This window comes from Streptomyces sp. NPDC001920 (genome assembly GCF_053594495.1).
Genome location: NZ_JBSFEP010000034.1, coordinates 1 through 55831 on the forward strand (window position 1 = coordinate 1; position 55831 = coordinate 55831).

Annotated in this window: 56 protein-coding genes and 7 pseudogenes (1 of these 63 cut by a window edge); 35 read left to right on the forward strand and 28 right to left on the reverse strand. The window is 69.1% G+C overall.

Annotation, left to right across the window (positions count from 1 at the left end; translation table 11 throughout):
• Window positions 1-166 precede the first annotated feature (166 nt).
• Window positions 167-481, reverse strand: a complete 315-nt coding sequence (locus ACWCPI_RS37360) for a transposase (protein WP_451042413.1) — start codon at window positions 479-481, stop codon at window positions 167-169.
• Window positions 482-518: 37 nt separating this feature from the next.
• Between ACWCPI_RS37360 and ACWCPI_RS37365 the strand changes: the two are divergent.
• Both ACWCPI_RS37365 and ACWCPI_RS37370 read left to right on the forward strand, forming a co-directional pair.
• Window positions 519-1033 (forward strand): annotated as a pseudogene (locus ACWCPI_RS37365) (hypothetical protein).
• Between the two features lie 573 nt (window positions 1034-1606).
• The gene (locus ACWCPI_RS37370; RefSeq protein WP_451042414.1) at window positions 1607-2092 is read left to right on the forward strand and encodes a hypothetical protein; all 486 of its coding nucleotides are present in this window, start codon (window positions 1607-1609) and stop codon (window positions 2090-2092) included.
• Between the two features lie 212 nt (window positions 2093-2304).
• Here ACWCPI_RS37370 and ACWCPI_RS37375 read toward each other — a convergent pair whose 3' ends face one another.
• The 7 genes and pseudogenes from ACWCPI_RS37375 to ACWCPI_RS37405 form a co-directional block, all read right to left on the reverse strand.
• On the reverse strand, window positions 2305-2652 hold the full coding sequence (locus tag ACWCPI_RS37375; protein ID WP_451042415.1) for a hypothetical protein: 348 nt from the start codon (window positions 2650-2652) through the stop codon (window positions 2305-2307).
• Between the two features lie 404 nt (window positions 2653-3056).
• The gene (locus tag ACWCPI_RS37380; RefSeq protein ID WP_451042416.1) at window positions 3057-4019 is read right to left on the reverse strand and encodes a DUF6919 domain-containing protein; all 963 of its coding nucleotides are present in this window, start codon (window positions 4017-4019) and stop codon (window positions 3057-3059) included.
• Window positions 4020-4038: 19 nt separating this feature from the next.
• Window positions 4039-4188 (reverse strand): annotated as a pseudogene (locus ACWCPI_RS37385) (DUF6919 domain-containing protein); the annotation flags it as partial.
• Between the two features lie 21 nt (window positions 4189-4209).
• Window positions 4210-4728 carry a hypothetical protein gene (locus ACWCPI_RS37390; RefSeq protein ID WP_451042417.1) on the reverse strand — a complete coding sequence of 173 codons (519 nt, stop codon included), beginning with the start codon at window positions 4726-4728 and terminating at the stop codon, window positions 4210-4212.
• A gap of 28 nt (window positions 4729-4756) precedes the next feature.
• A complete protein-coding gene (locus tag ACWCPI_RS37395; protein WP_451042418.1) occupies window positions 4757-5218 on the reverse strand; it encodes a DUF6197 family protein in 462 nt (153 codons plus the stop codon).
• On the reverse strand, window positions 5215-5736 hold the full coding sequence (locus tag ACWCPI_RS37400; RefSeq protein ID WP_451042419.1) for a hypothetical protein: 522 nt from the start codon (window positions 5734-5736) through the stop codon (window positions 5215-5217). The genes ACWCPI_RS37395 and ACWCPI_RS37400 overlap by 4 nt, the downstream gene beginning before the upstream one ends.
• Window positions 5737-5804: 68 nt before the next feature.
• Entirely contained in the window at window positions 5805-6290 is a 486-nt protein-coding gene (locus ACWCPI_RS37405) for a hypothetical protein (protein WP_451042420.1), read from the reverse strand.
• A gap of 379 nt (window positions 6291-6669) precedes the next feature.
• On the opposite strand from ACWCPI_RS37405, the pseudogene ACWCPI_RS37410 reads away from it, so the two are divergent.
• A pseudogene (locus tag ACWCPI_RS37410) lies at window positions 6670-6959 on the forward strand (IS5/IS1182 family transposase); the annotation flags it as partial.
• Window positions 6960-7101: 142 nt separating this feature from the next.
• On the opposite strand, the gene ACWCPI_RS37415 reads toward ACWCPI_RS37410, so the two are convergent.
• Window positions 7102-8322, reverse strand: coding sequence for a lipase family protein (locus tag ACWCPI_RS37415; protein WP_451042421.1), 1221 nt, complete (start codon window positions 8320-8322; stop codon window positions 7102-7104).
• 230 nt (window positions 8323-8552) lie between these two features.
• Between ACWCPI_RS37415 and ACWCPI_RS37420 the strand changes: the two genes are divergently transcribed.
• The gene (locus ACWCPI_RS37420) at window positions 8553-8693 is read left to right on the forward strand and encodes a hypothetical protein (protein ID WP_451042422.1); all 141 of its coding nucleotides are present in this window, start codon (window positions 8553-8555) and stop codon (window positions 8691-8693) included.
• 9 nt (window positions 8694-8702) lie between these two features.
• Here ACWCPI_RS37420 and ACWCPI_RS37425 read toward each other — a convergent pair whose 3' ends face one another.
• The gene (locus ACWCPI_RS37425) at window positions 8703-9581 is read right to left on the reverse strand and encodes an NAD-dependent epimerase (protein ID WP_451042423.1); all 879 of its coding nucleotides are present in this window, start codon (window positions 9579-9581) and stop codon (window positions 8703-8705) included.
• An 83-nt stretch (window positions 9582-9664) separates the two neighbouring features.
• On the opposite strand from ACWCPI_RS37425, the gene ACWCPI_RS37430 reads away from it, so the two are divergent.
• Both ACWCPI_RS37430 and ACWCPI_RS37435 read left to right on the forward strand, forming a co-directional pair.
• A complete protein-coding gene (locus ACWCPI_RS37430; protein ID WP_451042424.1) occupies window positions 9665-10606 on the forward strand; it encodes a GlxA family transcriptional regulator in 942 nt (313 codons plus the stop codon).
• Window positions 10607-10900: 294 nt separating this feature from the next.
• Window positions 10901-11803, forward strand: coding sequence for a transposase family protein (locus ACWCPI_RS37435; RefSeq protein ID WP_451042425.1), 903 nt, complete (start codon window positions 10901-10903; stop codon window positions 11801-11803).
• Between the two features lie 73 nt (window positions 11804-11876).
• Here the strand turns inward: ACWCPI_RS37435 and ACWCPI_RS37440 are convergent.
• From ACWCPI_RS37440 to ACWCPI_RS37480, 9 genes and pseudogenes are all read right to left on the reverse strand, one after another.
• Window positions 11877-12707: pseudogene (locus ACWCPI_RS37440) on the reverse strand (IS5 family transposase).
• Window positions 12708-12732: 25 nt separating this feature from the next.
• Window positions 12733-12873 (reverse strand): annotated as a pseudogene (locus ACWCPI_RS37445) (IS701 family transposase); the annotation flags it as partial.
• A gap of 239 nt (window positions 12874-13112) precedes the next feature.
• Window positions 13113-14255 carry a type III polyketide synthase gene (locus tag ACWCPI_RS37450; RefSeq protein WP_451042426.1) on the reverse strand — a complete coding sequence of 381 codons (1143 nt, stop codon included), beginning with the start codon at window positions 14253-14255 and terminating at the stop codon, window positions 13113-13115.
• 32 nt (window positions 14256-14287) lie between these two features.
• Window positions 14288-15178 (reverse strand): annotated as a pseudogene (locus ACWCPI_RS37455) (MMPL family transporter).
• A 10-nt stretch (window positions 15179-15188) separates the two neighbouring features.
• Entirely contained in the window at window positions 15189-16412 is a 1224-nt protein-coding gene (locus tag ACWCPI_RS37460) for a beta-ketoacyl-[acyl-carrier-protein] synthase family protein (protein WP_451042427.1), read from the reverse strand.
• Window positions 16402-16671 carry an acyl carrier protein gene (locus ACWCPI_RS37465; RefSeq protein ID WP_451042428.1) on the reverse strand — a complete coding sequence of 90 codons (270 nt, stop codon included), beginning with the start codon at window positions 16669-16671 and terminating at the stop codon, window positions 16402-16404. The genes ACWCPI_RS37460 and ACWCPI_RS37465 overlap by 11 nt, the downstream gene beginning before the upstream one ends.
• A 687-nt stretch (window positions 16672-17358) precedes the next feature.
• Complete coding sequence (locus ACWCPI_RS37470) at window positions 17359-17814, reverse strand: hypothetical protein (RefSeq protein ID WP_451042429.1); 456 nt, start codon at window positions 17812-17814, stop codon at window positions 17359-17361.
• A 773-nt stretch (window positions 17815-18587) separates the two neighbouring features.
• Window positions 18588-18803 carry a hypothetical protein gene (locus tag ACWCPI_RS37475; protein WP_451042430.1) on the reverse strand — a complete coding sequence of 72 codons (216 nt, stop codon included), beginning with the start codon at window positions 18801-18803 and terminating at the stop codon, window positions 18588-18590.
• The gene (locus ACWCPI_RS37480) at window positions 18800-19141 is read right to left on the reverse strand and encodes a hypothetical protein (protein ID WP_451042431.1); all 342 of its coding nucleotides are present in this window, start codon (window positions 19139-19141) and stop codon (window positions 18800-18802) included. Before ACWCPI_RS37480 ends, ACWCPI_RS37475 begins: the two co-directional genes overlap by 4 nt.
• A 462-nt stretch (window positions 19142-19603) precedes the next feature.
• On the opposite strand from ACWCPI_RS37480, the gene ACWCPI_RS37485 reads away from it, so the two are divergent.
• Window positions 19604-20884 carry a hypothetical protein gene (locus ACWCPI_RS37485; protein ID WP_451042432.1) on the forward strand — a complete coding sequence of 427 codons (1281 nt, stop codon included), beginning with the start codon at window positions 19604-19606 and terminating at the stop codon, window positions 20882-20884.
• 225 nt (window positions 20885-21109) lie between these two features.
• On the opposite strand, the gene ACWCPI_RS37490 is transcribed toward ACWCPI_RS37485, so the two are convergent.
• The gene (locus ACWCPI_RS37490; RefSeq protein WP_451042466.1) at window positions 21110-22108 is read right to left on the reverse strand and encodes an NADP-dependent oxidoreductase; all 999 of its coding nucleotides are present in this window, start codon (window positions 22106-22108) and stop codon (window positions 21110-21112) included.
• A gap of 123 nt (window positions 22109-22231) precedes the next feature.
• On the opposite strand from ACWCPI_RS37490, the gene ACWCPI_RS37495 reads away from it, so the two are divergent.
• The gene (locus tag ACWCPI_RS37495; protein WP_451042433.1) at window positions 22232-23122 is read left to right on the forward strand and encodes a LysR family transcriptional regulator; all 891 of its coding nucleotides are present in this window, start codon (window positions 22232-22234) and stop codon (window positions 23120-23122) included.
• Window positions 23123-23475: 353 nt separating this feature from the next.
• Here ACWCPI_RS37495 and ACWCPI_RS37500 read toward each other — a convergent pair whose 3' ends face one another.
• A complete protein-coding gene (locus ACWCPI_RS37500) occupies window positions 23476-24615 on the reverse strand; it encodes a PucR family transcriptional regulator (RefSeq protein WP_451042434.1) in 1140 nt (379 codons plus the stop codon).
• A gap of 87 nt (window positions 24616-24702) precedes the next feature.
• On the opposite strand from ACWCPI_RS37500, the gene ACWCPI_RS37505 reads away from it, so the two are divergent.
• From ACWCPI_RS37505 to ACWCPI_RS37515, 3 genes are all read left to right on the forward strand, one after another.
• Window positions 24703-25758 (forward strand): ferredoxin reductase, encoded by a 1056-nt coding sequence (locus tag ACWCPI_RS37505; RefSeq protein WP_451042435.1) that lies wholly within the window; start codon window positions 24703-24705, stop codon window positions 25756-25758.
• A 7-nt stretch (window positions 25759-25765) separates the two neighbouring features.
• Window positions 25766-26884 carry a fatty acid desaturase family protein gene (locus tag ACWCPI_RS37510; RefSeq protein WP_451042436.1) on the forward strand — a complete coding sequence of 373 codons (1119 nt, stop codon included), beginning with the start codon at window positions 25766-25768 and terminating at the stop codon, window positions 26882-26884.
• Between the two features lie 258 nt (window positions 26885-27142).
• Entirely contained in the window at window positions 27143-27469 is a 327-nt protein-coding gene (locus tag ACWCPI_RS37515; protein WP_451042437.1) for an ATP-dependent DNA ligase, read from the forward strand.
• Window positions 27470-27806: 337 nt separating this feature from the next.
• On the opposite strand, the gene ACWCPI_RS37520 is transcribed toward ACWCPI_RS37515, so the two are convergent.
• Window positions 27807-28664 carry an NAD(P)H-binding protein gene (locus tag ACWCPI_RS37520; RefSeq protein WP_451042438.1) on the reverse strand — a complete coding sequence of 286 codons (858 nt, stop codon included), beginning with the start codon at window positions 28662-28664 and terminating at the stop codon, window positions 27807-27809.
• Between the two features lie 87 nt (window positions 28665-28751).
• Between ACWCPI_RS37520 and ACWCPI_RS37525 the strand changes: the two genes are divergently transcribed.
• Together ACWCPI_RS37525 and ACWCPI_RS37530 are read left to right on the forward strand one after the other, a co-directional pair.
• Complete coding sequence (locus tag ACWCPI_RS37525; RefSeq protein WP_451042439.1) at window positions 28752-29549, forward strand: helix-turn-helix domain-containing protein; 798 nt, start codon at window positions 28752-28754, stop codon at window positions 29547-29549.
• A gap of 3 nt (window positions 29550-29552) precedes the next feature.
• Window positions 29553-29763, forward strand: a pseudogene (locus tag ACWCPI_RS37530) (NYN domain-containing protein); the annotation flags it as partial.
• A 136-nt stretch (window positions 29764-29899) separates the two neighbouring features.
• Here ACWCPI_RS37530 and ACWCPI_RS37535 read toward each other — a convergent pair.
• Window positions 29900-30865: an AraC family transcriptional regulator gene (locus ACWCPI_RS37535; protein ID WP_451042440.1), complete on the reverse strand. Its 966-nt coding sequence runs from the start codon at window positions 30863-30865 to the stop codon at window positions 29900-29902.
• A gap of 136 nt (window positions 30866-31001) precedes the next feature.
• On the opposite strand from ACWCPI_RS37535, the gene ACWCPI_RS37540 reads away from it, so the two are divergent.
• The 13 genes from ACWCPI_RS37540 to ACWCPI_RS37600 all read left to right on the forward strand — a co-directional run bounded on the left by ACWCPI_RS37540 (window position 31002) and on the right by ACWCPI_RS37600 (window position 44297).
• On the forward strand, window positions 31002-31292 hold the full coding sequence (locus tag ACWCPI_RS37540; RefSeq protein WP_451042441.1) for a DUF1330 domain-containing protein: 291 nt from the start codon (window positions 31002-31004) through the stop codon (window positions 31290-31292).
• Window positions 31293-31659: 367 nt separating this feature from the next.
• The gene (locus tag ACWCPI_RS37545; protein WP_451042442.1) at window positions 31660-33999 is read left to right on the forward strand and encodes a GDSL-type esterase/lipase family protein; all 2340 of its coding nucleotides are present in this window, start codon (window positions 31660-31662) and stop codon (window positions 33997-33999) included.
• A gap of 323 nt (window positions 34000-34322) precedes the next feature.
• Window positions 34323-34454 carry a hypothetical protein gene (locus tag ACWCPI_RS37550; protein WP_451042443.1) on the forward strand — a complete coding sequence of 44 codons (132 nt, stop codon included), beginning with the start codon at window positions 34323-34325 and terminating at the stop codon, window positions 34452-34454.
• A 59-nt stretch (window positions 34455-34513) separates the two neighbouring features.
• The gene (locus ACWCPI_RS37555) at window positions 34514-35578 is read left to right on the forward strand and encodes a YihY/virulence factor BrkB family protein (protein WP_451042444.1); all 1065 of its coding nucleotides are present in this window, start codon (window positions 34514-34516) and stop codon (window positions 35576-35578) included.
• A gap of 74 nt (window positions 35579-35652) precedes the next feature.
• The gene (locus ACWCPI_RS37560; protein ID WP_451042445.1) at window positions 35653-36219 is read left to right on the forward strand and encodes a phosphatase PAP2 family protein; all 567 of its coding nucleotides are present in this window, start codon (window positions 35653-35655) and stop codon (window positions 36217-36219) included.
• A gap of 410 nt (window positions 36220-36629) precedes the next feature.
• A complete protein-coding gene (locus tag ACWCPI_RS37565; protein ID WP_451042467.1) occupies window positions 36630-37058 on the forward strand; it encodes a phage holin family protein in 429 nt (142 codons plus the stop codon).
• Window positions 37055-37537 carry a DUF3618 domain-containing protein gene (locus tag ACWCPI_RS37570; protein WP_451042446.1) on the forward strand — a complete coding sequence of 161 codons (483 nt, stop codon included), beginning with the start codon at window positions 37055-37057 and terminating at the stop codon, window positions 37535-37537. Before ACWCPI_RS37565 ends, ACWCPI_RS37570 begins: the two co-directional genes overlap by 4 nt.
• A gap of 67 nt (window positions 37538-37604) precedes the next feature.
• Window positions 37605-38171, forward strand: coding sequence for a DUF4235 domain-containing protein (locus tag ACWCPI_RS37575; RefSeq protein ID WP_451042447.1), 567 nt, complete (start codon window positions 37605-37607; stop codon window positions 38169-38171).
• A 587-nt stretch (window positions 38172-38758) separates the two neighbouring features.
• Complete coding sequence (locus ACWCPI_RS37580) at window positions 38759-39274, forward strand: hypothetical protein (RefSeq protein WP_451042448.1); 516 nt, start codon at window positions 38759-38761, stop codon at window positions 39272-39274.
• Window positions 39275-40268: 994 nt separating this feature from the next.
• Window positions 40269-41450: a carboxylate-amine ligase gene (locus ACWCPI_RS37585; protein WP_451042449.1), complete on the forward strand. Its 1182-nt coding sequence runs from the start codon at window positions 40269-40271 to the stop codon at window positions 41448-41450.
• Window positions 41451-41813: 363 nt separating this feature from the next.
• Window positions 41814-42437 carry an ankyrin repeat domain-containing protein gene (locus tag ACWCPI_RS37590; RefSeq protein WP_451042468.1) on the forward strand — a complete coding sequence of 208 codons (624 nt, stop codon included), beginning with the start codon at window positions 41814-41816 and terminating at the stop codon, window positions 42435-42437.
• A gap of 482 nt (window positions 42438-42919) precedes the next feature.
• Window positions 42920-43483, forward strand: coding sequence for a GNAT family N-acetyltransferase (locus ACWCPI_RS37595; protein WP_451042450.1), 564 nt, complete (start codon window positions 42920-42922; stop codon window positions 43481-43483).
• 568 nt (window positions 43484-44051) lie between these two features.
• The gene (locus ACWCPI_RS37600) at window positions 44052-44297 is read left to right on the forward strand and encodes a hypothetical protein (protein ID WP_451042451.1); all 246 of its coding nucleotides are present in this window, start codon (window positions 44052-44054) and stop codon (window positions 44295-44297) included.
• Window positions 44298-44467: 170 nt separating this feature from the next.
• On the opposite strand, the gene ACWCPI_RS37605 is transcribed toward ACWCPI_RS37600, so the two are convergent.
• On the reverse strand, window positions 44468-44968 hold the full coding sequence (locus ACWCPI_RS37605; RefSeq protein ID WP_451042452.1) for a hypothetical protein: 501 nt from the start codon (window positions 44966-44968) through the stop codon (window positions 44468-44470).
• Window positions 44969-45201: 233 nt separating this feature from the next.
• Here ACWCPI_RS37605 and ACWCPI_RS37610 point away from each other — a divergent pair, with 233 nt between their 5' ends.
• Window positions 45202-45462: a hypothetical protein gene (locus tag ACWCPI_RS37610; protein ID WP_451042453.1), complete on the forward strand. Its 261-nt coding sequence runs from the start codon at window positions 45202-45204 to the stop codon at window positions 45460-45462.
• A 449-nt stretch (window positions 45463-45911) separates the two neighbouring features.
• On the opposite strand, the gene ACWCPI_RS37615 is transcribed toward ACWCPI_RS37610, so the two are convergent.
• Window positions 45912-46439, reverse strand: coding sequence for a hypothetical protein (locus ACWCPI_RS37615; protein WP_451042454.1), 528 nt, complete (start codon window positions 46437-46439; stop codon window positions 45912-45914).
• Window positions 46436-46582 (reverse strand): hypothetical protein, encoded by a 147-nt coding sequence (locus tag ACWCPI_RS37620; RefSeq protein ID WP_451042455.1) that lies wholly within the window; start codon window positions 46580-46582, stop codon window positions 46436-46438. The genes ACWCPI_RS37615 and ACWCPI_RS37620 overlap by 4 nt, the downstream gene beginning before the upstream one ends.
• Window positions 46583-46670: 88 nt before the next feature.
• Between ACWCPI_RS37620 and ACWCPI_RS37625 the strand changes: the two genes are divergently transcribed.
• A complete protein-coding gene (locus ACWCPI_RS37625) occupies window positions 46671-47240 on the forward strand; it encodes a TetR/AcrR family transcriptional regulator (RefSeq protein WP_451042456.1) in 570 nt (189 codons plus the stop codon).
• 181 nt (window positions 47241-47421) lie between these two features.
• On the opposite strand, the gene ACWCPI_RS37630 is transcribed toward ACWCPI_RS37625, so the two are convergent.
• On the reverse strand, window positions 47422-48708 hold the full coding sequence (locus ACWCPI_RS37630; RefSeq protein WP_451042457.1) for a hypothetical protein: 1287 nt from the start codon (window positions 48706-48708) through the stop codon (window positions 47422-47424).
• A 303-nt stretch (window positions 48709-49011) separates the two neighbouring features.
• Here ACWCPI_RS37630 and ACWCPI_RS37635 point away from each other — a divergent pair, with 303 nt between their 5' ends.
• Together ACWCPI_RS37635 and ACWCPI_RS37640 are read left to right on the forward strand one after the other, a co-directional pair.
• Window positions 49012-49185: a hypothetical protein gene (locus ACWCPI_RS37635; protein WP_451042458.1), complete on the forward strand. Its 174-nt coding sequence runs from the start codon at window positions 49012-49014 to the stop codon at window positions 49183-49185.
• On the forward strand, window positions 49170-49817 hold the full coding sequence (locus ACWCPI_RS37640; protein ID WP_451042459.1) for a dihydrofolate reductase family protein: 648 nt from the start codon (window positions 49170-49172) through the stop codon (window positions 49815-49817). Before ACWCPI_RS37635 ends, ACWCPI_RS37640 begins: the two co-directional genes overlap by 16 nt.
• A gap of 221 nt (window positions 49818-50038) precedes the next feature.
• On the opposite strand, the gene ACWCPI_RS37645 is transcribed toward ACWCPI_RS37640, so the two are convergent.
• Window positions 50039-50335 (reverse strand): hypothetical protein, encoded by a 297-nt coding sequence (locus ACWCPI_RS37645; protein WP_451042460.1) that lies wholly within the window; start codon window positions 50333-50335, stop codon window positions 50039-50041.
• A gap of 92 nt (window positions 50336-50427) precedes the next feature.
• Here ACWCPI_RS37645 and ACWCPI_RS37650 point away from each other — a divergent pair, with 92 nt between their 5' ends.
• The 5 genes from ACWCPI_RS37650 to ACWCPI_RS37670 form a co-directional block, all read left to right on the forward strand.
• Window positions 50428-50721 (forward strand): hypothetical protein, encoded by a 294-nt coding sequence (locus ACWCPI_RS37650; RefSeq protein ID WP_451042461.1) that lies wholly within the window; start codon window positions 50428-50430, stop codon window positions 50719-50721.
• Between the two features lie 214 nt (window positions 50722-50935).
• Entirely contained in the window at window positions 50936-52126 is a 1191-nt protein-coding gene (locus ACWCPI_RS37655) for an NAD(P)/FAD-dependent oxidoreductase (RefSeq protein WP_451042462.1), read from the forward strand.
• A gap of 10 nt (window positions 52127-52136) precedes the next feature.
• Window positions 52137-53075: a sigma-70 family RNA polymerase sigma factor gene (locus ACWCPI_RS37660; RefSeq protein ID WP_451042463.1), complete on the forward strand. Its 939-nt coding sequence runs from the start codon at window positions 52137-52139 to the stop codon at window positions 53073-53075.
• A 242-nt stretch (window positions 53076-53317) separates the two neighbouring features.
• Window positions 53318-54079 carry a maleylpyruvate isomerase family mycothiol-dependent enzyme gene (locus tag ACWCPI_RS37665; RefSeq protein ID WP_451042464.1) on the forward strand — a complete coding sequence of 254 codons (762 nt, stop codon included), beginning with the start codon at window positions 53318-53320 and terminating at the stop codon, window positions 54077-54079.
• A gap of 686 nt (window positions 54080-54765) precedes the next feature.
• Window positions 54766-55831, forward strand: part of the annotated coding region (locus ACWCPI_RS37670) for a helix-turn-helix domain-containing protein (protein ID WP_451042465.1) (this coding region is incomplete at its 3' end). The annotated region continues 1372 nt past the right edge of the window; 1066 of its 2438 annotated nt are in view.

Sequence of the window (55831 nt, forward strand, 5' to 3'; positions counted from 1 at the left end):
ATCAACGCGACCAACCGGCTCGGCGTGATCCTCAACAACCAGGGTGGATCCTACGTGCCCGGCAACCTGACCACCGTCGCCGGTTGACGCACCGAAGACTGGCCCCGATCGAAGGATCGGGGCCGGTCTCGGTCGTGCGGGAGCGGTCGGGAACTAGGGCCCGTCTTCAAACTGATCTTGCCCAGAGTAGGAACGAGGCGAGTGTGACCGCTGCTTCGTAGGAAGTGGCGGTCTTGTCGTATCTCGTGGCGATGCCGCGGAAGCCTTTGAGCCGGTTGAAGCAGCGCTCGATGATGTTGCGTCGGCGGTGGGTCTCCCGGCCGAACTTTGGCCGCCCCCCGCGGTTGCGGCGGTTGTGACGGTGCCTTTGCTGGTCGGTCTTCTCAGGGATCGTGTGTGCGATGCCGCGCCTGCGCAGGTAGTCGATCTGCACCAGCCAGTCGATGCTTCCTGCCGGAATTCCGCTGGGCTGTCCCGCCATAGGCCAGTACGGTGCGAGGCAGGATCAGGGGGGTGAGCTGGTGCGCCCAGCGCTTTTGGTGGATGTGGACGGACCTCTGGATCCGTATGCCGCGAAGCCGCACCGACGGCCTGAGGGATACGAGACACACCGGCTGCTGACGCCTCGCTGAGAGGTCGCCGAGCGGCGTCGGCTAACTGAGTGGGGGCTGCCGAACAAGCCGGTCAAACCACTGCGCGTATGGCTCAACCCGAATCACGGCCCGGCATTGCACGCGCTTCCCTTCGACCTGGTGTGGGCGACGACGTGGGAGGAAGAAGCCAACTCTTTCGTCGCGCCGGTCCTGGGACTGCCCGAGCTGCCCTTCATTGCCTGGTCCTCACCGCGGGCCGAGCCCGGCGGCGGTGTGTTCTGGAAGACGTCGGAGATCGTCGCGTGGGCGCAAGGCCGGGCGTTCGCCTGGATCGACGACACCACGATGGTCCCGCCCTACTGCACCGGGTCTACCCAAGATGCGGCCTTGCCGTCGACGACTTCGCCGCGCTGACGGCATGGGCGACCGGCCTGGACTGACTCCACGGCCAATCGGCAGCCGCCCGCTTACCGTCGGCGTCCGATGGCCGAACAGCACCAACCCACATCTGCTGATCACCAGGAACACCGCCACCACGACGACGTCGGTGGGCACGGGACCATCCCCGCAGGCGCGGGGAGCAGTTCGAGGATCGGCGTCATCGCCGTCTCGTCGTGGGACCATCCCCGCACGCGCGGGGACGGTCCCGGGTCTCCAAACCCGGTGAGCGCTCACCCCTGCTGCTCCCCGCGTCTGCGGGGATGGTTTCCCGACGGGCGGCGTCCGGGAAGCTCCTCTCGGTCGAAATGAGCTGTAAGCCGGGATCGGTGAAAGTGCTGAAAATGGAGTCGTGTTCGCGGGAAGCTCGCAGGTGACGGAGTCTGCTCCCCGCGCCCGCGGGGATGGTCCCCAACCTCTCGGTCCGACAACGGCTACTCAGCCATGCACCAGATGTCAGTACCGCGCATCAGGACGAACGCCATCTGTATCCGGCCGCGTTAGCGGCGCTCCTGAATTCCCGGCCGGGGCTCCTGGTATCCCTGTCCATGTCGCGCTCACATCAAGGAGGATGGATGCGGTCCAAACTGCTCGCCGCCGCCCTGGGTGTCGCAACCCTGCTCGCACTTTCCCTCACAGGCACCGCACAGGCAGACAACTCGGATACCGGCCGGACAGCGGCAACCACCGCCGCGGCCAGCGAGATCGACTACGCCGTAGCGGGAAGCCCCCCGTCAGACCGCATCTGCACTTCCGCTCAGGGCTCCACGGGTTGCTTCCGCAAGTACGGAGACCAATGGTGGGTACTGGACACCGACAGTCCCTACGCGGCCATCGTCAACTGGGAAAACCAACTCTGGGACGGCGCCAGCTGGCGCAGCTACCGCAACGGGAATTGCGAGAACCTCCTCGGTGAGGGCAATTGGGGCGTCTGCAACAAGGACTACTACGAAAACAGCAGCCTGAACGCCTACGGTAGCTACGGCAGCCGACTGCGCTGGCGAGCGTGCGGCGTCTTCGGCTGTTCGTCCTGGACATCGTGGACCCTCAACAACGGGTAGCCTGCCCGCCCCGCACCACCTCGTCGATCGCAGCACAGCCCTGGCAGTAGCCCGGCAGCTCGCCCGGGGGACGCCTAGGCCGTGGACACGGTCGGCCGTGTCCACGGCGTGGCGCCATTCCCGGGCGCCCGGCTCGTCCTGCCATGTCGCCATCGGCCCTCCGCCCGTTCCTTCCGCGCCGGTTCCCCCTCCTTGTAGCGTCCGGGCTCCGGTCAGGACGCTGGTGACACCACCTTGTTCACGACCTTGTTCTTCTTCGCCCAGCGGCGGGATGCCCTCGCCGGTGGGGGCGGAGAGCTTGTTCCAGGATGAAACAGCGACAGGTCCTCGGCGGGGGGTTCGTCGGCGAGTTCGCTGTGTTCGGGGATCCACACATGGGTGACCTCGATGCGGTCGTCGTCGCGCGTGGCGAGGTCCGAACCGCACAGGCGGGCAGCGGCGCGGTTGGTGAACAGGCCGCAGGGGATGGTGTCGTGCCCGGTGCGGTAGGTCGTCAGCTCGACCGGGGCGCCGGGGCTGAGGTGGGTGATGCCGGGGAAGGCGGCCTCGGCGGCGGCCAAGCGCTGGTTGAGCTGGTCGATGTACGCGAGCAGCTGCTTGATGTCGGTGGGGGCGTGAGCGATGAAGTCAGCGTTCGCGGCGTCGCGGCCGCCTTCACATGCAGTCGTCGTCGCTGGCCAGGTCGTTGGTGCCGACGCAGCGGGTGAGGACGTGGCCGTTGAAGGTGGCGTTCTGGACCGTCCAGAGTCTGGGGATGGCGGCCTCGAGACGCTTACGGACGGCGTCTCTGTGTTTCTCGTGGGGCCGGGCGGCCCGGTCGGGCCGGCCGGAGTCCAGGGGGTGTGCTCGTCAGGAGCTGGCCGGGGTCGGGCTGGTGTCGGCGGGGCTGCCGGCGGACCAGCGGGCGGAGGTGTCCTGCAGGGCCTGGTGCCAGTCGCCGTGGAAGGCGGAGGGTGCGCCGAGGTCACGGCCGATGATCTGTTCGACGAGTAGACGGGCCCGCGTCGGTCTGGGGCTGAGGGGCGGGGGTGGTCTGCACGGCAGGTTCCTTCCTGCGGGGAGGGGGTTGGGGCGTTGTCAGCTGGGGTCGGTGGGGCGGCCGGGCGGAGCACGGCGTCGAAGCAGTCCGCCTTGGCGTTGAAGCGGGCCGCTTGGCTGGCCTGGCCGCGCAGGATGCGCGGGGGCACACGCGTCTCGTCCGGGCGCATCGCGATGCGGCGCTGGCACTCGCGTGCGTCGGTGTCCGGCAGCACGGCGATGGCTGGCAGGCCGTGCTGGTGGGCGAGGTCGGTGTGTACTTGCCGCGGTGGCAGGCCTCGGCGTGGGTGGCGTCAAGGACGGTCAGCAGGCCGCGTTCGAGGCGGGCGGTGAGGATCGCATCGAACGCGGTGACGGCGGCCGGGGTGGCGGTCGGCGAGGGTGGACTTGCCGCATCCGGCCGGGCCGACCAGCACGTACAGGCCGGGTTCGGTGATGGTCGGTGCGGCGGGCCGGGCGGGCGGCGTGTAGAGGGCCTTGGCCAGGACGTCCCACAGCAGATCGCCGCGGCCGTACTCGGGGTCGACGAGTGTGAGCTGATGGCGCCCTGCAGCTGGCGGAAGAGGTCGCGGTGGATGAGGTGGGCGGGCCACCGGGTGCGGAGGTCGCGCTTGCTGAGCCGCGCCCCGAAGGTGGTGTAGTCGCGGCCGTCGACGGAGGTGACGGTGACACCGTCGCGGTGGCTGTCGGCGCACACGATCAGCCCGGCCGCTTCGGCGGGGGCGAGGATCTGGTTGACGAGGTCGACGCTGGCGCGGTCGCGGCGCACCCAGCCGGTCACCGCGGCGCGCTGCGCCCGCCAGCGGCCGTCGGATCCGGTGGCGGCGAGGCCGGGCTGGGAGTTGTCGGTCAGGTAGCCGGCGCGGTTGGCGAGGGCGAGCACCGGCACCAGGGTCGGTGGTCTCCTCGTCGGGCCCGCAGTTCGGCATGACGCCGGGGTGGGAGGCGATGCGGCCCTCCAGCCAGAGGGCGGTCAGTTCGGCGAGGTCGGCGATCGAGCGGGCCGCGCGCCAGCGGGCGCGGTCGGTGCGGCTCATCCCGGGAAGTCGCAGTCGCATCAGCGTGGTCCCATCCGCTGGTCAAGCGGGCAGCTGGGTGGCGAGGCGCTCGGCGGCGTAGGCCTGGTCCTCGCGCTGGTCGATGAGGAGCTCGATCTGCCGGACGGTGCGGCGCGGGAGCCGGGCGACGCCGTACGCGTGGGCGCAGAAGTCGAGGTGCTGATGGCGGGAGGCGGGGTCGCCGAGCTGGGGGCCGTGGGTGAACTCGTGCACGAGCAGTGCGTTGACGGCGGCCTTGTCGGGCACGTTGGCCAGGTTGGCGACGACCAGTACGCCTACCTCGGCGAGCACGGTGATGCCCGCCTTGCCGCGTGCGTTGTTCTGCGCGCGCGTGGTGACGCCGTCGACGAGGGTGAGTTCGGAGCGGGCGGCGACGTGCGCGAGGGTGTTCGTGTCGGCGGTCAGCAGCAGGTGGATGTGGGGCAGGGAGCCGAACTGGTAGCGGACCAGGTCGGCGGCGGCGTCGGCGGCGATCTGCCGGGCGTGCCGGGCCAGGCCCCGGTTGCGGAACCCGACGCGTTCTTCCGTGATGGCGACCATGAGGGGTGTTCCTTCGTCGTGGGAAGGGCTACTGGGCGGCGGCGCGGGCTCGCTCGGCGGCGGCAAGTAGGGCGCGGTGTACCTGCTCTTCGGTGCGGTGCAGGTTGTCGTTCCAGCGCGGGATGCTGTGGCGGCCGATCACCGAGCGGAGGTAGACGTTGGCGTCGGAGGACGTCTTGCGGCTGGCGGCGTCGGACCAGGCAAGCTCTCGCTCGGCGCCGAGGATGCAGACGCCGTCCGGGGAGGAGTACTCGCCCTGGATCCAGCCGCGGTCCTTGATGGTTTCGGAGGTCGCTTCCAGGAAGTCGGCGGCCTTCAGTGCGCGGAGAGTCTCGGGCGACGCGGCCTCGAGCTGCGGCGCCTTGGAGGGGGTGAGGAGGTTCCACACCACGCGTACTCCGACGACCAGGACGCCGGCGGCGAAGAGGGTGGCGTACTTCAGCCGCATCCAGGCCGCGCGGGCGGCGAATCGGCCGGCGGTGCGGGTCATCTGGCCCGAGCGGGAGGGGATGCGCGGGTCCGGGGGGCAGGGGCCGGTGGCGATGCCGGCCTGTCGGATGAGGGTGTCGGTGTCCGGCAGGACGATCGCGGGGGCGTCGTCGGTGGGCGTGGTGTCGGCGGGCGCTTCGTCGCGCGAAGCCGCCCCCGGCCTTTGCCTTGCCAGGCTGCGGTGTTTTGGACCGGGCCGACCAGCTCGACGTCGAAGTCGGGCCGAGCGCTGACCAGGAGCCGCACCTCGGTGTAGCCGGAGTCGACGAAGTGCTCAGCGGGCAGCAGTCCCTGCTCGGCCAGGGCTTCGTGGATCGTGTCGGTGACCTGCACGTCGTGCACCGGCGCCGACGTGGTGAGCACGTTGGTGATCAGGTTCGGCCGGTCGGGCTCGCACGTCTCCGTGAGGTGGACCTTCCACCCCTGCCAGTCCGTCTCCCGCTTCGAACCGGTGCGGGCATCGGCGTAGTAGGGGGAGCCCAGGCGCTGACTGGCGGGGCGTTCTTGGGCTCCCGCCACCGGACGGTGCCATCCTCCAACTGAATTCTGCGGGACTGCTGGCTCAAGAGCAACGGCCGTCTCGTTCCTCAGGGCCAGCGGCGCTGTACGTCGACAAGGGCGTCGAACACACGCCGAGTGCTTCCCGCCCCGCCCAGTGCTGCGAGGCCCGGTGCCCCGTGCGCCATCCAGTTGTGGAAGGCTTCCGCGGTGTAGAGGACACCGCTGCCGGAGAGGCGGCCGGGTTGTTTCGGGTGGGTCCGGTTGATCCGCAGGACCATATGCAGGCCCTCGGCCTGCGCGGACTCTCCGAGGTCGAGGTGGACCGGTCGGCGGCAGACTTCCAGGGTCTGGCGAGGCTGGTTCCAGACGAAGTTGACGTGCGGACGTCCGGGGACCAGGCCGAGACGGAGGCGACCCTTGCGGTGGGCGTCGCAGGCGTCGAAGAGCCAGACCATCGTGCCGTAGACCCGCTCACGGAATTCGATGTCGATGCGGGACAGGGGCCCGTACTGGAGCTCGACGATGTGCCCGCAGGGGGTCAGGACGTCGCCTTCCAACTCGCCGCGTGGCACGAACTGCTGGGCTGGGCTCAGTCCGGTGCGCCATCTCTGGTTCCAGGGCCCCTCGCCGCGTACGCGGGCCCGGTCCTTGCGTGTCCTGGTCGTTGCCGTGCGCGCCGGGTGTCTTCTGGTCCGGTGTGCCGTCCTGAGTGCCGGTCGTGCTAGTGGGGCCGCCGGTGGTGTCCGGTCCCGTCGCGATGACCGCGGAGCGGGCCTGGTCGTACTTCAGATACTGCTGCTCGATGTGCTTGGCAGCGGGGGCGTTCGCGACGATGATCTGCTCGGCCACCCGGAAGGCGTGGGTGATGCCGTCGCGCAGGTTCATGACGATCAGCTGGCACATGATGTTGCGGAACTCGTAGGGGCTGTCGCCTGGCGGGACGTCCCGGCGGAGACTGTGGGCTGTTCCGGCGGGACGGCCTGGCGCCGGCTGCAGGACTGGACCGAGGCCGGCGTCTGGCCACGCCTGCACGCCGCCCTGCTGACCGAGCTTCGCCGCGCCGACCTGCTGGACCTGGACGACTGCTCCGTGGACGGATAGCACGTCCGGGCCCTCAAAGGGGGGACCACGTCGGCCCCTCACCCGTCGACCGCGCCCGCCCCGGCTCCAAGCACCACCTGATCGTCGACCGCCACGGAACCCCACTCGCCGTGACGCTCACTGGCTGCAGGGGCCGTGACGGTGCCCGGCCCGCGTACCCCCGAGCTCCAGAGCGCGGCGTCCTCCGCGTGACTGGCGCCGGGCGTACGGCGGAGGCATGGGTCGGGCGGGCGCGCCGCTGCGCATGCATCCTCTGCTCCCAGCCGGCGCCGGTGGCGTGCTTTAGTCGGTCTTCGCCGACTCATCGAAGAACCTGACGATCCGGGGCAGGGCTTGCCGCACCGATCCGTTGTGGTCGTGGTCGCCGACGTCGGTCAGCCGGCGTGCGGCACCGTTCCTCGTCAACTGGTCGGCACAGTACGCCGCGTGGCTGAAGTCGACGTCCTTGTCGCCCCGGCCGTGGAAGATCTCCACCGGTACGTTCGGCCGCCAGTCGCATGTGTTGTCCATCGGACGCAGCTTGTCCTTCAGGACACCGTCGGGCTTGCGGATCTTGTTCAGGAAGTCCTCGGTGAACAGGTCCTTGGAGGCCGCCGGGAGTTCGCTGACGATCTGCCCGGCGGTGTGATGGCCGTCGAACAGACCCTCCACCTTGCTGTCGTAGGGGGAGCGGAAGACATCGCCGGGTGACGTGTAAAGGCCGTACATCTTGTTCCAGGCGGTGACGAAGTAGGCGAGGTAGATGCCGGATTTGACGATCTTGTCGTCGGCCGCGGCGGCCTCGAAGGCCGACAGGTTGTAGGGGCCGCTGACCGGGGCGAGTGCGCCCAGCCGGAAGTAGCGGTCGGCGCCCTCCTGCTGAAGCGCCCGGCCTACCAGCATGGTCGCTGGGCCGCCCTGTGAGAACCCGCTGACCTGAACCTTCCGCTTCAGTTCCCGGCCGTTTCCGTGGGCGAAGGTCCGGGCCGCGCGCAGGCCGTCCACCGAGGCCGCGACGGTGGCCCGAGGGTCACCGTACGGGTGGAAGCCTCCGCCGGAGCCGAGGCCCACGTAGTCGGGCGCCGAAACGGCCCGCCCGGTCGAGGCGAACAGCAGGGCGACGAGCCGGTCGTTCGACTTCGGATTCTCCGAGGCGACGTCCTTGCGGTAGACGGTGGTGCCGTGCAGCCAGGAGACAGTGGACAGGTGGCGCGCCCCGTTCTTGGGCAGGACGACGAGCTGGCTCGCGGTCGTGGGGGCGCCTGCGCTGTCGGTGGTGCGGTAGGTGACCCGATAGGCGGTCACGCCGTAGCGGACCTGGGACGAGTCGATCTTTCCCTGGAGTTCCCCGGCCACTTCCTCCGCTGTGAGCTCGGCTGCTTGCTCGACGGAGACGACGGCCCCGCCTTGTATCCGCCCACTGTGGGAGCCGGCCGCCGCCGAGACCGGAGCCACCAGGGCGGACACACTGCCGAGGACCGCCGCACCAGCCAATATCCGGATGCCTGTTCGCCGTAAAGTCATGGATGGATCATGCCCGTCGGCCGCTCCGCCGGGACATGGAGCGACCCCCCGGGCTGCAAAGGGGGAAAACCCCCTCGGCTCCCGTCGGGGACACCGGATGCCCTATCCCCCACGGGACAGGCCCTGTAATCCCGGCTCGGACACCAGGGGGCCAGTAACCCGCCGGTAGGTTTCGGATGTTCAGCGACGGCGTGCTCTTCCTCGCTCTCGGGGGAACGCCCCGACAGCAAGTGACGGAAACAGCGACGAGCGACAACGCCGCCATTGCCGCCTACGTCCGCTGGCGCAATGCCCGCGCCAAGCCGAAGATCAGCTTCGCACCCGACTCACCGATCCGTTCGTGGACCGGATACCCGGCCAAGGCCGCGTGACAAGCCGCTCTAGATCACTTCCCGGAGCACGTCGTTCACCGGGGTGGCACTCACGCCGAGGATCTTCTCGGTCTCGGAGTAGTCGATGACAAACGGGTGGCCGGGCTTGGTGAGTACTTCGTGCATTTCCTCCCAGAACGGCTCGGTGAGCGCCAGCAGGGTCAGGTCGCGTTCGGCCATCTCTTCCATCCGCGGTTTCGGTGCACCCGCGAGATCGGCGAGTCGCCCGGCCAGTTCCCGCACCGACAGGGTCGAGGTGGGTACATGCCAGGCACGGCCGTACGCCTGCTCGTTGCGGCTCGCGGCGACCAACGTGCGTGCGGTGTCGCCGATCCCCGAGTAACTGTGCGGCACGTCGAGTTCTTGCGGCACCAGGACCAGCCTGCCTTCCATGACCTGCCGCTGCACCATGAGGCTGAACACCGAGACAGCGCCGGCGCCATAGAACTGGGCGGCCCGCACCTCAGTGACCTTCACCCCTGAGGCGGCGGCCTCCCCCCAAGCCCGGGCCCTGGTCCGCCCCTTGGGGCCGGTCGCGGCCAGGGGGAAGTCCGGCGTGATCGGCCCGCTTACCGGCCCATAGGCGTAGAGGTTGCCGAGCATGACATACGCGGCCTCAGTCCGCCTCACTGCGCTCAGGAGCGACGCCGACAAGATCGGAAACTGCTCGGGCCAGCGGTGGTACGGCGGCGCGGCGGTGGTGAACAGCGTGTCCGCCCCCTCCGTCAGCTCGGTGAGCCGATCGGTGTCGGTCGCGTCCGCGGCGACCTTGTCGATGAGCGGGTGGTCGGGCCCGCCGCCGGTCCGGCTGATCATTCGTACCCGCTCGCCGTCCTCGGCCAGCAGCAGAGCGGTCTTCGACGCGGCGGCCCCGCGGCCCACGATCACATGAGATTTCATGCGGACAACGGTGCCGCTCCGCGGCTTCGTGGAATAGTGGCCATAATGCCAACCATCCGGAGGATCTGGCCATGCATCGCGTCGCAGCAGTCATCGTGCCGCCCGTACTGAGCTTCGACGTCTCGATCCCACTCATGGTGTTCAACAGCGTTCCGCACTACGACGTGCGTGTCTGTACGGCGCGGCCCGGCCCGATGCCGACCGTCGGCGGCCCCGACATCGTGGTGCCGGACGGCCTGGACGCGCTGGAGGGCGCCGACACGGTGATCGCCATCGGCAGCGGCGGCGAGCAGGCTCCCACCGAAACCCTCGACGCCCTGCGGAAAGCCGCGGCCGCCAGCGCACGACTCGCCTCCCTGTGTACGGGTGCGTTCGTATTGGCCCAGGCCGGCCTGCTCGACGGGCTCCGCGCCACCACCCACTGGGGGCTGGCAGGCGACCTCGCTACCCGCTTCCCGTCAATCGATGTGCAGCCCGACCTCCTCTTCGTCGAGGACGGTGGCATCTTCACCTCGGCGGGCGCCGCGGCCGCCATCGACCTGTGCCTGCATCTGGTCAGGATCGACTACGGCGCGTCGGCCGCCAACGCGGCCGCGCGGCTCGCGGTCGTCTCTCCCGTACGGCCGGGCGGCCAGTCCCAGTTCATTGAGGCCCCGCTGCCGCCGGAGCGCGGCACTTCACTCGCCCCCACTCGCGTCTGGGCGCTCGAACACCTCGATCACCCGCTCACCCTGACCGACTTGGCCGGTCACGCCAAGACGAGCGTGCGCACCCTCACCCGGCGCTTCCACGCAGAGACTGGACTGAGCCCGCTCCAATGGCTGCTGCACCAGCGCATCGACCGGGCCAGAGAGCTCCTGGAGACCACCGAGTTGCCCATGGATCAGGTAGCCAGGAAGAGCGGTCTGGGCAGCGCGGACTCTCTCCGCAAGCACATGGTCGGCCGGGTTGGACTCACTCCCACGGCCTATCGCGCGAGCTTCAACCGGGCGCCCACTGGTGCCTCCCGCTGATGTTTGAAGCACGCCGCGGTAGTGCACTCCGTCCGCACTGCGAGGGCCATGATCTGCCGCCCCTTGTGCCTTCTTGATCCGTCGACCAGCGCACTCCTACAGGGGTCGACGTCCCACGACCACCCTCGAGATCAGGACTTGGAAACAGTCTGCTGGCCGCCGAGCAGCAGGTCGATTACCCGGCCAAGGCTGCGTGACGAGCCACTAACGACCTCGTGCACGGTAGGCCGTGGCTCAGCGTCTAGGTGGCTCGTTGAACTGTGCATGGTGGACGCTGGGGCACGTGAGTTGATCGTGGCGGAGTACCGGGTCACCGGGCTGTCGTCGGCGGTGATCGCTGAACTCGTCGCCGAGGTAGGGCCGTTGTGGCACGAGCAGCATCAAGCTCGACTCACCGCTCGGCCACGGCGGCGGGCGGTAGGAGCTGGCGCCAAGCACAAGTTCGTCTTCGTCGACCGCCTGCTGGCCACGCTGGTGAGCCTGCGGCATGGCACCACGCACGACGTGCTGGCCTGCTGGTTCGGTGTGGACCGCTCCACCATCACTCGTGCCATCGGCGAGGTGCGGCCTCTGCTGGCGCAACGGGGCTGCACCGTCGCCCAGGGCATCAGGCTGCGCACTCTCACCGAGGTCATCGAGTACCTGGGCGCCGCCGGGACTGGGATCATCGATGGCACGGAGATCCGTGTGCGACGCCCGGCAGCAGGCCGCAAGGACCGGGACAAATTCGTCTCCGGAAAGACCAAGCAGAACGCTGTGAAGTCCATGGTCCTCACGGACGCCGAGGGGCGCGTGCTGTTCTGCAGCCCGGTCCGGCCGGGTAGTTGTGCCGACATCACCCAGGCCCGACAGCTGGGGCTGGCCCAGCTCCTGGCCGACGGTCCGTTCATGGAGATCCTCGCGGATGCCGGCTACCAGGGCTTGGGCACGCAGACCGGCGGACGCGTGGTGACACCACCACATCGCAAGTTCAAGAAAAACGCTCCCACCTGGTACGAGGAGCGGCACGAACAGCAACGCAAGGCCCATTCCTCACAGCGCATCCGCGTCGAGCACGGCATCGCGCACCTCAAGAACTGGCGGGCTCTCGCCCGACACCTTGGCCGACGCGAACACATGAGTGACATCGTCCAAGCCGTCGCCGGGCTGCTATCACACCAGCAGACCGCCACTCTTCCCCGCGGCCTTCAAGCGTGAACACCATCAGCTCCACCGTCCTCGACATGCCACGGCCTACCGTGCACGAGGTCGTTAGGTTCTGTCTCTTTGGTCAGCGTCGGGTCCAGATGAGGATGCCGGCGAGGTGGAGTGCGGCCTGGTAGGCGATGGCGAGTTTTCGGTTCGCGCGGCCAGGCCGCGCCACTGTTTGAGGCGGTTGATGCACCGCTCGACAGTGTTGCGCTGCTTGTAGGCCTCGCTGTCGAAGCCGGGCGGACGGCCACCGAGTCGGCCTCGTCGCAAGCGGTGGCCGACTTGGTCGGACGGCTGCGGGATGACCGCGCGGATGCCCCGGCGCCGCAGGTGGCTGCGGATGGCACGCGAGGAATACGCGCGGTCCGCCAGGACGGCCAGGGGCCGGGTCCGTGGCCTGCCCGGCCCGTTTCGGGGCACGCGGATGCGGGACATCACCATCTCGAAGGCGGGTGCATCACCTGCTTGGCCTGCGGTGACAGTGAAGGCGAGGGGCTGGGCGCGGCCGTCTGCGGCCAGGTGGATCTTGGTGCTCAGCCCGCCGCGGGAGTGTCCGAGCGCGTGGGGTCGGCGGACTCCCCGCGGTGGGCAGCCCTTTTTTGCGTGCTCCGGCGGCATGCTGGTGGGCCAGCACTACCGTGGAGTCCACCGACACCGTCCAGTCGATGTCGTCATCGGCGTCCGCCGCCGCCAGGACTGCGGCCAGGATCATCTCCCACGTACCGTCGACGGCCCATCTGATCAGCCGCTTGTGAGCGGTCTTGAACGAGCCAAGCTCGTCGGGAAGGTCCCGCCAGGGCGAGTTGGTGCGGTACTTCCACGCGATGGCCTCAAGAGTGCGACGGTGATCGGCCCACCGCCGCCCCCGGACCGGATCCGCCGGCATCAGCGGCTCGATCCGGTCCCACATCGCATCACTGATCACTAATCGGACAGACACGCGGGCCCTTGGCTCCGTCGCCGCTGGAGGTCTGCCACGCGTCGGCGGGTGCTTCCTCGATGAGCTGGTCGATGCGCCAGAAGCCCGCCAGGGACTTGATCTGCTGGGACTTCGGCACCGCCACGACATAGCCGACCCAACGGTGCCCGCTGGGACGCCGATGCCGTCCTTAAGGCTCATGGGGCCGCTCGTCCACTCGGGGCAGACAGTCATCATCCCAATACGCCCTGAGCATGGCACGGACTCAGATGCCGCCACTGCGCCTCGCAGATACGATCCACAGGTCTTGACAATGGCTTGCATTCTCCCAGGTGGGGAGGGGGGTGAAGCTCGCGTCGGTCATGATGGCATCTCTTTTCCAGTAGCCGCAGCCGATCACCAGCGGATGAGAACGAGTTCGACAGCGAATCCGGGGCCCATGGCTACGACGAGCCCATGAGTGCCGGCCGGGGGCGGGCTGCCCATCGCGGTGTCCAGGACATCGAGGACTGACACGGACGAGAGATTGCCCCGGTCGGCCATGGAGCGGCGGGTGAGTACCGTGGCGTCCGGCGCGAGGCTCAGAGCCCGTTCCACCGCGGTGAGCACCTTCGGCCCACCGCCGTGGATGATCCAGCTGCCGATCCGGTCGGTCGTCAGCGCATGCCGGGAGAGGAAGGAGTGCACGGCTTGGGGCAGGTGTGCCTCGGTGAGCGCGGGCACCTCCGGCGCCAGACGGATCCGGAAGCCGTGGGAGCCGATCGCCCAGCCGAGCGCATCGTCGCTGTCAGGCACCAACCAGCTCGCGCCGTCCACTAGTTGTGGCCCCTGACGCTCGCCTGCCCGGTGGCCGCCCGCCGCCACCACGACCGCCGCGCCGTCGCCGAACAGGCTGCCGGCGACGATGTTCGCTATCGATCCGTCCTTCTGCTGGTAGGCCAGGGAGCAGAGCTCCACTGCCAGCAGGACGGCGATCTGGTCCGGGTGCGCGCTCAGGTAGTCGCGGAGCAGGGCGAGACCCGCGGCTCCCCCGGCGCAGCCGTTGCCGAACAGCGGGATGCGTCTGATGTCCGGCCGCAATCCGGCCCGCTGGGCCAGTCGTGCTTCCAGCGAGGGTACGGCCAGCCCCGTCACGGTGGTGCTGATCACCGCGTCGACGTCCCCCGGACGTACCCCGGCCTCGCTCAGGGCTCCGGTCAGGGCCTGCTCGCCGAGATCCAGGGCGGTTTGCAGCCATACCTGGTTGGCCTGTGTGAAGTCGTCTAGATCGGCCAGTTCGACGAGCTTGCCCAGGGGCAGGGACAGATGGCGCGTGGCCACGCCCGCGTTGGCCTCGATCTTCCGCAGCATCAGGACGCCGGTCGCGGAGTTCATGAGCGTGGTGCGCGCCAGCGTGGCCATGATCTCGTGCTGGGGGTAACGGTACGGCGGGAACGCCGTCCTGATCGCCCTGATCCGCGGAGCAGACGAGGGGCCTTCCGGCGGTCGTGCGTGGCGGTGTGTGGTCGGGGTGGTGGAGTCTTGCGTCGGTTGCCCCATCGATTGCCCTCCGCTCTTTTCCGGGTGTGCGGTCAGCTTCCGCCAGACGCGGGCACCAGCCCTCCGCGTACGAGTACGGCGTCCACGGCCCCGCCCAGCGCCACGCCGATGCCGATGCCGATGCCGATGCCGATGAGCTTGAGCAGGGCCACGTCCGAAGTGCCCATGGCCGCCGTGGAGACCGCGACGGCCGGTGGGGCGGACGTCATCAGTCTGCCGGTGCGGCCGATGCCGTCGACGATCGTGGTGCGCTTGTCTCTGCAGCGCACGTACTCCTCGCGGATCCGGCCCAGCAGGAACACCTCGTAGTCCACCGACAGAGCCAGATCTGGTGATCAGGACGAACAGCAGGGGCGATGCATCGAGGGTGTGTGTCACCGTGAAGCCCCCAGCAGGGCACGGCCATGGCCTTCCTGGAAGATCAGGACGAGGGCCCCGAGGCTCGCTCCGAGGCTGACGGCCGCCACCGTCAGCGCCTTCAGCGGCGCGATCACGCTGTGGGTGAAGGCACCGAGCAGGAGCGCGAGTCCCACACTCAGCGCGGTGAGGCACCACGGCAGGGCGCCGGCAACGCTGTCAGCGGTGTCAGTGACCTCGACGGCTCGGCCACCCACGACCACGGTGCCGGGTGCGGGCGTGTTCCGCACGGCCGGCACCACGTCGTGGGGGGCACGGGTGCCGGGAGCAGGCGGGGAGACGGCCGGCAGCACGGCCGCCTGCTGTGCGGGCAGGGTTCGTACAACGCGTACGGCCGTGACATCCGCGAGGTCCTCCAGTCGGCCGGTGCAGGCGTCAGCTCCGGCGGCGGTCTGCGGACCGGTGAGGAGCCGGTTGGGCGGGGCGGCGAACGCGGCACACATGCGCTCGGCCGCGGCAGCGGCCGGAGCGGTGGGGGGCAGCTGCCTCAACGCTCGCACTCGCATCCTGCCCGTCTCAGGGGGCCGTGAACAGCAGGACGGCGTTCTGCCCGCCGAACCCAAAGGAACAGCTGATAGCCGTCTTTGTGTCGACCGGGCGCGGGCGGCCGGCCACGATGTCCAGCTTGTACTCGCCGTCCTGGCCCTGGAAGTTCGCCACCGGCGGGATGAGGCGGCGGCGCAGGGCGAGGACGGTGTACGCGGCCTGGATCGCTCCAGCCGCGCCAAGAGCGTGACCGATGACGCCCTTGGACGCGGTCACCGGTGGCACGTCGTCACCGAACGCCCGGGTCAGGGCCGCGGCCTCGGCGGCATCGTTCAACGGTGTCGACGTACCGTGCGCGTTGACCAGACCCACATCACGCGCAACGCAGGCCCCGTCCTCCAGCGCGGCGCGGACCGCACGGGCCGCTCCGACACCGGCCGGGTCCGGGGCAACCGGATGACGGGCGTCCGCACCGGCTCCATAACCGCGCAGCAGCGCCTGCGCCGGAACGCCGCGGGCCTTTGCCTGTGTGAGACGTTCCATTACAAGGACGGCGGCGCCCTCGCCCAGGACGAAGCCGTCCCGCGCCGCGTCGAACGGCCGGCTGGCCAGCTCCGGCTGCTCCCGCTGTCGGGAGAGCGCGCGCATCCGGGTGAAGCAGATCGCCGTCATCCGGGAGCGCCCGGATTCGCTGCCGCCTGCCAGGACGATGTCGCAGGTGCCCGCCCGCAGCAGGTCCCGTGCGACACCGATCGCGGTTGCGCCGGACGCGCAGGCGCTGGAGGTGACGAAGTTCGGCCCCTGGGCGCCCAGGTCGATAGCGACCTCGCCGGCCGCCATGTTCGGCACACTGCGCGGCAGCGCCAGCGGTGAGACCCGCTCGGGGCGGCCCGCGCCGAGGTGGCCGAACTCGGTGACGTAGGTACTCAGGCAGTTCGAGCCGACACCCAGCACGACGCCCACCCGCTCGGCCGGCCAGGACGTGGGGTCGAGCGCGGCGTCGGCGACGGCTCGCCTGGCGGCGACGAGGGCGAACTGGATGAACCGGTCCACCCGCCGGGCGAGCGACCGTCCCAGTTCAGCGACGGCGTCGAAACCGGGTACCTGGCACGAGAAGTCGACGGGCAGTCCGGCGAGTTCCGGATCGGAGGCGGCCAGGGAGCGGCCCCGGCACAGGGCCGCCCAGTTGTCCTCGGCGCTGTGCCCCGCGGGAGTCACCAGACCCAGTCCGGTGACCGCGACTTCAGCGCGCACGTTCGAACACCTGGGCGGCCTCGCCCAGCGTGGCTACCGGGGACAGTTCCACGGCGTCCTCCGGCAGGACGATCCCGAGCTCCTCCTCGGCCGCCACCACGAGTTCCATCAAGGACAAGGAGTCCATCCCGAGGCTTTCGAATGTCGTCGCCGCCGTCAGCTGCTGCGGGTCCGCCTCGACGTCGAGATGACTGGCCAGCAGGGTGACCAAAGACTCGGGCAGCACCGGCTGGATGTCCTGTCCCACTTCCTGTGTCATGCCGTGACCTCCTGTGCAGTGGTGCGGGAACGCCTTGGACCGTCACCGGCTTTCATCCGCTCGTACAGTTCTCGCGCGCGGGACGCCTGCGCCCGCAGCGACTCCAGGTGCTCCCCCAGTCGCTTCTGGGCCTGCTCGCCCGATGGGCCGAGGCCGGACAGAGACACATCACTCCCAGGGCGCGCAAAAGGGGCCGCACGACGTGCTGGTGGCGGACATCGAGGTCGTCTGCGGCGATACACGCCATCAGCTGTTCACCCACCGGAGCACCGCACATGACGCCCACGTTGCGGTGCGCCTGGCAGGTCGCCAGCTCCTGCACCGTCACGTACGACAGCGCATACAGGACGGTCGGCAGGTCGCTGCGGTAACCGGCCGCCCGCATGCCGCATCCGTAGCTCCTCAAGGGCCACCAGGTCCATCGCACGACGGGCGTGGACGTAGGCCTGCATGAGACATGCGAAGTCCCGTGCTCCGCCCCACGACACGTACTGATGGGGGAACCACTCACGGGCCACCGCCAGATGCCGGACGAGCGGACGCCCCACCGACGGCGCCAAGTCCCGCAAGGCACCTGCTGTCGCGCCGCTCACATGCACCATCTCTTCATGGCTGCGCTCCCCGGCTCCGCCGACGCGCGAGACGGGAGAAGACCGACGCCCCCCTTACCGACCGGTTGATCCAGACTCAGGGCGCTGTCACGACGACCACTTCTGCACCAGTGCCGCCAGAAACACTGCTACCGGCCAGGCAGGCTGCGGTCTGGTTTGCCAGCCGGAGAGGCAGAAGATTGATGGTGGCGCCCGAGTAGTGCCCATTGATGATGGTGCCCTCGGCATGTCCGACAATGTGGCCTTCCACGCGTTCGGCAGTGAACGTGTTCACGTTGAACGCGCTGGTGGTGCCATCCGACCACTTGAGCGTGCCATGGTGGTTCGGCTCGGTGACGCTGCCCAGGCATTGAGTCACAAAGGTGCCGTTGACCTGAGAGGAGATCAGTAGCCTAGTAGGAGCATCGGCGCAGGGCACAGGCGGCACAAATGTCGTAGCGCTGTGCACGGTGACCGTCTGTGCGCTCTGGGTGATGGGCGGACTGTAGCTGGAGCTGGCGGTTCCCAAGCCAGCAAGGATGTGAGTCGGCATATGTGATGCCCCTTTGCTTGTCGTCACTTGTCGCGGAACGCCTGCCCTTTCCAAGCAGGGCGGGACGGTGAGAAGACACCTCCACACCAAGCGAATCCTGCCCCTGGCCCCTTCGGGCCTTCCTCACAGGAGGGGCGGAACTCGTCCGCATACATACCGAATCCCCACCGTCCCCTCTGGGGCACACGTACGACGGAGGGGCGCACGGAGCAGACTTGGGGCGTACGTCATCGGGGTATCGCCGAGGTGAGCCCAAAAGCCGCCAGTAGCTGATCTTGAGCCTTGGTCTGACCAGGCCGGGGCAATCAACCCGGGACATGACACGTCACCCGGGCAGTCACCTCACGTGCCGTACTCCGGCAACAGCCCCTCCAGCGCGTATACACGGTCTTCCCTATTCTGTCGTGGCACGCTCAGGGCCATGGTCTACCGCTACCAGCACAAGGCCGTCCCGATCACCGTAGGGCAGCTCCGCCTCCTCTTGTCCGGGCTGGAGGACACCACCATGATCGAGGTCGTCGTCCCCACCGGCCCAGCACCGAGTGCGGCATCGGCGACGAACCGCCGCTCATCCTCACCGGCGGCTCCGGCGACTGGACGGTAGAGGAAGAGAGCGGCAGACCGGTCCTGCCCCTGAACGCCGACTACCCGCCAGGTGCATACAAGCGACTGGACGACGGCCGCCACGTTCCCGATCATGGGTAGCGCGTGATGTGTCGGTGGACAGCTACGGCACGGTCAGGCGCATTCCGGCTGCCCCCTCAGGCGGAATTCTATGGCGCCTCGACGACTTGTCCGTGCTCCCAGGCGGTGAGCACACGCTCTCGGCCGTCCGTCTCCTCGATGACACGGATGATCACTTGCTCATCGGCACCGTAGAGGCCGACCCGGTCTCGCCAGGTCCGGAGGGCGGTGGTGTCCGGGGTCCACTCCCCGGTGACCTTCGGGCCGTTCGCGGTGAACTGGAGGACGGCGAGGTACTTGGTCACCGGCCTGGTTCCGTCTGCCCCGCTGTGCGCGGGGCGGGGAGTTCGCCGGCCTGGAGGCCCACGAAGTCGGCATCGGCCCAGGCGAGGGCTTCGGGGTATGCCTCGCGCTTGGCGTGCTCGGCGAGCGCCCGGTAGATGCTGCCCACCGAGGACTTCTGTCCCTTGCGCTTGCCGGTGGGGATGATCAGGTCGGGCTGGATCTGCCCGACGGACTCGCCGTTCGCCCTCCGCCGGAGCACGATGTGGAGCATGTCGTCGGTGATGACCGGCGGCCGGCCGCCGTGCTCGCCCTTGCGGGCGGTGTCGAGCCCTTCCAGCGTCGACTCGCAGATGTTCACGCCGCCGCACGAGACGTCACCCGCGGCTGGCCGGGTGAGCAACGAACAGCACACCAGCCGACAAGCAACCCGGACATGGTGCTCGATCTGCCCGGCCTACTCGCCGACCACCTGCGCACCCCTGCGAAGTCGAGCCTGAAGACGGCGTCACGGGCGTGGACATGTGCCGACTCCCGGCGGATCACCTCGGGGACACCACTGGTAAACACCGCCACAGGCCGGAGCGGCAGCCTGGCGATCGCGCGTACACGATGTTGTGCCGCCCGCAGTGGCTCGGCCACCGCCCGCGCGACCAACCGTGAACAGGCCATTCCGCCCCGGCGTGATCAAAGTCGCTGATTCCGTCATCTTCTTTTCACTGGGCGACTCTATGTTCAGTCGCGCTCAGCACCATCACACTGACCACACCACCGGCTGGGGTTCCCGCCTGCGCGCGGGCCGGCCAAAGGGGGAAAGACAACGATGCGTCACTTAAGTTCGACCAGCCGCTTCGGCAGAGAGCTCATAGCCCTTACCGCTGCGGCGGCCTCCGCGATGGCCGCCATGGGCTTCGCGGCCTCGCCCTCCGCCGCCGCCCCGGCAAAGCCCGCCGCTGCTCAGGCAAAGATCGGTGAGGCCTGCACTGCCACCGATCTCGGCAAGCGCCACCCGTACATCAAGAGCACCGAAGTGTCCCCGACGGTCACCCACTTCAAGGGCTGGTACGTCACCGAGGGCACAACCGGCACCCAGACAGTCACCACCAGCACGCAGACGACCATCTCGGTCTCCGTCGGCCTCAACGGCAATGTCGAGGGCGGCTTCGCCGTCGAGACCCTCGGCAAGGTCGGAGCGAGCCTGGGCTTGAGCGTGAAGGTCGACTACACCTCCACCAGCACCGAGTCGAATGCGGTCACGTGGAACTTCAACCAGCCCGGCTACTACGGCGCCTACAAGGGCACCAAGAAGGTGACCGGTACGTACGGAAGCCTCAACTGCAACCGCGTCCAACGGGGCGACGGCAGCTGGGCGTTGAAGTGGATCGAAGGGCCCGACGGCGGCAACTTCACCACCTACACCACCCTCGAGGAAGGTGCGGTGCGCTGCGAGGATCAGGTGCCCGCAGGCAGCATCATGGCCAAGGCGCAGGGCCTCCTCGACTGCGGCTCGGCCGCCGCGAAGGCCGAGCATCCGGCCGGTGCGGTGGCGCCGACGGCGAAGCAGAAGCGGGACCGCCTCGTGCAGCGCCCGGCGCTCGCCGGCGGCACGTCCGTGGAACAGCCCAAGGCCACCGGGCGTAGCGCGCGGGCCGCTCTCGACTGCAGGGCCGAGGTCTACAAGATCGCCGTACCCGGCAAGCCACTGTCCTGGGGCGCGCCGCTCCTGGCGGACGACGGTGTCCGCCTGCGGCCCTCGTCGATCTTCAGCGCCCACCTGGACAACTGGCGCCTGTGCAACGTGACGGAGCACAACGGGGTCCTTGAGGCGTCCCTGTGGAACTGGGGCAACGGCGGGTGCGCGACCATCGCCGCGCAGAACGCGTCCACCGAACGGGCGGTCCTGCAGACGGCCCCCTGCACGGAGGACGACCTCCAGCGGTTCCACATCTACCGCGACGTACCCGGCAGCTCGAAGATCGGTGTGCAGAACAAGTACACCGGCTCCATGATGGGCCACGACCGGTACGCGGACGGTGAGTTCATACGCCAGTACTCCAGCGGCAGGCAGGACGGTACGGGTACGTACACCCTGATCGGAGTCTGACCGCCCCCACCCCGACAGGGGCCCCGCACGTGAATCCCCGACCTCCCGGGTTCGTGCGGGGCCCTCCGCGTACCTACTCCGGGCCACCCACCGCCGGACCGGCACAGGCCGAACGTGCAGACCCCGGCCGAGATCATGTCCTCGGTCAGGCCCGCTTCCCACTCGGCCACATCCAACTCACCCAGGACGCGGGCACAGTCCGCCACCACCTGCTGCGGCCGCCGATCACGAAACCACCGTCAACACGATCTTGCCTTGGAGGTGGCCCTGCGCGGCTCGCGTGTGTGCGCTGCCCGCCTCGGGCAGCGGGTAGGTGCCGTCCACCCCGACCTGGAGCCTGCCCTCGTCGAACAGGCGCCCGATCTCGGCGAGCTGGGGGCCGTTGGAACGCACCTGAATGTTCGAGACTGTGATGCCCAGACTCGCCGTCTCTTCCGGGTCGTACTGGGCGAAGAACACCGGAAGCATGGTGCCGCCGCGCTTGAGCACGGTCAGGAAGCGGGAGCTGTCCGGGCCACCGACGGTGTCGATCACCAGGTCGACATCGCTGACCACGTCCGCGGCCTGCGTCCTGGTGTAGTCGATGAACTCATCGGCGCCGAGCTTGCGCAGGAACTGCTCGTGCCGGCCCGAGGCCACCGCGATGACGTGTGCCCCCTTCCATTTCGCCAGTTGCACCGCGAAGTGGCCCACTCCACCGGCGGCCCCGTTGACCAGCACGGTCATCCCTGGCGTGATCGGCACCGGCTGGTGCACCCGGCCGGTGAAAGGAGACGGCACATCGTGGCCGAGATCGACCAGGTACTGCCAGGCCGTGAGCACGGCCATCGGCGCCCCGGCCGCCTGCACGTGGTCGATACCGGCCGGCTTGTGAGCCAGGTCCGAAGCCGGCGCGGCCACGTACTCGGCGTATGTCCGGCCGTCGAATCCGGGGAACCGCAGCATGCCGAAGACCTCGTCACCGACGGCGAACCTCAGCACGTCCGGAGCGACCGCCTGGACCACGCCCGACATGTCCGTTCCGGGGATCAGGGGGAACTCCAGCGCCGGCCTCATCTCGGCCGGCATGACCTTCATCCCCTCGCGCAGGTACCAGTCCGGTGGGTTGATGCCCGCCGCGTGCACCCGGACGAGTACCTCGCCCGGGCCGATCTCGGGAACCGGCACCTCCTCATACTGCAAAACTTCCGGCCCGCCCGCTTCGTGGAACTGGATCGCCTTCATCACGCCTGTCGCTTTCCTGGGGAAACGTTGCTCCTGCAGTCAAGGCCCAGGACGGCACGGCCGTCCAAGACCTGTTCGGCAACCTGGTCATTCCGAAACGGCATGACGCCTACGCTGGAAAGCGTGAACGATCTCGGACAGGACCTGGAACTGCGGCTCGTGCGCTACTTCACCGTGGTGGCGGCGCACCAGCACTTCGGCCGGGCCGCTGCCGACCTGCACGTGGCCCAGCCGGCGCTGAGCCGCCAGATCCAACGGCTCGAGAGATATCTCGGCGTACGACTGCTGGACCGCGATCCCAAGGGCACCCGGCTCACTCCGGCCGGCCAGAGGTTCCTCCCCCGTGCCCACGCCCTGCTGCAGGCCGCCCGCCAGGCCGAGTCGGCCGTGCGTGAACAGGCCGAGACCGCACGAATCGCCATCGGCTACGTCGAAGACTTGGTGATCACTGCCGCCGTACGGGAACTGCGCCACCGTTACCCGGACGCCGAGATCTCCACCCGGTATCTGAGCTGCCGCGACGTGGGGGCGCTGTCCGACAAGCGCGTCGACGCCCTGATCGCGCGGGCCCCGCTGCCGCTCGCCGCCGACGACGTGTTCGCCACGCCGCTGTACGAGGAGCCCCGGATGCTCGTGGTCCCGCGCGGCCATCCCTTGGCCGACCGCACCTCGGTGACCGCGGAAGAACTGGCCGGCGAGGAGGCGGCGCCGTGCGCCTTCGAGACCGCGGACTGGACTTCCTACCGGATCCTCGGGGCCGGCGTGCCGCCGATCGAGAGCTATGAGGACAAGCTTGAACTCGTCGCGAGCGGCAGGGCGATCGCCGTGCTACCGGTCGGCGACCGGCGCAGCTCACTGCGTCCCGACCTCGTCACCGTCCCCGTCGAGGGCGCTCCCCCGAGCCAGGTCGTCCTGGTCAGCCGCAAGGGCGACCCGAATCCGATGATCAGGAATCTCCGGCTGGCAGCCGAAGCCGTCCTGACCGCCCCGGCAGCCGGACCGGGCCCCGCTTGACACCGAACTGCCCCGAGCGGTGCTCACGCGCGCTGTGTTCGTCGCGCAACCGTCGTATCGCTCGGGGTCGGGTCGTGCCGGCTCAGCGTCCGACCCCATGGCGGCCACCAGGGCGACCTTGCCACCGTGCCCAGCAGCGGTCAACGCAGCCAGAGGCGTACCGCACGGGTTGGGCAGTCAGCTCCGGGCATGCTCAGAGCGTCGGGCCTGCCGGACAGACAGCGCATACGATCAGGTAGGCGGGTTGATCGTCGGCAGCTCTTCCCCGGGCCGCATGCCGGCTGATGGCACCGAGGACGAGGCACGATTCGTGGACCGCTCGCGGACGCGGTCGTGGACGGTCGGAGTACGCCTCAGCCGGCCCGAAGACCGACCGCCAGCGTCAGCTCAAGAACCCGGTCCGGCGATGCGAGATCCGGAAACAGCTCCCGCAGCTGCGACATCCGGTACCGGACCGTCTGGGGATGGACGAACAACGCCGCCGCCACCTCGTCCCGCCTGCCCTGGTGCAGCAGCCACGCCCGCAACGTCTCCTCCAGCCGCCGTGCGGTCCCGACAGGCAGGGTCCGCAACGGTGCGAGGGCTCGGGCACGCAAGTCCGCGAACGCGTCCACGTCGGCGCTCAGCACCAGCTCGGGCAGGTGGTCCTCGGTGTCGCGAATATCGCGGGAGAGGGAGCGCGCGCGGACAGCTCGTGCGTACGAGGCGGACGCACGAGTCCAAGGCCGGGCCGGACCGACCACGGCGGTGCGGTCGGTCAGCCGCCGCAAGAGATGTGCGCGGTCGGCATCGGGGACGAGCAGCACACCGGTGGCGTCCGGCAGATCGTCGAGGACGAGGGTGCCCGGGTCGAGCCCGCGGTAGGCAGGCCGGGCCTGGGCGGCGGGCAGCAGGACCGCGGTCAGCGAAACCGGAGGCTGCCACCCGGCCCGTTGAACAGAGGCCAGCAGCACGTCCGGGCTCGCGCCGGCGAGGAGCTCGCGGGCCAGGTGTTCCAGGTGACGCTCGTGGGCCCGGCCCCGGGCGGCCAGTTCGTCGGCGTGGCCCGCGGCGCTCGCGGCGGACAGCTCGTCGATGTAGGCGAAGGTCAGCTCGGCGAACTTGGCGACCTCTGCGGCGGGCAGACCTGCGGGTACGGCACCCGCGGCCAGGCATCGCCAGGCCACGCGGGCGCCGACACGGTAGGCGCTGAGCAGGGCGTCCATCGAACGGCCGTCGCGGACCTCGCCGCGGCCCAGCTCGTAGGCCGCGTCACCGCCGTCGCCGCCTGTGGCGCTCCCGCTCGCGAGGTCCAGGTAGTGCCCCAGTGCGGTGCGGACGGCTCGGCGGATGGTGGCACCCATGTGACCCGACAGGGCGTTGGCGTAGGGAGGGACCTCATCGATGATCGCCTGGACGACCTCGTCGGCGGTGGTCGTCAGTGCGGCCCGCAAGGCGGTGACCGTCGTCTCATCCAGGGCGAGTTCGCTGGCCCTCCGGATTGCATGGCTCATGTTTTTATTCCCTGCGAACAATTCAGCCCACCAGATTCACGTCCTTCGGTCAGGACTTTACGCCCTGCGGCGCAGCAAGCTGGAGCCATGACGAGTACAGCCCTCCGCAGCAGGGCGTGGAAACTGCTGGAGATGGTCACGACGCCGCTACTGCCGTCGGACTACCTCGACCTGGTCAGCCCGCTGCGTGCCGGTGCCGACCTTCGGGGGCGCATCGACGCCGTGCACCCCGAGACGCCTGACGCCGCGACCATCGTGATCAGGCCGGGACGGGGCTGGCGCGGACACAGAGCCGGTCAGTACGTGCGGATCGGGGTCGACGTCGACGGGGTGCGCCTGTGGCGTGCGTACTCCATCACCTCGCCGACACACCGTCCGGACGGCCGCGTCACGATCACCGTGAAGGCGATCCCGGACGGCAAGGTCAGCAACCACCTGGTCCGCAGGGTGAAACCGGGCACGCTGATCCAGCTCGACCAGGCGACCGGTGACTTCGTGCTGCCGCAGGCCAAGCCCGCCAAGGTGCTCTACCTGACGGCCGGGAGCGGCATCACGCCCGTGATGGGCATGCTGCGCGACACCGAGTTCGACGACGTCGTCATGGTCCACTGCGCGCCACAGCCGCACGATGTGATCTTCCGCGACGAACTGCACGACCTGGTCGCGGGCAACAAACTGCGGCTCACCGAGGTGCACACCGACACCCACGGCATGCTCGACATCGCCCGTCTCGACGAACTCGTACCCGACTGGGCCGAGCGCGAGACCTGGGCCTGCGGGCCCGCGGGCCTGCTCGACGCCGCCGAGAAGCACTGGAGCGAGCACGGCGTGCCGGAGCGCCTGCACACCGAACGCTTCCGCCCCAGCATCGTCGCCGCCGGCGACGGCGGCGAGGTCACGTTCAGCGGCACCGGCAAGACCGTCGACGCGGACGGCGCCACGCCGTTGCTGGACGTCGGCGAGGAGGCGGGCGTGCTCATGCCCTCCGGGTGCCGCATGGGCATCTGCTTCGGCTGCGTCAGCCCGCTCAAGGCGGGCGCCGTCCGCGACCTGCGCACCGGCGAGATCACCGAGGCCGAGCCGGGCGTCCTCATCCAGACCTGCGTGTCCGCCGCCGCGGGCCCCTGCGACATCGAACGGTAGGAGCACTTTGACCGCCATCGACCCCACCGCCCATCTGACCGCGGAGCAGATCGAGGAGCTCGGCCGCGAGCTGGACGCGATCCGCGACGAGGTGATCGCCAGCCGCGGGGAGAAGGACGCCGCCTACATCCGCAAGGTCATCGCGGCGCAGCGCAAGCTCGAACTGGTCAGCAGGGGCGTACTGCTGTTCTCGATGTTCCCGCCTGCGTGGGTGATCGGCACCGCCGGTCTGTCCGTGGCCAAGATCATGGACAACATGGAGATCGGCCACAACATCCTGCACGGCCAGTGGGACTGGATGCGGGACCCGAAGATCCACTCCACCACCTGGGAATGGGATCACGTCTCGCCGGCCGACCAGTGGAAGCACTCGCACAACGAGCTGCACCACACGTACACCAACGTCATCGGCAAGGACAACGACCTCGGCTACGGCATCATGCGCGTCGACGAGGACCAGAAGTGGCACCCGTTCCACCTCGGCCAGCCGCTGTGGAACTTCATCAACGCCTGCTTCTTCGAGTACGGCATCGCAGCGTACGACCTGGAGCTCGGCAAGAACCTGCACAAGCGCCGCCGCAAGAACCCGGAGTTCCGCGCGCGGGCCAAGGCCGTGGGCCGCAAGATCCGCAAGCAGGTGCTCAAGGACTACGTGATCCACCCGCTGCTGTCGGGCCCGTCGTTCCTCCCCACGCTCGCCGCGACGTTCACCGCGAACCTGGTCCGCAACCTCTGGTCCCACTCGGTGATCATGTGCGGGCACTTCCCCGAGGGCGTGCAGGTCTTCGAGCGCCGGTCGATCAAGGGCGAGACGCGCGGCCAGTGGTACCTGCGCCAGATGATGGGCTCGGCGAACATCAGCGGCAGCAAGGCCATGCACTTCATGACCGGCAACCTCTCGCACCAGATCGAGCACCACCTGTTCCCGGACCTGCCGAGCAACCGGTACGCCGAGGTCGCGGTGAAGGTGCGCGCGCTGTTCGAAAAGTACGAGCTGGAGTACGTCACCGGGCCGCTGCCCAAGCAGGTGTTCTCCGCGTGGCGCAAGGTCTTCCGGCTCTCGCTGCCGAACAAGAAGCCCAAGGTCAAGACGCCGGACCGCGAGCAGGAGCTCGTCGCGGCCTGATTGCCGGTATCGGTTCAGATCTTTCGGCCGTACCGGCGGCACCGCCGGGTTCGGTGAGATCCGTTACGGACGGGGGACGGCCGCGCCATCAGACCGTACGACACGGGTTCCGGGCAGCCCCGGCTGCGCTGCCTGGCGTGCGCCCGGAGCCCGGCCCACAGCCCCCGGCGAGGAGTTGTTGTGCGCTGACCTGCCGTGGTCGGGCCGGTAGTCGGGGAGCTGGTGGTGTAGGAGGCCGGGCGGCCGGCGTTCGAGCGCATGCAGGAGCGGCTGCAGCGGCGTGCTGCCACAGCGGCCCGGCTCGCCGGGCAGTGGCCCGCCCGCTTCGCGGCCTTCGACGTGCTGCGGCTGGCGGGCCAGGACACCACCGCGTGGCCGTACCAGCGGCGCCGTGCGGCATGGGAGACGCTGGTCACCGAGCGCCGGCTGACGGCGCCGTGGGCACTGTTCCCGTCGACCACCGACCCTGACACGGTCACCGAGTGGCTGACCTGGACCGCGATCGGCGTGGAAGGGTTGCTCTTCACACGGCACGACAGTCCGTGTCAGCCGTCTGTGCGGGTGACGGAAGGACAAGGTGCGTGAGGGCCAGGACGCGATCGTCGATGCCGTCACCGGCTCCCTCGCGGTGCCCCGCGGTCTGCTGCTGTGGCGTCTCGATGCCGAGGGGCGTCTGCAGTACGTCGGCCGCAGCACCACCCTGTCCGGGGCGGCCGGAGCCACCCTCGCCGGTCTGCTCTCCCCGGCCACCAGCGAGCACTCGTGGACGGGCTGGACGTTCACGGCAGGGTGGGGATCGAAGGAGACCTTGAACGTCAACCAGCCCTGGCGGCGGCCGTCCTGCGTGAGCGGCGGTCCTGAACCGGACGCCGGGACGGGGCGGCGGGGCCGATACCCGCCGCCCCTGTGCGGTTTCCCGGTGTCAGATGAACGCCTGCCGGTGGTCCGCCGCCCACTCCCGGTAGGTCCGTGCCGGCTTCCCCAGCACCTCCGGGACGTCCTCGGTGACGACCGCGTTGCCGCCTCCGCGCACGAAGGCGGTACCGGAGAGGATGCCCTCCGCCTGTGCGTCGTCGAAGCCCCACACGGTGAGCAGATGGTCGCGTGTCTCCTCCGGGGAGAGCTCACGCGTGGCGACCGGTCGGCCGAGGACCGAGGCGAGGTCGGCGGCCTGTCTCGGAACGCTGATCGTCTCCGGCCCGGTCAGCGTGTACGTCCGCCCCGCGTGGCCGCCGTCGACGAGGACCCTTGCCGCGACCTCCGACACGTCACGCGGATCGATCACCCCCGACAGTCCGTCAGCGGTCATGTTCGGCACCGGCTCGCCCTGCCGGATCGCCTGCGCCCAGCTCAACGTGTTCGAGGCGAACGACGAGGGCCTCAGGATCGTCCACTCGGCCCCGCTGTCCCGCACCGCCCGCTCACCGGGCACATGCCACTCGCCGGACGGGCCGACGTCCGGATCGCCCGTCGCGATCGCGGAGAGCTTGACCAGCCGGTGAACGCCCGCCGCGCGGGCCGCCGCCACCAGTGCCTGGTCGGGCCGCGAGCCCGGGCCGGGTGCGCCCAGCAGGAACGCGGCCGTCACCCCGGACATCGCCCCCGCCAGGGAACCGGGATCGAGGTAGTCCCCGCGTACCACCTCCACGCCCGAGGGCACACGGGCCTTCGCCGGATCTCGGGTCAGGGCGCGCACCTTCTCGCCGCGCGCCGCGAGCTGCCGTACGACTTCACTGCCGATGGTGCCGGTGGCACCCGTCACAAGAATCATGTCCACCACGGTGGGCGCCGGACGGCGCCGGACTCTTGGAAATTCCGGCACGCTTCAGGGGCCCGGACGGGTGTGCGCCCGGCTTACGGTGGAGCGGTGACGAACACCATGTCCCGGCAGGTCCTGCGCACACCCGAGGCACTGCACCCGTGGGTCACGGGTATCGGTCCCGTGTCCGTGGGCGCGGAACCGGCGAAGCCGTACGTCCACCTGCCGGACGCCACCACGAAGCTGATCTTCCGCCTCGGGGAGGACGGCCGCCGCAGCACCCTGGTCGTCGGTCCGCGCACCCGTGCCTCGTACCACCAGGGCAAACGGTTCGTCTCCTGCCTCGAGATGCGGCTGGCGCCCGGTGGCACCCGGCCCCTGCTCGGCGTGCCGGCAGTCGAGCTGGCGGGCCGTGCGGTTCCGCTGGGCGACCTGCCCGGCGGCACCGCGGGCCGGCTGGCCGCCGAACTGGGGCGGCTGGACCCGGAGGAGGCGGTGGCGCACCTCGCGGACGTGCTTCCCGAGCGGCTCGCGTCCGCCGCCGACCGTTCGCGCACGGAACTCGTGCGCGCCGGTGTCGACGCGATGTCGGTCAGAACTGGCCGGCTCCCCCGGCCGGTGGGCGACGTGGCCCGCGAACTCGCCGTCAGCGAGCGGCAGTTGCGCAACCTGTTCGCCGAGGGGGTCGGCCTGTCCCCCAAGCACTACGCCCGCATCGATCGGGTGCGCACGGTGCTGTCCCACGCCGTCACCCTCCCCTGGGCCGAACTCGCCGTCGCCACCGGCTACTACGACCAGTCCCACATGACGTCCGATTTCCGCACGCTGATGGGCGTGCCGCCCCGGTCGTTCTTCACCGGCCGCCTCCCGGCCCCGCAGCCCTGCCGGGTCGTCGCCCGCCGCTGACGGAAAGCCGCCGGCGACATCGTTCTGATCACTGGCGACGGTGGCGTCCTGCCTGGGGTGACGGCGGCAAAGGAACACGGCGTAACCGTCCATCTGTGGGCTGTGCAGGCCGCCGACGGGGGCCTGCAACCACGCGGAGGACCTGGTCACCGAAGCGGACGAGCGGCATCTGCTGGACCGTGCCTGGCGCACCCGGGCCACTACCGCGGCCGAGCCGGCCCGCTGGACGTTCCGGCGCAGCCCGCGTCTGAGCTGTCCGCGCCGGTCGAGCCCAGTGGCGCGCCCCAGGACCCCCACCTACTTCGGGGCGTCCTCCACCGTAGCTCGACACGGCTGGCGCTTGCCACAGTTCAGCTGGGCGATCGCGGTTCGTGGAGAGCGCCGTGCATCTTACGGAAGGCGCCAGGTGGACTCCCGAACTCCTTCTTGAAGGCGTGCGCGAAAGCGAACTCGGAGCTGTAGCCGACCTGGCGCGCCAGTGCCGCAAGCGGTGCGTCGCTCTCACGCAGGAGGCGCGAGGCGACACTGAGGCGCCACCAGGTGAGGTAGGCCATCGGGGACTGGCCGACGTAGGAGCCGAACCGTGCAGCGAAGGTCGTGCGGGACAGACCGACGGCCGCGGCGAGTTCCGCGACGGTCCATGCGCGGGCGGGATCGCGGTGCATATGGTCGAGGGCGGCAGCTATGGCAGGGTCCTTCAAGGCCGCGCACCAGCCTCCTGACTCCTGTGGGCACTGCTCGTCCAGCCAGGCACGCAAGGCGTACACGAGGATCAGGTCCAGCAGGGCGGGCAGCGCGGCCTCCGCGCCGGGACGTTGCTCCGTCACGTCGCTGCCGAGCAGTTCGACGGCGGAACGGAGTGAGCCGTGACGGCCGATACGGGCCGGCAGATGGATGACGTCGGGCAGGTTCCGTAGGAAGGGATGCACCGATCCCCGGTTGAGCCGGTAGGCGCCGCACAGCAGCACCGTGTGGTCCGCGGGGTCGGTTGTGTCGGCGGGGACAGCGACGCTGTCCGTGATGAGGTCAGGGCCCGCCGTCTCGGTTCTTTCCAAGGGCAGTTCGTTCAGGGCTCGGTCGGAGGTGCTGCTCACGCCATGAGCCGCTCCGTGAGGCAGGAAGACGACGTCACCGGCGGTCAGCCACACGGGCGCGCCGTGCGGACGGACGAGCCAGCAGGCACCGCCGAGCACGACGTGGAACCCCGCCCCCGGGTAAGGGCCGAAGCGATGGCCCCAGCGGCCGGCACGCCTGGAGCGCGTCACCTTCGCCCGGCCGACCTTCATCGTCGCCACTGCATCACTGAACACATCCATGGCGGCACCGTACCGCTGGTCCGGAGTTCCGGACGATCACGTATGTTCCTCGGCGTCTGAGGCATAGAAACGCCTCGGACCGGGCTCCTACGGTCGGTGCATCACCCCACTGATGACCCATACGGAGGCACGCGAAGTGACCGCATACGTGGTGATCGACCTGGACGTCAACGATCCGGCCGGCTTCCAGCAGTACGTCGACGCCGTGACCCCTCTGATCGAGAAGGCCGGGGCCCGCAACCTGCTCGTCGACGACGACTGTGTGTTCCTCGAAGGAGACTGGCAGCCCACGACCCTGGTCATCCACGAGTTCGAGAGCAAGGATGCCGCCCGCCGGTTCTGGGACGCCCCGGAGTACCAACCGTTGAAGGCACTCCGCCGCAACTACTCGACGGTCAGCGTCGTCGTGGGCGGAACAGCCGCCTGACGAGTCGGCCCGTACGGCGTCCCCCACCTCATCCCGGCGGTGGAGCCCAGCCGGCTCATCGGCTCAAGCAGCGGCCACCTGGCGCCGCATGCCGGCCCACCGCGCACCGCCACCATCCGGGACATGCCGGAGGACGTGGGAACAAGACGCCCTGCAAAGTGGACAGGCAGTACGGTTCGATCCGCACCAGTTGGCATGCCCATGTTTTATGCCGTGCCGGAACAGTAAGCGAAAGGGAAACCGAGTGAGATCTCCGCAAGGTGCCACAGGTATGCGTCACTTATGGCCGAGAGTCCGGTGGCTACGTCGGTGGGACGGTGCGCGATGGCGTAGAGCGCTGCTGACGATGGTCTTGGCGTTGACAGCCGTGGCGACATCGCTGACGGCGGTCGTGCTCACGCCGACTGCGGCACGCGCGGACTGGCTGGACCGTATGACGGTCATCACCTGGAACATGCAAGGTGAGAGCGCAGGGAGGATTACCGGCGCCAACTGGCAGAGAGTGCGCAGGTACTTGCGGCAGGCATCGATTGTGCTGCTCCAGGAGTCGGGCCCCGGTCCGGTGTCCAGCCTGCTCAACGAGAACAACCGGCGTATCCCATCGACCGTTCACTGGACGGTCGATGGGCACAGGTACCAAAGCAGCGTGTGGAACCCGGAGACCGAGAGAACCGGCGGAGGGCCCTATACGGTGACCTTCTTGCAGACGGACACCACCGGCGGCACGAGCACGGGCGGCCGGGTCAACGTCTCGGTCGTCAGCCGTGGTGTGCCGGACCAGGTGCGTGTGGTCACCAACCGCGTCCAGGCCGGCCGTAGCGCGCTGGGTGTACGGTTCGGCACGACCTGGTATTTCACCTTCCACGGCCTGTCCAGCGCGCGCAACGGCGGTGAGGGTGGCGGTGACTCCGCAGGCATGCTGGACAGGATCGACAACGCGGTAACGGCCTGGGGATTGGCGGACCGGACCTCCTACGACTGGGTGGTGGGTGGCGATTTCAACGTCACTCCGACAACTTTGGAAAACCGTGCCGGAATTCCGCCCGCGGCGTTCTACAACTCCGGTCAGCCCACGCAAGCAACCGCTTTTCGGGAGTTGGACTACGTGGTTGCCGACCGCCTGGATCCCGGTATTCCGGTACATCGGCTCACGCGTGAAGAGTCCGACCACTGGCCGGTGCAGGTGGGCCTGGACCAACCCGTTCGCCAGCCGCCCTCACCGCCGGTGCCCACCACCGTGATGGCCACCGGGGACTCGATCACCGATGGGGTCAACAGTTCCACCGGCAACGGCTACCGCTACTGGTACTACGACAGCCTGACCGGGATCTCGGGGATCATGAAGAGATCAGTGGACTTTGTCGGATCCCAGCGGTCCGGTGACATGGCCGACCCCCACCATGAGGGCCATCCCGGTTTCCGGATCGACGAGATCGCCCGCATGACGGCCTGCTCGGTGCGAGCGCATCGGCCCAACCTGGTCACCTTGCACGCCGGCACCAACGACATGAACCAGAACCACCAGCTCGACAGCGCGCCCGAGCGGCTCGGTGCTTTGATCGATCAGATCCTGCGCGATGCGCCCGAGACCACAGTGCTGGTTGCCACCTTGATCCCCTCCACCAAGGAAGGCATGCAGGCCAAGATCGACCGGTACAACGCTGAACTGCCCCGCATCGTCGACCAGCGCAGGGCCCAAGGCAAGCACGTCATGCTGGTCAACATGGGGGAGCTGACCACCGCCGATGTCGACGGCTCGCATCCCAACGACGACGGCTACCGCAAGATGGCGCAGGCATTTCTCGACGTCACCCATCTGGTGGAGAACGAAGGCTGGCTCCAGCCGCCGGTCGCAGGAACGGGACAAAAGTGCGATCCAGACACCGCGGCGGGCCCGGGCTGGAACCCCTTGGGTGTCATCGCTTCCGGCATGACGCATCCGGAGGGCCGGACCGACCTTGTCGAACTCAACGGTGACAACCGCGCCGACTATGTGCGCATCACTCCCCATGGCGCAGTACGAGCCGCACTGAACACTCCCGGCGCACCCGGCAAACCGAACTGGGTCGATGTGAACTCCGGCATTCCCGCCGGTACCCCTGAAGACGGCGCCGGGCTGCGGTTCGCCGACATCAACGGGGACGGACGCGACGACTGGCTGCAACTCGGGCCTGATGGCTCAGTCCTCGCCTTCGAAAACCAAGGCATCGCCAACGGACGGATCGACTGGTCCTTGGGCAAGCCCATCGCCCCCGGGGTCTCCGGCGCCACGCGTGAAGCCATCCGCTTCGCTGACGTCAACGGCGACGGCCGTGACGACTACCTGCGCACCGGTGACACCGGTACCGTCCACGCCTACCTCAACACCGTCACGGACAACGGTCTGATCCACTGGGAGGAACGGCTCAACTGGGCTCCGGGGGTGTCCTACGGCTCCCGGGACAAGCTGCGCCTCGCCGACGTCAACGGCGATCGCAGGGCCGACTACCTGATGGTCGGCAGCAACGGAGCCGTCCACGCCTACCTCAACAACGGCGGCGGAGGCGCTGGCGGGTTCACCGAGCACAAATACTTCGTCAACGACACCGGATACCCCGGCGACAAGTCGACGTTCCGTGACATCAGCGGCGACGGGAAAGCCGACTACGTCGTCGTTTACGACGGCGGATCCGTCCGCTGCTGGCTCAACCGAGGAGGAAACATCTGAAGTAAGGGAAGCGACGGCACACACCTGCACAACGGCCTGACGGCCAGTCCGGTGCTCTGGCGCCTTCACCGCATTCGCCAACCCGGCGGTGACCCACGGCGCCGAGCATGGGCACGGTCAACGGACACACCGAGCATCTCCTGGGTCCACGCTCCCGTCACTGTGGCGCTTCAGCGAACACCCGCGTGTCGCCGCACGCTTCTGATCTGGCCCTGAAGGTGAGCAGTACGTTGATGCAGTGGGTGAAACCGGGTCCGGGCAGGGGCGATTCGGTTTGGGGTTCGCTGAGCCAGCCGGCGGTGACTGCGCCGGGGATCTACGCCATGAGGTTGGTGACCGCGGTGGACTGGGAGCGGACGGTGTGCCCCGATTCCGTACCGCGCACGATGCAGTTCGTCGGACTGGACGAGATCATCCACTGCTACCCCACCCTCCGCCACGCCTTGGACGCCTGAAGCTGCGCACCGGGCGCCGCTGATGGCGTAGGCGGGGCCCCGAGGGTTACCCGGGAGATATGGCGAAGCTGCATCTTCCATGGCACAAAGCGCACCACGGCAACAACGAGGTGCAGGCTCCCGACATGCCGACGCCCGACGAGGCCGGGCCCGGGCCCGAGGTCGAGCGTCGGGCCCCGGACGCACCGACGAAGCTGCCCAAGCGGGCCTGGGGCGCTGTGTTGCAAGGCGCCCTGCGGGAGTTCAAGGACGATGAGTTGACCGACCGCGCGGCGGCCCTGACGTACTACGGGGTGCTGTCGCTGTTCCCGGCACTGCTGGTATTGGTGTCCCTGCTGGGCATCGCCGGGAAATCGGCCACCGACACGGTGCTGGCCAACCTCAAGCAGCTCACCCCCGGCTCAGCCCGCAGCATCATCACTGGGGCCGTGGAACAGCTCCAGGGCAACGCCGGCGTCGGCTCCGTCATGGCGATCGTGGGCCTGGCACTGGCGGTCTGGTCGGCCTCCGGCTACATCGCGGCGTTCATGCGCGCTGCGAACAGTGTCTACGACATGCCGGAGGGCCGCCCGGTGTGGAAGATCCTCCCCATTCGAATCGCACTGACCATTGTCCTGATGGTGCTTGCGGTGGTCAGCGCGCTGATCGTGGTCTTCACCGGCGGCCTGGCCCAGCAGACCGGGCAGGCTCTGGGAATCGGGGACACCGCGCTGACGGCGTGGTCGATCGCCAAGTGGCCCGTCCTGGTCCTCCTGGTCACCATCATGATCGCCATCCTGTACTGGGCCAGCCCCAACGCCAAGGTCAAGGGGTTTCGGTGGATCACCCCAGGCAGCTTCCTCGCCCTGCTCATCTGGATGATCGCCTCAGCCGGGTTCGCGTTCTACGTCGCGAACTTCGCCTCCTACAACAAGACATACGGCACGATGGCCGGCGTCATCGTCTTCCTGGTCTGGCTGTGGATCAGCAACCTGGCCATCCTGCTGGGTCTGGAGTTCGACGCCGAGACCGTACGACAGCGGGCTGTCGCGGGCGGCCTGCCGCCGGACAAGGAGCCCTACACCGAGCCGCGCGACACCCGGAAGTGGGACGAAGAGGACGTGCGCCGACTGGATGACGAATGACCCACGCCAGTCAGGAGAGGCGGATCGTCAACTCCAGCGGCTTGCTTCGGGGCACTTCGGGATACATGCAGTTCATGAGGCTGCTGACGGGGTTGCACGCCGCTGATCGACTGGTGACGCAGCGGGCGGCTTCCCGCGTCCCGCCCCGGGTCGGCAAGGTGCTCTCAGCAGTGGAGGAGGCGGCCGAGAGCACGAAGTTGTGGTGCGGCGCCGCCGCCGCGATGGCGTGGTGGGGCAGGGGGCGCGGCCGTAAGGCGGCGGCTACCGGCCTGGGCGCCCTGGTGGTGGCGCAGCTGGTGTCGAACGGTCTGTGCAAGCAGTTGGCCGACCGGCCCCGGCCGCCGAAGGAGTGGTTCCCCCACGACGAGGTCGACGACCGCCCCGACTCCTCCTCCTTCCCGTCCGGACACACTGCCGCCGCAGTCGCGTTCACCGCCGCGGTGGCACCCACCTGGGCGGCCGCCGGCGCAGCGTGTGCCCTGCCGACCGCCCTGGTGGCAATCGAGCGGGTACAAAGCGGTGCCCACTACCCGAGCGACGTAGCCGCGGGTGCCGCCATCGGCCTGGCCAGCGCCTGGCTCAGCCGACATGCTCCCCGCCTGATCCTGCGCCACTGGCACTCTCAGCGATCAGGGCCGTGACTGCGCCGAGCACGAAGCGAGGTTCTGGGCCCGGAGTTCGGCGACTTCGCCGGGGGCTGCCTGATCATCACGCGCATTGCCCGCGTTCCGGGTGGGCTGGGCACCTGCGTGACCGCGTTGGGCGGCGGAGACCGCAGCGAGCTCTGAGGACGAGTTGCGCGCAGGACACCCGGGCGGCGGACTGAGCCGTAGGCAGCCTTGCGGACCATGTTCATCTTCCGCTGGGCGGGCCGTTGCTTACGGCACGCCCTCTCACCCGCGCCCGCTGTCGGACGATGACGCTTTTCACCCTCCAGCCGCCTGCCCTCGATTGGTCCTATCGGGGTACTCGCCCGCTCACGGACGGCCGGGGCGCGCAGCGTCCCGGCCAAGGGCGACGAGACAGACGGGAGGTGATCGCTGTGTCGAGCGTGCAACCGCGCCCTGCCGGACCCGGCCGGGACAAGCACAGCTCCAACGACGAGCCGGTGAACGAGCTGGTGCAGCGTGCCTCGCAGCAGCTGACCGAGCTGGTGCGCAGCGAGCTGAGGCTGGCGCAGGCGGAGATGAAGGAGAAGGGCAAGCGCTACGGCAAGGGCGGTGGCCTGTTCGGCGGCGCGGGCATCGTCGGATTCCTGATGCTGCAGGCGCTGGTCGCCACCGCGATTGCCGCGTTGGCGGTGCCGCTGCCGGTGTGGGCGGCGGCGCTGACCGTCACCGCCGTGCTGGGTGTGATCGCCGCGATCATGGCCATGAGTGGGAAGAAGCAGGTCGACCAGGCCACGCCGCCCGCACCCGAGCAGACCGTCGAGAACGTGAAGGCCGACGTGGCCCAGATCAAGGAGAGTGTCCAGCGATGACGCAGCCGCCTCACGACGAGCCCACCGCCGCCAGCCCCGACGAGCTGCGCGAGCAGGTCGAGCAGACCCGCGAAGAGCTCGGGCAGACGGTCGAGGCGCTGACGGCCAAGACCGATGTCACGGCGCGCGCCCAGGACAAGGCCGCCGAGGTCAAGGAACAAGCCGCTGCGAAGGCCGGCGAGCTTAGGGAGCAGGCCGCCTTCAAGGCAGGGGAACTGAAGACGAAGGCCGCCGACCTGGCCCACCATGCGCAGGACAGGCTGCCCGACCCGGTCAAGGACAAAGCCGCCCAGGCCGCCGGGCAAGCGCGGGCGAAGGCGGCCCAGGCCGGGCAGATGTGGCAGGAGAAGGCGCCCGAGCCGGTACGGCAAAAGACGGCCCAAGGGGCGCAGTTGGCGAAGGAGAACCGCAACCTGCTGCTCGCGGCAGCTGGTGTGGCCGTCGTGATGTGGCTGGCCGGCCGCCGCCGGAAGGGGTGAGTCGCATGAAAGACAGAAGAAAATCGCCTACAAGTCGGTCGGGCTGGTCCTGGGCCCCGTCAGCGGCATGCCCTCCCGAGCCTCGTTCCAGCAGACGTGGAAGACGTTCGGCCGCGACGAGGACGCCCCGTACGCCACTGACGAAGAGCGCACCTGGCGCGAGGTGCTGTTCGCCGCCACGTTGCAAGGTGCGATCTTCGCCGCGGTCAAGGCGGCCGTCTACCGCGTCGGCGCCACGCAACGCGTCGGCGACCGGAACCTGGCCCGGCTGACGCGCAAAGGCGGTGGGAGGGCTGGTACGACTCGGATACCGGCCCTCCGCCTCCCGACCAGTAAACCCGTACGAAGGACGCTCACAGCCATGTCCGATCAGCACGCGGCTGCCGCACTGACAGCCGCAGCGGTGATCGCCGCGATCCTGGTCGCCCGGGCAGCAGTTCTCCACCAGCCCGGCCGAGCACAACGCGCCCGCGCTGCCCACCCGCCGCGCCGCCGCACCGCACCCCGCGCCGACACGGCCCCGCCATCTCCGGCCAAGCTTTCTGACGACGCCTTCTGCACCGTGCGAGAGGCTGAGCAGCACGTCCACAACTGCTGGCAACGGCTCCGAACACGGGTCGACCCGTCCGAATGACGTGTGCGAGACAAGAAGTAGCCACCCCAGCGAGCTGAACACAACGACGTCCTAAAAGCTCGCTGGTGGCCGTACCGGACGCTGAGGCGCGACCAGCCCTCGGGGAAAGGCACCCGTGTGGCCACTCCGGATCTCGCCCGGACCTCCGAGAACGTCAGCGACCACGTAGAGGCGACCTGGCACGAACGCGCCCATCACGCCGAGGGCGGTCGAGGCTGAGGCCCTCTTCCAGCAGGCCTGCAGCGGCCAGGGCGCGTTTCCAGCCCGTAGATCGCGGGAGCAGCGGGGTCGAAGACCAGGTAGTCCCGGGTTGCTGGGTCGGGTCCACCCTCGGCGAGCATGCGCCAGTGGTCGCGTCTACGGTGCCAGTAGACGAGGTCGGCGCCCGTCATGACGAACCTGTCGCAGATGTGGCAGTCAAGGTTCCAGGGACAGGCGCCCGCGTCGACGACGGGCTGGAAGGTGCAGTTGGCCTCCTTCCCCCGGCGTCCGCGGCCATGGCCGTCCCGGGACAAGAGGGTGCCCCGGGCGGGGTGCCCGGCGCGCTGGAACGGGTATCCGTCGGCTGTTTGGGCACACGACACGTCATGCACGGACAACATGCGCGTCCCACCAGCAGCGGTCTGATCGGCTCGGGCCCCACCACCGAGGCATCGCCGCCCGGCCCCAACGGCACCAAGCACGCACGCCGAGGCCGACGCACCGGTCGCCTGCGCCGCCACATCCTCGCCTACCGGGCCATCGAGTTCCTGTCCACACACATCCCGGACGGCCCCGGGCCGGGCGAGGAATGTCTGCTCCTCGTGCACATCCGCCAGGTCGTCGGCCAGGTCCAGTACCGGATCTGCACTGACTGCGCCCAGGGTGTCATCACCGCCGTCGTCATCGACGAGCGCTTCCACAGCACCGGCCTGGGCACCCGTGCGCTGTCACACCTACGGTCCCGCCACCCGGGGCTGGCCTGGCGCAGCACGCTGCGCAAGCGCACTACCCGTGATCTCCTGCGCCGGATGCGCATTCCCACAACCACCTCTGCCACGCCCTGCCCCCATGCCCACCCGACCCTCGCCCGCCCGGCCGACTCGATACTCGCCGACGGCTGACCAGACGCTCAGCAGTCACAGCGCATGGTGGTGAGGCGCCCCCTCCCCCGGGCCGGCCTTACTGCTTGATACAGAATGAGATGGGAGTACAAAGCTCGACCGCGACCAAAGGTGCTGTCGACCGAGTACTGCGTCCCAGATGTTGCCACCGTCGGCCCAGGTCCACATCGACCGCCGCGGTGATGCGGCCGCATGACGCAGCCCGTCGTGGGGATGCTGGCCCCATGTGCGGTCTCAACCCCCGGAGTCGTAGAGCAGCACCGGGTTGTCGACGGCGAGCAACGAGACGTACCACTCCCATCGAACAGCCGCATGAGGTCAGGTGGAGCCATGACGCCGGCAGCCCTTGAGCCGGACTCGCTTCAGACCACAGAGATTGACGCTGATCACATACTCGTCGTGGCTGTGTCTCGGGAAGCCGCCCGACAGGGGACGCACTACCGTCAGCCGGCCTCCACCCCGTTCGATGACATGCATGCGCAGGGAGTACGCCAGGCCGCACGCACGGCTGCTTCAGGCTCTTCGCGCCGCCCGACTCACGCATCCACCGGTCTGCGGGGCCTCGGCCCCGCCGCATGCTCACGCACAGTCTCGTCGCCCAGGCTGTCGGCTCCGGGCCCGCGGGAAGCCGGCCGCAACCGGCGTCGTACCCGAGGGCGACGGCGTGTCCGCGACCTCGGGGGCTGGCCGACCAACGTTCCCGCAGCGTCGCGTCGGCGGCCGGGAGCTCCCAGGTCCGGATGCCGCTTGCGGAGACCGTTGGCGTCTCCGACGCCGACCTCTCCCGCCGCCGTCCCCAGCCGGTCATGAGCGCCGCACTCGCCCCGCCCGTCATCCCGCCGGTGTCAGCCTCAGCCGGGCCCTCGGCCAGTCCTCTCGAAAGCGACCGTGGCACTGGCTGTCGATCCAGCCCCGTGCCGACTCGGTCGAAAACCGGACGAGGAAGCCGTTTCACCAACTGCATGGCAGCGTCCTCTGCCACAGTGCCCACACCATGACCAGTCAGTCGCAGCAGCAATCGCCGCCGGACGACGTCCCTGCCGCTCGCCCCGACGCCCCTGTGGAAATACCCGCTCCGCTGACGGTGGGGGTGGAGGAGGAGTTCCTCCTCGTCGATCCCGGCAGCAGGGCCGTCAGCCCCCAGGGCCCGCAAGTGGCCGCCGCGGCCGCCGGTGAACTCGGCCACCGCGTCGGGACCGAACTCACCCGCTACCAGGTCGAAAGCCGTACCAACCCTCACACCTGCCTCAGCGAGGCAGCCGAAGAACTCCGCGCCACGCGAGCAGCTCTGGCACGCGCGGCCGCCGGCCGTGGCCTGCGCATCGCGTCCAGCGGATCCCCGATCATGGGCCTGGTCACCCCCGTGCCCCTCACGCCAGACCCGCGGTACGCAGAAAGCCTGTCCCTCTTCCGCGGACTGGACGACGAGCAAAGTGCGTGTGCGTGTCACGTGCACGTCGGCGTGGCAGATCCGCACGAAGCAATCGAAGTGAGCAACCACCTGCGGCCCTGGCTGCCGACGCTCACCGCGCTGGCGGCGAACTCGCCTTACTGGGACGGCCGCGACACCGGCTATGCCAGCTGGCGCACCACCACGTGGGGGCGGTGGCCGGCGGCCGGCCCCCCGCCGTACTTTCACTCCCCCGCCCATTTCCAGGACCTGGTCGAAGAACTCATCCTCACACAGTCCGTCATGGACCACGGCGGCCTCTACTGGGACATCCGCCCCTCCCACCACCAGCCCACCGTCGAGGTACGCGTCGCCGACGCAGCACTCACCACCGAGGACACCATCCTGCTCGCCGCCGTCATCCGCGCCCTCGTCGCCACCGCCCTCGGTGCCATCCGCATCGGTGAACCAGCCCCCCAGCCCGCCCCCGAGATACTGCGCGCGGCCTGCTGGCGGGCAGCACGCGACGGCCTTACAGGACAGGCCCTCGACCCCGTCACCCGCCGACTGGTCTCTCAGACCTCGCAGGTCGAGCGCATGCTGAGTGCCGTTTCCCCTGCCCTGCGCCGCAACGGTGATCTCGACCTGGTACACACCCACTGGGATCGCCTGCGCATCCAAGGAGGCGGAGCCGACCGGCAGCGTGCCGCCTACCGCCACCGCTCCAGCCTCCACGACGTCGTGGACCACGTCATCGACGCCACCTGCGCCTCGCAGACACACTGAGCCACAACATGCCTGCCCGACAGGGCAGGCCATCCACCCGCCAGCCTGCACGACACGCTTCGAGAGCGCGGGGCGAGGATCAAGGACCCGGGGACACCTGTGCCGGGCCGAGCGACCAGGAACCCGAACCAGGACCGCCGGCGGCACTTGCGCCAGGCAGCTCGGGGATCTCCTCGCACAGCAGGGCGAAGACATCGGCCGCGTCGGTGTCGCCAGGTACGCCGGCGCGACTTCGAGCATCGGCTCCCCGATCGCGTGGGGGCTGGCGGCAATTTCCTCACACTGGTCAGAATGTCCTTCGCCGTCGCCATCCAACCTGGACCGTTCTTCACGTGGATGACGAGGCATGATCGACGTATGGAGATGACGGATCAGCTGGCATGTGCTGCAGGGAACGGCGACGTGAACCTGGTGACACAGTTGCTGGGCGACGGCGCCGAGGTGGACACCCCGAGCAGCGAGGGACGTACAGCGCTGGACCTCGCGGCGTGTGCGGGGCACACCGGCGTCGTTCGTGTGCTCCTTGCCGCAGGAGCAGACCCGCAGCAGAAGGCAGGAGAGTACGACGAGTCCACGCCGCTGTGCCTGGCGGCGATGCACGGACACAGGGCCGTAGTACAGGTCCTTCTCGAGGCCGGAGCCACCACCGGCGCCCAGGGCAGGATGCGCTCCACACCGCTGGTGCTGGCGGCGACCACGACGGAATCAGGCCACCCGCAGACCGTCGACGTGCTGCTGCACCACGGAGCGGACATCAATGGGGCGATGAAGGACAAGACACCTCTTGAGTGGGCGGCCGCCTTCGGACAGGTGCGCATGCTCCGCCACCTCCTTGCCCGAGGCGCGACACCCACGGCGAAGGCCCTGAGCGCGGCCCGGGCCGGCGCCAAACGATCCCCACAGGCCGCAGCACGGTACGCGCTCATCATCGACGCCCTGCATGCCGCGGGCATCGAGGATGAACCTTCCGCCATCCAACTCCACTGACAAACGGTCCACGTTCGCTGTCAATGGCCAACGCAGGCGGGGTGGGTGTCGCCCGCCCAGCGGCGTTCGCGAAGGCGTCCCGCCCAGAGGCCGGACGGATTCAGGGCAAAGGCCCGGTCAGCGATTGCCCTTTCTGCCGCAGAGCCTCGCTCCGGTCGCCCACGGTCCACGCACGCTGCGGTGAATGCAAACTTGCCCGGACCGAACTGCCCACGCCCTGGCGGTATCACCTGCGAAAGCCGCACGTGGGCCCGACGCACCGGTACCAGATGTGGTCAGGCCTTGTGAACGATCGCACCCGTCGCGGACGCCGCTAGAAGGCGACGGTCTCGCGGCGGGTGATCTCGTCCTGGCAGAGGACCTGAAGGAAATCGAGGTGTTCGCATACCGCCTGCGGTGGTCGCCGCAATCCGTCCCGACGGCCGGTTCCAACCCGTCCAAAACCTGATGCCTGCCGGTCAAGCCGGCCGTAGGTTCATGCCATGGCGACCGTTGACGACATGCAGTTCCGCACTGCCCGGCCCGAGGACACCGAGGCCATAGAGGCACTCGACGGCTCCTTCACCACCCACACCATCTTCCACGTGACCATCACCGAGGACGGGTTCGCCCTCCAGGAGATCCCGGTGGACCGGCCCATCCACAAAGTCTTCCCACCAGAGAACAACGACGACGGCAACGACTCCGCGGCCGAGGAGGATCCGAACGGCCGTACCTTCGTCGCCGTCGGCACCGACGGCTGTCTGGCAGGCTTCGCCGCTGTCTCCTACGCTCCGTGGAACCGGCGGCTGACCATCGATGACATCGAAATCGCTCCGCCCTACCGGGGCCAGGGCATCGGCCGTGCCCTGGTGGGCCACGCCGCCGAGTTCGCCCGTGAGCGTGGTGCCGGGCACATCTGGCTGGAAGTCACCAACATCAACGCCCCTGCGATCCACGCCTACCGGCGGATGGGATTCGCCTTCTGCGGACTGGACACGACGCTCTACGCCAGCACTCCCTCATCAGGCGAACATGCCCTCTACATGAGCATGCCTTGTCCCTGAGTCGCCGGCCGGCGGCTGACAGCGGAGCCGACACGTCGCCCAGCACGACCGATGTTCCGATGGGGAAACGTGGGGGCCGACCCCTGCCAGGGCACGGCATTCGGGAATGCTGTGTACAACGCACCTCGTTGCGCTGATCGCGGATCGAGGTCGTGCCTCGCGGATGCGGCGTGCGGCGTGCGGCGTGCCGCGGTGGCCCGGGTCTCCGCAGTGGTGATCGGGACGAGGGCGTCAGCGAAGGCGTCGGGATCGAGGTGGGTGAGCGCGGTGCTCCACGCCGCGTGCTCGATACGGATCACCTCCTGGTCGGAAACGACAGGCCGGTGCTTCGCTCCGGCCGAGGTCGTCAGGGTGAGTCCGGCGCACAGGAGACAGGTCGGCGCCCGCCCGTGTCTTCTCCGGGCCGCGCAGTTACTGGTCCATCACGGTCGTCTCCGGCATGAGCGTCGTCCCGAGCCCGGCTTGTACCTGATCGGGCCCGACTTGGCATGCTTTTCTGGCCGGCACGCGACTCATCTGGGCCGAAACCCACCGTCAGCCGCCACCGAGGACTCAGTAGGTTGGCGGGATGAGCGACCAACGGAATCTGGAGACGGCCTGGCGCCGCCTCACGGACTGGCTGGGGGCGAACGCCCCGGTCTCCCACGCCTCCTTGCTGCCGCCTGCCCCTGAGCAGGCCATCGAGGCGGCCGACGACCAGCTGAGGCAGCGCCTCGGCTTTGGCCTTCCCGCTGAGCTGGACGTGCGGCGGCCAGGGGCGGCGGCTTCCTCGCGGCACGGCCAGCACAGGCTGCCCTCGAGGGCGCCGTCCTAGAGTGGCCGGCCGGTCAGCTGCCGAGGAGATCAACTGGGAAACGGGGCGCCTCGCACGGCGAAGGGCAGCCCACCCACCCGCGAACCGCGATCGGACAGGAAAGTGCCACGGCACTGATGCCGAACGTGGATTCCTGCGCGGTCTGTGAGTTCCCGCGCTGCACCCAACCGTCAGAAGCAGGGCGTCTTCACGTAGTTGACCCCGTACGCCTCGTCAGTATGCCCGTTGATCTTCAACTGCACCGCGGGAATGTCCACGTACCTGCACTTGCCGACCTGGACTGTGGGGCCGAAGCAACCGCGAGTGGCACCCGGGGCCAAGTTCGAGGGTGCGCACCACACATCGCCCCCAAGCTGCGACTCGAAGATGACGCGCCCCATCTCCATGTACCAGTTGCTGTCCAGTTTGCCGTTGTTGTCGTTCTGAACGACGAGTACCGTCTGCGCCCCACCGCTGGCGTTGACCACCGTGCAGGCTTTGAACCTCATGACGCTGTAGGCATAGCCTGACGGGTAAGTCCCGGTCTGGGAGTGCTGAACGTAACCGCCGCAGTGCCAGCTGGAGTTCGTGTCGACGACCTTCCAGCCCACCGTGTCACTGGCAACGGCCGCGTGCGTGCCGAACATCGTCACCGCCGCCGTCAACATGGCTATTCTCATCCAGCGGCGCATGCAGCCCTCATATCCAGTCAGGTGGGTGCCCCTCCGGGCCCCCAGGAGAAGATGATCATAGGCCACCCTGCGACACCCGTCCGTGGGGCGGCGATGTGATGCTCAGTCAGTACCTGTGGAGATGCCGCCTTGTCGATGCAGGAATGCACCGATTCGGCACCGGCAGCCACAGACGGACGCCATTGGCCTTCGACTGGGGCGCGATGTTCATCAGGGGCGGGAGGTCCTGCTCGATGCCGGCCACCACCGCGTCCACGGCCGACACCTTCGTCGGCAACGCCATCGGCTACGCCCCCTCCAACGCCGACATCCTGTACCGCAACGCGATCCCGGCGAAGCACATCGAGTCCATCGCCTTCCCCGGCGATCCCGCCTACGACGGGCTTCCGGGACTCCCCACTGCCCGATTGACCGCTCCGACTGCTCCGTTGCGCAGGAACGATGGGAGTCGAGCTCCCGTGCCCCTGGGTCAGACCGGGGACAGCGTCACCTGAGAAGGGGCATCGGAGGCTGGGACCTGCAAGGAGCCCAGAGGATACTGGCGAACGCCTCGAAATGAGGAACGGGCCGGACGGTGTCGAGGACTTGTGTCCGGCGCGGCGCGCGGGAGTGAGGCCGACGCCGCACAGCGCGCCGAACGACTATCCGGAGCGGCCGGGCGTGTTCGTGGTCTCGGCGACATCGACCAGGCCAAGCTCACCGCCCGCATCGAGGAGTGCATCGCCTGGGGCAGGCGTGTACGGCGCATCCAGACGCCTGCCTGTCCGATGGCATGGTGGGCGATCCGACCGAGTCACTCCGGCTACGACGCCGACATCACACGCGCGATTTCGGGCGTGCGCCATGGTGCGCAGACCCTGCCGCACCCGCGTGCCGGCCCCAGCGGGGGTCAGCGTGGCTGTGGGATCGGCGGGGGTCAGCCTGGCTGTGGGATCGGCGGGGGTCAGCCTGGCTGTGGGATCTGCTGGCGCCGGCGGCGGCGCCCGTAGCTGGTCACCCCGCGCGGCTTGAACACCGACAGGGCAACCGCCGTCAGAAGCACCAGCAGGGCGGCGGCCGCGTCCGCGATCAGCTGGATGCGCATGCCCTCCAGCTCGCCGCTCGCGAGGGCGGACCGGGCGGCAGCGTCGGCGAGGTGTCCGACCGGCCGCATGTGGACCAGCAGCAGAAGGGTTGCCACAACGGTGATCAGGAGTTTCGCTATGACCCAGTAGTGTCGCAGCAGTCCCCACACCGTGCCGAACGACTGCACCAGGCCGGTCACCAGGGAGACGACGCTGAACGGGACGATCACGTACCAGCCGATCACCTCCATGGCCACGTAGGCGCCCCGCACGGTCTGAGGCGCGCTGCTGGTCAGCCCGGCGACGGCGAGCGCGAGGAAGGCCGCAACCGCGCCCAGCCAGCCGACCGAGGTGGTGACGTGAAGCGCGAGTGTCAGCTTCCGCAGCCGCGGCGGGAACGGGGTCACGGCGTGTGCCCCGCCATGCCGCCGCCCGCCAGGTGCACGATCACGAACACCACCACGAGGGCGATGGCGATTCCCGCCGAGACCTTCACCCAGCGCGGCGCCCCTTCGCCGCCTTCATCGAGACGACTCGGTGAGCCTGCCATGACGCCTCCACGCACTTTTTCAAGACACTGTGTCTCCACCGGGAACGGAGTGTATCGCCTGTGGACGCCCCGCCCGTATCCTGAGTGGGTGCCGAAGCTGTGGAACGAGACGATCGACGCGCACCGCGCCGCCGTGCGCGGGGCGATCCTGGACACCACCGCACAGCTGGTAGCCGAAGGCGGCCTGCGGTCGGTGACCATGTCACAAGTCGCCGAACGAACCGGCATCGGGCGGGCAACGCTCTACAAGTACTTCTCCGACATCGAAGCCATCCTCCTGGCCTGGCACGAGCGCCAAGTGACCACCCACCTGCACCAGCTGACCGAAGCGGCACACCAAGGCGGCCCTGCCGTCCAGCGTCTGCAGGCCGTCCTGGAGGCGTATGCGGACATCGCCCGCCAGCGCCACGGTGGCGAGCTGGCCACCCTCCTGCACCAAGGCGAGCACGTCACCCACGCCGAGCGCCACGTGGCGCACCTCATCCAGGCCCTCATCACCGAGAGCACACGAGCCGGCGACGTACGCGACGACGTGCCATCCGCCGAACTCGCCCACTACTGCCTGCACGCTCTGACCGCAGCCGCGAGGCTCACTTCACAAGCCGCCACCCGCCGACTCGTCGAAGTCACGCTGACCGGTCTGCGCCCAGTTCCCTGAACGTAGCGGCAGCGGTTCGGGTGAGCCGCGCACCTGGTGGTCAGCAGCGATGAAACCGCCCTCGTGGCCCGGCCGAGCCGAGATCGCGCAAGCTCGCTGGTCAGCATCTTTGGGGGTGTGACCCGAGTACCTCCGTCGCATACGGTGCGTCGCGTTCCTCGCGTTCCTCGCGTTCCACGGGTTACTCGCTGCGAAGCTGTGCCTTGTTCATGGCGGCTTGCAGTTGAAGCCAGGTTGGATCCGTTGCGCTGGTCGCGGTCACCGTTGCCAGATCGTCGGCTTCCCATGTGCGGGTTCCGTCGGTCAGGACAAGGTGTGTCTCCAAGTCTTCCCCGTCGTCCGGAATCTCGGCGGTGGCCTCCAAGAACGCTAGCGCGGCAGCCCTCGAGACGTCCCTGCTCGTGGTGAGGGTCTGCGTGGAGGAGCCGGGAGGTGTGGAGCCGGTCAGCACGGACAAGAGCACCAGTTCTCCCCCACAGCCTGCAACGAGAAGCTCGCCGGTCGCCGTGGCGGCCAACGCGGACAAGCGGGATCCGGTCAGCACGTCGTGCTCGACCGCTTGCCGGCCATCGAGGTCCACCTCGACCAGCGCCCCCGCCGGTGTTGCGATCCACAGCACGCCCGGTCGCGACCCGAAGGCGATGTTGTGACGCGACCAGGCCGCCCTCTGCTCAAGCCACTCTTGCGGGTACGGATAGCCCGGGCTGGGGTCGCCGAGGGTTGTCGCCAGGACCCGGCGCAACGAGGGAAACTCGAATACCTCCACCGAGTTGTCGTACGCGTTGCCACGGATCGCCATATGACGTCCGTCTGCACTGAAGAGCGGAGTCTCGTAGCCGTCACAGTCCAGGATCAGGGCCCGGCGGAGCGGCCGCATCACGGCAGGCGCGGCCTCGTGATCGACGCGCGCGAAAAGGCAGTGCGTGGCCCCCTGATCGCTGGTGAGCGTGGCGACGAGTCCGCCTCCGGGATGCTCCACGACTCCCGTGTCCCAAGGGGTTCCGGCACCGACGGTTCCGGAGGCGAGGTCAAGGACGTCCGAGCTGTCCCACCCACCGCCTCCGTCGCGAAACGACGGGGAACCCCACAGGGTCTGCCCGTCCGGGCTGAACGCCAGACTGCGGTAGGAAGCCGCGGCTGGAGCGCCTTCCGGTTCGGAGACCCCGGCGGGAGTCCATTGCCGTAGCCCGTCTTCCCCTGCCACGAGAAGCAGAGGCTGGTGCGGATGCCACGCCACGGCGGGCGTCCGCTTTGCCCGCTCCCACCGGAAGGCGTCTCCATAGGCGTTCGACGTGAGGCCCACGGAGCCGAGTTCGCGTAGCTGCCCTGCGCCGCAGTCCCAGATGTGCACTGCCGGGCGCTCGGAGTCCGAGCAGGCCACCAACGGAAGCCGCGGATGGCAGCTCAGCTGTTCAAAAGAGCGTTCGTCGCCGACCAGCCCGCGTGCCACTACGTCAAGATCAGTCACCCGAGCACCGTAGTACGCCAGCCTGCGCGGTGAGTCTCTCACCGCCATGCGCTCCGCGCGCGGTGCGGACGTGAGCGATGGCGCCGCCGAGCCAAGCGGTCACCCGCCAGTGCCTCGTTCCTCGAACCGGCCTGGCCGGTCGGGGGCGGGAATGTCGTACCGCTGCAGCGCCAAGGTGTCCGGTTTCCCGGTTGTCCATGGGCATCTCATTGGGCTCCACCACACGGATCGGAATCGGCTCCGCGACGTGAGAATTTGATCTGGCTCACCCGGCGGTCAGGCAGGCCGTGAAAGGCTCGGCGGATGGACTATGCGGTCGATGAGACCGACGGGCGGTTGAGCATCAGGGTCAATCTGAGCTGCCGGGTGCCGGAATCCTGGCGGGCCCTGGACACAGCGATGAGTTTTCGCGGCCTGGAGAGTCTCATCACCGTCATCATCGACAACGCAGGAGGAAACACGTGGCTCAGCTACTGAGAGTCCAGAACTTCAACGTCTCAAGCGACGGCATCGGTGCCGGTGAGGACCAGACCTTCGAGAATCCGTTCGGCCACGGCGTCGATCCCGCGAAGCTGTTCGCGTGGGCCGGCGCCACGGCGAGCTGGCCCATGCGCACGGACCCCGGAGGCAGCCGTGGCCTCGACGACTACTTGACGCGGGACTACACACACAACATCGGCGCCGAGATCATGGGCCGCAACAAGTTCGGGCCCCAGCGCGGGCCCTGGGAGGACCATGAGTGGTGCGGCTGGTGGGGTGACGAGCCCCCGTTCCGCACCCCGGTGTTCGTCATGACTCACCACAAGCGTCCTTCGTTCACGCTCTCCGACACCACGTTCCACTTCGTCGCCGGCGATCCGGCCACGGTCCTTGAGCAGGCGCGGGAGGCGGCTCAGGGCAAGGACGTCCGACTCGGAGGCGGGGTCACCACCATCCGGCAGTTCCTCGACGCCGACCTCGTCGACACCATGCATGTGGCGGTCTCACCGGTGAAGCTCGGAACCGGACTGCGGCTCTGGGACTCCCCCGATGAGCTGCTCGACCGGTTCCACCTTGAGGTCGTGCCCAGCCCGAGCGGCGTGACGCACCACCTGTTCTGGCGAAAGTGACACGAGGACTCCGCGACGTGCCCCCTTTGGAGTGAATGCGCTGCACTCGCGGAGACATACGGCGTGCACCGCCGGACAGTGCGGCAGACACTGACCTCTGCGGTCCCGCCGCCGAGGAGGAAACCAGCAGGCAGCTGATGAACGCAGGGCCGCCGCCGAGGAGCGCAGGCACCGGCTCCACGTGCGCATCGGTGGCTGTCATCTCAACGGCGACCGCCGGATCAGCCCCGGTACTGGCCGACGGACGAGGCCGACATCCCTTGGCGCATGGCCACGTACAGCGAGTGGCCCTGCGTGGTGTCCCTCGGCTGGCGCCGTGCCCGCGACGCCCAGACCCTCACCGGAGCCCGCGCCGACATCGTGGCCGACGACATCAGCGAGCTGTCACAGGCACCTCGCCCCGCCCGGTCGCCCGCCCCGCTCCCCCAGCCGTCGTCCGGCACGCGCAGGCCCAGCCGCCGACGCCGGTCGCCGCCGCCCGGACAGCGCCGCCGGTCGAGTCCGGCAAGGCGGGCCACCGTCGTACCCGCCCACCGCGGGCCATGGCCCCCGCCCGGGCGAACGTCCCCCAGGCGATACACACACCGGACAGTCCAAGGGGCGGAGCAGGATGCCGTCCGTTCCTCCTGCCCTCCGGCCGACTCCACCCCGCGGCTTCGCCCACCCGCCGCCCACCGACACGAAAACCGCCCACTTCTCCCTCCCCCCGGAGCCGACGTATCCGGTACCGGCGGCCGAGGGCGCGACGGAGGAACGCGGGAGCCCCGAGCCACGAGCCGACCGCGAGGACGAGCCGTCGAGCTGGCCACCGCTGCTCAACCCCAGGGAATGGGTGCGCAGGGCGAAGCGGCTCGGCACATCGGCGGGTGGCAGGCACCGGAGCGAGCGGTGCCCCGAGGACTGAACGCGCTCGAACTTCCAGGTGACGCCGGGGCTTTCCCCTGCGTACGCGGGCGGCGGCTCCGAGCGGAGAAGTTCGAGTTGCCTGGAGGTCCGAGGGCCTGCCGGAGGCAGAGCCGCTGACCTTGAGTTCAGTGGCCCACGTCACACCTGGCTCCTGTCAGCAATCGGGGCGCCATCTCGTTCAAGGGCCACGCGAACGAGACAGGAGCATCGCCATGAAGCATCGCATCGTCGTACTCGGCGCCGGATACGCCGGGGCCTTCGCCGCCGGGAACCTGGCCCGTCGGCTGTCGCCCACCGACACCGAGATCACCGTCGTCAACGCGGTGCCCGACTTCGTCGAGCGGATGCGGCTCCACCAGCTCGCGATCGGCCAGGACTTCACGGTCCGCAAGCTCGCCGACGTGTTCGCGGGCACCGGGGTGCGGCTGCGCCTGGCGCATGTCACCGGTGTCGACCCCGAGCGCAGGACAGTCGCCGTGACCGGCCAGGACGGTGACGACGAACTCACGTACGACACCCTTCTCTACGCGCTCGGCAGCTGCGTGGCCGACCATGGCGTGCCCGGCGTGGCCGAGTACGCCTTCGATGTGACCGGCCGGTCCTCGGCGCTGCGTCTGCGCGAGCGGCTGGCCGGTCTGGGCGCGGGCGGCACCGTGCTGGTCGTCGGTGAGGGGCTGACCGGTATAGAGAGCGCCACCGAGTTCGCCGAGTCCCGGCCCGACCTCTCGGTCGCGCTCGCCGCCCACGGGGAATTGGGGGCCTGGCTCTCCCCGAAGGCCCGCCACCACCTGCGCCGCGCCTTCGACCGGCTCGGCATCACCGTCCACGAGCACACCGGCATCGAAGCCGTCGAGCCGACACGGGCGATCGCCGCCGACGGCAGGTCCATCCCGGCTGACGTGACCGTGTGGTCGGCCGGGTTCGCCGTACACCCCATCGCGGCCGCCAGCGGCCTGGAGGTCGCCGAGACCGGCCAGATCGTCGTCGACCGCACCATGCGCTCGGTCTCGCACCCGGACGTCTACGCCGCCGGTGACTGCGCCTACGCGATCGGCGACAACGGCCGGCCGCTGCCGATGTCCTGCGCCTCTGCCGGGTACACCAACATGCAGGCGACCGCCGCGATCACCGCGCGCCTGACGGGCGGCGAGATCCCGACCGTCGGGCTGAAGTACCACGGCAACCACATCAGTCTCGGGCGGCGGGACGCCATCTTCCAGATGGTGGACGAGGACGCCCGGTCGCAGTCCTGGTACCTGGGCGGCCGGACCGCCTCATGGCTCAAGGCGGGCATCCTCCGGGGGGCCGGGTGGAGCATCACCCACCCGACCTTCGGCATGCCGAAGCGCAAGCGCCGCCTGGCCACCACGCCCGACCAGGCCGGTGTCCAGGCCGCCGCATAGGGTCATCCGTATGGACAGAGCAGCCGTCGATCGATTCGAGGCCGGCCGGGAACGGCTGGCCTCGCTCGCGTACCGTCTGCTCGGCTCGGCCGCCGACGCCGAGGACGCCGTGCAGGACACGTTCCTGCGGTGGCAGGCCGCGGACCGGGAACGCATCGAGGTGCCGGAGGCGTGGCTGACCAAGGTAGTCACCAACCTCTGCCTCGACCGGCTCCGTTCGGCGCAGGCGCGTCACGAGCGCGCCGCCGGCGACTGGCTGCCCGAGCCGCTGCTGGAGGGCGACCCGATGCTCGGCCCCGCGGATACCTTCGAGCAGCGCGAATCGGTGTCCTTGGCCGTACTGACCCTCATGGAGCGTCTCTCCCCGGTCGAGCGGGCCGCTTATGTCCTGCGCGAGGCCTTCTCGTACCCCCACGCCGAGATCGCCGAGATCCTCGACATCACCGAGTCCGCATGCCAGCAGCACGTCCACCGGGCCCGACGCCGGATCGCCGCCGAGCGCCGCAGCGGCGACGAGGTGGACCCCGCGTCCGCGCGCCGGGTCGTCGAGGAGTTCCTCGCCGCCGCCACGTCGGGGCGCACCGAACGGCTGGTGGCGCTGCTCACCGCCGACGCGACCATGGTCTCCGACGGTGCCGGACTGGCCAGGCGGCTGCTGCGGTACGAGACGCGCGAGCGCATCGCTTCCTTCGTGCGGGCCGGCTTCAAGCCCACTGCGGCGAAGCGGCGACTGGCCGGCGGCTCCCCCGCGATGTACATCGCGCTGGTCAACGGCTCCCCGGCCGTCATCGCCGTGGTCGACGACCGGGTCGTGGGTGCCGTGGCGTTCGAAGTCAGCGAGGGCAAGGTGTCGTCCCTGCGCGGCATCGCCGCCGCGGACCGCCTCGGACGCTTGGATGAGGCCTGGCGGCGGCACGCACCGGACGCGCCGGTCATCCATGCATGGTGACCGCAGCCACCGGGACTCCAGCGTCCTGGGCGGAGCGACGACGGCGCCCCTTCGGCCCCTGTGCTGCACAGCAGCGGGCCCGCAGGGCGTTGGAGGCGTGACGGTCAGAGGCGGGGCCCCTGCCCGAACGCGTAGCCGCTCTGCAGGCGCGCGCCAGTATGGCCCCTCATGTCCCAACTCCCGCAGCGGACGGCCTGGAAAATAGGGTGCGGTCGGCTGAGCTGAGGTGATAGCCAAGCGAGGTGACAGAGAGTCTTGAGTATTCCGCCCTGCTGCAGCTGATCGACGAGCGGTCGGCCGCGTTCCGGAGTGCGGTCTCCGCCGCACCCGGTCTTGACGCGCCGGTGCCGTCCTGCCCCGAGTGGACGTTGTTCGATCTGGTGCAGCACCTGGGTACGGGTCAGCGCTGGTGGGCCGCGATCGTCGCCGCGGGCCCGGCCGACGCTCCACCGGCCAAGGAAGCCGCGGAGGCGCCGCGCGAGCTCGAGGCGCTGCTGGCCTGGTACGCCGAGTCGAACGAGCTGCTGCTGAGTGCGCTGCGCGAGGCCGGCCCGGAGCGCGAGTGCTGGACGTGGTGGGCCGCCGGCGTGTCGCCGGCGAACGCCTGGGGCGTTGCCCGGCGCCGGGTGCACGAGGTGCTGGTGCACACCTACGACGCCCAGCTCGCCGCAGGCGCCGTGCAGCCGATGCCGGCGGACGTCGCGATCGACGGCGTGGCCGAGTTTCTCGACACCTGCAACTCCACCCCGGCGGCTTGGCCGCACGAGGCCGCCACCATCCACTACCACGCCGTCGAGGGCCGCTCCTGGCTCCTCACCCTGGACGGCACCGGCGCCTGGCCCGCACCCCTCACGGACGACGCCGCGCCCGCCTCCGCTTCGGCCACGGGCACGGCCGAGCAACTGCTCCTCTTCGTCTGGGGCCGCCTCACGCTGAGCGACCTGAAGGTCGAGGGCGACCAGCGGGTGTTCGAGCAGCTGATCGCCTGGGAGCCCGAGGAGTAGCCGGTCAATACCGCGAGCGGACGGCCTCGATGACGTTCGCGCCGGTGAGCATCGCAAACAGCTGCGCCTGCGCGGCGGACGGCCACTACGGCCTCGTACAGTTCGGGCTCAAGCGCCTCCACCTCAAGGCCGCCAGCGACTTGGGCGTGCCACGCAGCACTGCCGGCTCAGCCACGAAGGGGACACGGCTACGACCAGGCATTCTGTTAGGTGTTCCGGGGTCACGACCCTGACTGCGGCGAAGCCGTGTTGGACGTGGCGGAGGGTGGAGGAGCGAGTCTGCAGTGGCCGGCGCGCTTGCCCACTTCTTGGCTGCTGCTCCACGGCCAACGGGCGGAGACACTGTCGGCGAAGTGGTGTCGAGCCCGGCCGTGTCGACACGAGGCCGGGTTGTCAGCCGAGCAGTGACGCCCATGCCGTAGCCACAGCGGCGGCGAGGGCGAGCGTGGCAGCGAAGGCGGCGGCAGCGCGGGTCACGGCGGCCGGGTAGGTCGCGTGATCACGGCGCGCGAGATAACCAGCGGCAGCACCAGCCATTACGGATGCGATGACAACCAAGGCGCAGGCGAGACAGAGCACGGTAGCGCGGTCGGACATGGTGTGGTTTCCCCTTGAGGCGAGGCAGACATCAGTTCTGGCACCGAATGTCGCCGCGCGGCTGTTCACCTTGGTTCAGGCGGCGGAAGATGAACAAAGACGAACGGCGGGACTGCAAGGGCGGGGGTAGCGTGGGCACGGGCGATTTCCGGGATCCGGTGGCTGCGCTGACCGAGCTCAGGGCCCAGCTGAAAGCTGGATACGCCAAGTGGGGAGGGACCCAGACTGAACTGGCTCGTCGCGTCGGCTTGGGCCGCACGACGGTGAACCAGGCCCTGAGTGCGTCGACAAAAGCGCCTTCACCGCAGACTGTAGCCGCGCTGGCCCACGTGTTCGGCCTGGAGGCACGGCCGTTACTGGATCTACTGGCCCTCGCCTCCCGGTCGGCAGGACGTCATCATGGCGCGGTCGGACGGCCGATCACTGAATACGACCCCATAGACCTCGAAGTCCATCCGGCCGTTGACGTCCCGGCCGCAGACGGTGAACAAACGACGCATCCACCGCGGCGGTTGCGGGCCGCCGCCCTGCCCCGCTATGTGTCTCGCCCGCACGATGCCGCCTTGAGCGAGATCGTTGCCGCCGCGGCAGACGGGCACAGCCAGATGGCGGTCCTCGTCGGTTCCTCCTCGACCGGCAAGACCCGCACCTGTTGGGAGGCCATCCAGCCACTGACGAGCAGCGGTTGGCGCCTGTGGCATCCGGTGGATCCCACCCGTGCAGAAGCGGCTCTGGCCAGCATGGATCGGATTGCACCACGCACGGTGGTGTGGTTGAACGAGGCCCAGCACTACCTCGGTGCCGGCGCAGACGTAGGTGAGCGGATCGCCGCGGCCCTGCACAGCCTGCTGACGGAATCCTCGCGGGGCCCGGTGCTGATCTTGTGCACGCTGTGGTCGGAGTACGTCACCGTCTACGCCACCCTGCCTCGCCCCGGCGAGCCCGATCCGCACTCGCGGGTGCGGGAGCTGCTGGACGGGCGGCTGATCACTTTGCCCGACCACTTCGACGCCGACGCGATCACCGCTGCGCAGGCTCTCGCTGAAGGCGGGGACGAACAGCTGGCCTACGCCCTCCAACACGCCCGTGAGGGCCGGCTGGCTCAGTTCCTGGCAGGCGCGCCCCACCTGCTGCGCCGCTACCACACCGCGACAC

Excerpts from the sequence above, each read along its gene's own strand:
- ACWCPI_RS37360 (WP_451042413.1), bottom strand. The coding sequence starts at position 481 with ATGGCGGGACAGCCCAGCGGAATTCCGGCAGGAAGCATCGACTGGCTG.
- ACWCPI_RS37370 (WP_451042414.1), top strand. The coding sequence starts at position 1,607 with ATGCGGTCCAAACTGCTCGCCGCCGCCCTGGGTGTCGCAACCCTGCTC.
- ACWCPI_RS37390 (WP_451042417.1), bottom strand. The coding sequence starts at position 4,728 with ATGGTCGCCATCACGGAAGAACGCGTCGGGTTCCGCAACCGGGGCCTG.
- ACWCPI_RS37395 (WP_451042418.1), bottom strand. The coding sequence starts at position 5,218 with ATGACCCGCACCGCCGGCCGATTCGCCGCCCGCGCGGCCTGGATGCGG.
- ACWCPI_RS37415 (WP_451042421.1), bottom strand. The coding sequence starts at position 8,322 with ATGACTTTACGGCGAACAGGCATCCGGATATTGGCTGGTGCGGCGGTC.
- ACWCPI_RS37430 (WP_451042424.1), top strand. The coding sequence starts at position 9,665 with ATGCATCGCGTCGCAGCAGTCATCGTGCCGCCCGTACTGAGCTTCGAC.
- ACWCPI_RS37450 (WP_451042426.1), bottom strand. The coding sequence starts at position 14,255 with ATGGGGCAACCGACGCAAGACTCCACCACCCCGACCACACACCGCCAC.
- ACWCPI_RS37465 (WP_451042428.1), bottom strand. The coding sequence starts at position 16,671 with ATGACACAGGAAGTGGGACAGGACATCCAGCCGGTGCTGCCCGAGTCT.
- ACWCPI_RS37470 (WP_451042429.1), bottom strand. The coding sequence starts at position 17,814 with ATGCCGACTCACATCCTTGCTGGCTTGGGAACCGCCAGCTCCAGCTAC.
- ACWCPI_RS37485 (WP_451042432.1), top strand. The coding sequence starts at position 19,604 with ATGCGTCACTTAAGTTCGACCAGCCGCTTCGGCAGAGAGCTCATAGCC.
- ACWCPI_RS37490 (WP_451042466.1), bottom strand. The coding sequence starts at position 22,108 with ATGAAGGCGATCCAGTTCCACGAAGCGGGCGGGCCGGAAGTTTTGCAG.
- ACWCPI_RS37500 (WP_451042434.1), bottom strand. The coding sequence starts at position 24,615 with ATGAGCCATGCAATCCGGAGGGCCAGCGAACTCGCCCTGGATGAGACG.
- ACWCPI_RS37505 (WP_451042435.1), top strand. The coding sequence starts at position 24,703 with ATGACGAGTACAGCCCTCCGCAGCAGGGCGTGGAAACTGCTGGAGATG.
- ACWCPI_RS37515 (WP_451042437.1), top strand. The coding sequence starts at position 27,143 with ATGCAGGAGCGGCTGCAGCGGCGTGCTGCCACAGCGGCCCGGCTCGCC.
- ACWCPI_RS37535 (WP_451042440.1), bottom strand. The coding sequence starts at position 30,865 with ATGGATGTGTTCAGTGATGCAGTGGCGACGATGAAGGTCGGCCGGGCG.
- ACWCPI_RS37550 (WP_451042443.1), top strand. The coding sequence starts at position 34,323 with ATGAGGTTGGTGACCGCGGTGGACTGGGAGCGGACGGTGTGCCCCGAT.
- ACWCPI_RS37555 (WP_451042444.1), top strand. The coding sequence starts at position 34,514 with ATGGCGAAGCTGCATCTTCCATGGCACAAAGCGCACCACGGCAACAAC.
- ACWCPI_RS37560 (WP_451042445.1), top strand. The coding sequence starts at position 35,653 with ATGAGGCTGCTGACGGGGTTGCACGCCGCTGATCGACTGGTGACGCAG.
- ACWCPI_RS37570 (WP_451042446.1), top strand. The coding sequence starts at position 37,055 with ATGACGCAGCCGCCTCACGACGAGCCCACCGCCGCCAGCCCCGACGAG.
- ACWCPI_RS37575 (WP_451042447.1), top strand. The coding sequence starts at position 37,605 with ATGCCCTCCCGAGCCTCGTTCCAGCAGACGTGGAAGACGTTCGGCCGC.
- ACWCPI_RS37580 (WP_451042448.1), top strand. The coding sequence starts at position 38,759 with ATGCACGGACAACATGCGCGTCCCACCAGCAGCGGTCTGATCGGCTCG.
- ACWCPI_RS37585 (WP_451042449.1), top strand. The coding sequence starts at position 40,269 with ATGACCAGTCAGTCGCAGCAGCAATCGCCGCCGGACGACGTCCCTGCC.
- ACWCPI_RS37590 (WP_451042468.1), top strand. The coding sequence starts at position 41,814 with ATGACGGATCAGCTGGCATGTGCTGCAGGGAACGGCGACGTGAACCTG.
- ACWCPI_RS37595 (WP_451042450.1), top strand. The coding sequence starts at position 42,920 with ATGGCGACCGTTGACGACATGCAGTTCCGCACTGCCCGGCCCGAGGAC.
- ACWCPI_RS37600 (WP_451042451.1), top strand. The coding sequence starts at position 44,052 with ATGAGCGACCAACGGAATCTGGAGACGGCCTGGCGCCGCCTCACGGAC.
- ACWCPI_RS37605 (WP_451042452.1), bottom strand. The coding sequence starts at position 44,968 with ATGCGCCGCTGGATGAGAATAGCCATGTTGACGGCGGCGGTGACGATG.
- ACWCPI_RS37610 (WP_451042453.1), top strand. The coding sequence starts at position 45,202 with ATGCCGGCCACCACCGCGTCCACGGCCGACACCTTCGTCGGCAACGCC.
- ACWCPI_RS37620 (WP_451042455.1), bottom strand. The coding sequence starts at position 46,582 with ATGGCAGGCTCACCGAGTCGTCTCGATGAAGGCGGCGAAGGGGCGCCG.
- ACWCPI_RS37635 (WP_451042458.1), top strand. The coding sequence starts at position 49,012 with ATGGACTATGCGGTCGATGAGACCGACGGGCGGTTGAGCATCAGGGTC.
- ACWCPI_RS37650 (WP_451042461.1), top strand. The coding sequence starts at position 50,428 with ATGCCGTCCGTTCCTCCTGCCCTCCGGCCGACTCCACCCCGCGGCTTC.
- ACWCPI_RS37655 (WP_451042462.1), top strand. The coding sequence starts at position 50,936 with ATGAAGCATCGCATCGTCGTACTCGGCGCCGGATACGCCGGGGCCTTC.
- ACWCPI_RS37660 (WP_451042463.1), top strand. The coding sequence starts at position 52,137 with ATGGACAGAGCAGCCGTCGATCGATTCGAGGCCGGCCGGGAACGGCTG.